At 66.6% G+C, this 56,870-nt stretch carries 51 protein-coding genes and 1 tRNA gene (2 of these 52 cut by a window edge); 26 read left to right on the top strand and 26 right to left on the bottom strand.

The window, feature by feature from the left end:
* A protein-coding gene (gene secA / locus ACP690_RS08505; protein ID WP_426260792.1) for a preprotein translocase subunit SecA crosses the window boundary here: on the top strand, window positions 1–1,888 show its 3' portion. The gene continues 863 nt to the left of window position 1, outside the view; 1,888 of the gene's 2,751 nt are visible here — the last part of the coding sequence; its start codon lies beyond the left edge, outside the window; it ends in the stop codon at window positions 1,886–1,888.
* A 212-nt stretch (window positions 1,889–2,100) separates the two neighbouring features.
* Here secA and ACP690_RS08500 read toward each other — a convergent pair whose 3' ends face one another.
* From ACP690_RS08500 to moaA, 5 genes are all read right to left on the bottom strand, one after another.
* On the bottom strand, window positions 2,101–2,691 hold the full coding sequence (locus ACP690_RS08500; RefSeq protein WP_017978685.1) for a CC0125/CC1285 family lipoprotein: 591 nt from the start codon (window positions 2,689–2,691) through the stop codon (window positions 2,101–2,103).
* Window positions 2,692–2,801: 110 nt separating this feature from the next.
* The gene (locus ACP690_RS08495; protein WP_426260791.1) at window positions 2,802–3,218 is read right to left on the bottom strand and encodes a secondary thiamine-phosphate synthase enzyme YjbQ; all 417 of its coding nucleotides are present in this window, start codon (window positions 3,216–3,218) and stop codon (window positions 2,802–2,804) included.
* 546 nt (window positions 3,219–3,764) lie between these two features.
* Window positions 3,765–3,839, bottom strand: a tRNA-Asn gene (locus ACP690_RS08490).
* A gap of 92 nt (window positions 3,840–3,931) precedes the next feature.
* Window positions 3,932–4,711, bottom strand: coding sequence for an NAD kinase (locus tag ACP690_RS08485; protein WP_017978688.1), 780 nt, complete (start codon window positions 4,709–4,711; stop codon window positions 3,932–3,934).
* Window positions 4,708–5,721 (bottom strand): GTP 3',8-cyclase MoaA, encoded by a 1,014-nt coding sequence (gene moaA, locus ACP690_RS08480; protein ID WP_426260790.1) that lies wholly within the window; start codon window positions 5,719–5,721, stop codon window positions 4,708–4,710. The genes ACP690_RS08485 and moaA overlap by 4 nt, the downstream gene beginning before the upstream one ends.
* A 109-nt stretch (window positions 5,722–5,830) precedes the next feature.
* On the opposite strand from moaA, the gene ACP690_RS08475 reads away from it, so the two are divergent.
* Window positions 5,831–7,489 (top strand): GGDEF domain-containing phosphodiesterase, encoded by a 1,659-nt coding sequence (locus ACP690_RS08475; RefSeq protein ID WP_147035651.1) that lies wholly within the window; start codon window positions 5,831–5,833, stop codon window positions 7,487–7,489.
* Window positions 7,483–7,890, top strand: coding sequence for a YybH family protein (locus tag ACP690_RS08470; RefSeq protein ID WP_426254758.1), 408 nt, complete (start codon window positions 7,483–7,485; stop codon window positions 7,888–7,890). The genes ACP690_RS08475 and ACP690_RS08470 overlap by 7 nt, the downstream gene beginning before the upstream one ends.
* 24 nt (window positions 7,891–7,914) lie before the next feature.
* Here ACP690_RS08470 and mfd read toward each other — a convergent pair whose 3' ends face one another.
* A complete protein-coding gene (gene mfd, locus ACP690_RS08465; protein WP_426260840.1) occupies window positions 7,915–11,385 on the bottom strand; it encodes a transcription-repair coupling factor in 3,471 nt (1,156 codons plus the stop codon).
* A gap of 189 nt (window positions 11,386–11,574) precedes the next feature.
* Complete coding sequence (locus ACP690_RS08460) at window positions 11,575–11,841, bottom strand: succinate dehydrogenase assembly factor 2 (protein ID WP_017978693.1); 267 nt, start codon at window positions 11,839–11,841, stop codon at window positions 11,575–11,577.
* Window positions 11,842–11,913: 72 nt separating this feature from the next.
* Between ACP690_RS08460 and recG the strand changes: the two genes are divergently transcribed.
* Complete coding sequence (gene recG / locus ACP690_RS08455; RefSeq protein ID WP_426260789.1) at window positions 11,914–13,965, top strand: ATP-dependent DNA helicase RecG; 2,052 nt, start codon at window positions 11,914–11,916, stop codon at window positions 13,963–13,965.
* A gap of 12 nt (window positions 13,966–13,977) precedes the next feature.
* On the opposite strand, the gene ACP690_RS08450 is transcribed toward recG, so the two are convergent.
* From ACP690_RS08450 to serS, 4 genes are all read right to left on the bottom strand, one after another.
* Window positions 13,978–14,289, bottom strand: coding sequence for a PilZ domain-containing protein (locus ACP690_RS08450; protein WP_426260788.1), 312 nt, complete (start codon window positions 14,287–14,289; stop codon window positions 13,978–13,980).
* A gap of 79 nt (window positions 14,290–14,368) precedes the next feature.
* Window positions 14,369–15,598 carry a tyrosine--tRNA ligase gene (tyrS, locus tag ACP690_RS08445; RefSeq protein ID WP_426260787.1) on the bottom strand — a complete coding sequence of 410 codons (1,230 nt, stop codon included), beginning with the start codon at window positions 15,596–15,598 and terminating at the stop codon, window positions 14,369–14,371.
* Window positions 15,599–15,662: 64 nt separating this feature from the next.
* Window positions 15,663–16,799, bottom strand: coding sequence for a peptidoglycan DD-metalloendopeptidase family protein (locus tag ACP690_RS08440; RefSeq protein WP_426260786.1), 1,137 nt, complete (start codon window positions 16,797–16,799; stop codon window positions 15,663–15,665).
* 4 nt (window positions 16,800–16,803) lie between these two features.
* Complete coding sequence (serS, locus tag ACP690_RS08435) at window positions 16,804–18,084, bottom strand: serine--tRNA ligase (protein ID WP_426260785.1); 1,281 nt, start codon at window positions 18,082–18,084, stop codon at window positions 16,804–16,806.
* Between the two features lie 90 nt (window positions 18,085–18,174).
* Between serS and ACP690_RS08430 the strand changes: the two genes are divergently transcribed.
* Window positions 18,175–18,606, top strand: coding sequence for a host attachment family protein (locus tag ACP690_RS08430; protein WP_426260784.1), 432 nt, complete (start codon window positions 18,175–18,177; stop codon window positions 18,604–18,606).
* A 79-nt stretch (window positions 18,607–18,685) separates the two neighbouring features.
* Here ACP690_RS08430 and ACP690_RS08425 read toward each other — a convergent pair whose 3' ends face one another.
* Window positions 18,686–19,615, bottom strand: a complete 930-nt coding sequence (locus ACP690_RS08425; protein ID WP_426260783.1) for a hypothetical protein — start codon at window positions 19,613–19,615, stop codon at window positions 18,686–18,688.
* A 437-nt stretch (window positions 19,616–20,052) separates the two neighbouring features.
* Here ACP690_RS08425 and dksA point away from each other — a divergent pair, with 437 nt between their 5' ends.
* Window positions 20,053–20,487: an RNA polymerase-binding protein DksA gene (gene dksA, locus ACP690_RS08420; protein ID WP_017978700.1), complete on the top strand. Its 435-nt coding sequence runs from the start codon at window positions 20,053–20,055 to the stop codon at window positions 20,485–20,487.
* Between the two features lie 107 nt (window positions 20,488–20,594).
* Window positions 20,595–20,945: a PilZ domain-containing protein gene (locus tag ACP690_RS08415; protein WP_426260782.1), complete on the top strand. Its 351-nt coding sequence runs from the start codon at window positions 20,595–20,597 to the stop codon at window positions 20,943–20,945.
* An 84-nt stretch (window positions 20,946–21,029) separates the two neighbouring features.
* On the opposite strand, the gene ACP690_RS08410 is transcribed toward ACP690_RS08415, so the two are convergent.
* The gene (locus ACP690_RS08410) at window positions 21,030–21,185 is read right to left on the bottom strand and encodes a YdcH family protein (RefSeq protein ID WP_017978702.1); all 156 of its coding nucleotides are present in this window, start codon (window positions 21,183–21,185) and stop codon (window positions 21,030–21,032) included.
* Window positions 21,186–21,366: 181 nt separating this feature from the next.
* Between ACP690_RS08410 and ACP690_RS08405 the strand changes: the two genes are divergently transcribed.
* Both ACP690_RS08405 and ACP690_RS08400 read left to right on the top strand, forming a co-directional pair.
* Window positions 21,367–21,564 (top strand): YdcH family protein, encoded by a 198-nt coding sequence (locus tag ACP690_RS08405; RefSeq protein WP_017978703.1) that lies wholly within the window; start codon window positions 21,367–21,369, stop codon window positions 21,562–21,564.
* An 87-nt stretch (window positions 21,565–21,651) separates the two neighbouring features.
* A complete protein-coding gene (locus tag ACP690_RS08400; RefSeq protein WP_024310534.1) occupies window positions 21,652–22,110 on the top strand; it encodes a DUF1465 family protein in 459 nt (152 codons plus the stop codon).
* An 18-nt stretch (window positions 22,111–22,128) separates the two neighbouring features.
* On the opposite strand, the gene ACP690_RS08395 is transcribed toward ACP690_RS08400, so the two are convergent.
* Window positions 22,129–23,088, bottom strand: a complete 960-nt coding sequence (locus tag ACP690_RS08395) for an NAD(P)H-dependent flavin oxidoreductase (protein WP_426260781.1) — start codon at window positions 23,086–23,088, stop codon at window positions 22,129–22,131.
* 131 nt (window positions 23,089–23,219) lie between these two features.
* On the opposite strand from ACP690_RS08395, the gene ACP690_RS08390 reads away from it, so the two are divergent.
* Window positions 23,220–25,805, top strand: a complete 2,586-nt coding sequence (locus ACP690_RS08390; RefSeq protein WP_426260780.1) for a M1 family metallopeptidase — start codon at window positions 23,220–23,222, stop codon at window positions 25,803–25,805.
* Window positions 25,806–25,972: 167 nt separating this feature from the next.
* Here ACP690_RS08390 and paoC read toward each other — a convergent pair whose 3' ends face one another.
* The 7 genes from paoC to ACP690_RS08355 all read right to left on the bottom strand — a co-directional run bounded on the left by paoC (window position 25,973) and on the right by ACP690_RS08355 (window position 35,524).
* Entirely contained in the window at window positions 25,973–28,192 is a 2,220-nt protein-coding gene (paoC, locus tag ACP690_RS08385) for an aldehyde oxidoreductase molybdenum-binding subunit PaoC (RefSeq protein WP_426260779.1), read from the bottom strand.
* Entirely contained in the window at window positions 28,189–29,151 is a 963-nt protein-coding gene (locus ACP690_RS08380) for an FAD binding domain-containing protein (RefSeq protein WP_426260778.1), read from the bottom strand. Before ACP690_RS08380 ends, paoC begins: the two co-directional genes overlap by 4 nt.
* Window positions 29,148–29,783, bottom strand: coding sequence for an aldehyde dehydrogenase iron-sulfur subunit PaoA (gene paoA, locus ACP690_RS08375; protein WP_043059001.1), 636 nt, complete (start codon window positions 29,781–29,783; stop codon window positions 29,148–29,150). Before paoA ends, ACP690_RS08380 begins: the two co-directional genes overlap by 4 nt.
* A gap of 182 nt (window positions 29,784–29,965) precedes the next feature.
* Complete coding sequence (locus ACP690_RS08370) at window positions 29,966–31,282, bottom strand: OmpP1/FadL family transporter (protein ID WP_426260777.1); 1,317 nt, start codon at window positions 31,280–31,282, stop codon at window positions 29,966–29,968.
* 44 nt (window positions 31,283–31,326) lie between these two features.
* Window positions 31,327–31,743 carry a DUF2147 domain-containing protein gene (locus tag ACP690_RS08365; RefSeq protein ID WP_017978711.1) on the bottom strand — a complete coding sequence of 139 codons (417 nt, stop codon included), beginning with the start codon at window positions 31,741–31,743 and terminating at the stop codon, window positions 31,327–31,329.
* Between the two features lie 324 nt (window positions 31,744–32,067).
* The gene (locus ACP690_RS08360) at window positions 32,068–34,386 is read right to left on the bottom strand and encodes a 3-hydroxyacyl-CoA dehydrogenase NAD-binding domain-containing protein (protein WP_426260776.1); all 2,319 of its coding nucleotides are present in this window, start codon (window positions 34,384–34,386) and stop codon (window positions 32,068–32,070) included.
* Between the two features lies 1 nt (window position 34,387).
* Entirely contained in the window at window positions 34,388–35,524 is a 1,137-nt protein-coding gene (locus ACP690_RS08355; RefSeq protein WP_426260775.1) for a thiolase family protein, read from the bottom strand.
* 134 nt (window positions 35,525–35,658) lie between these two features.
* Between ACP690_RS08355 and ACP690_RS08350 the strand changes: the two genes are divergently transcribed.
* From ACP690_RS08350 to ACP690_RS08325, 6 genes are all read left to right on the top strand, one after another.
* A complete protein-coding gene (locus tag ACP690_RS08350; RefSeq protein ID WP_426260774.1) occupies window positions 35,659–37,353 on the top strand; it encodes a long-chain-fatty-acid--CoA ligase in 1,695 nt (564 codons plus the stop codon).
* A gap of 32 nt (window positions 37,354–37,385) precedes the next feature.
* Window positions 37,386–37,799 (top strand): MerR family transcriptional regulator, encoded by a 414-nt coding sequence (locus tag ACP690_RS08345; RefSeq protein ID WP_043059007.1) that lies wholly within the window; start codon window positions 37,386–37,388, stop codon window positions 37,797–37,799.
* Between the two features lie 103 nt (window positions 37,800–37,902).
* Window positions 37,903–38,262: a phosphoribosyl-AMP cyclohydrolase gene (gene hisI, locus ACP690_RS08340; RefSeq protein WP_426260773.1), complete on the top strand. Its 360-nt coding sequence runs from the start codon at window positions 37,903–37,905 to the stop codon at window positions 38,260–38,262.
* Window positions 38,259–38,774 (top strand): hypothetical protein, encoded by a 516-nt coding sequence (locus tag ACP690_RS08335; protein ID WP_294283526.1) that lies wholly within the window; start codon window positions 38,259–38,261, stop codon window positions 38,772–38,774. Before hisI ends, ACP690_RS08335 begins: the two co-directional genes overlap by 4 nt.
* A gap of 31 nt (window positions 38,775–38,805) precedes the next feature.
* Window positions 38,806–39,231: a MerR family transcriptional regulator gene (locus tag ACP690_RS08330; protein WP_020486487.1), complete on the top strand. Its 426-nt coding sequence runs from the start codon at window positions 38,806–38,808 to the stop codon at window positions 39,229–39,231.
* Between the two features lie 4 nt (window positions 39,232–39,235).
* On the top strand, window positions 39,236–41,038 hold the full coding sequence (locus tag ACP690_RS08325) for an acyl-CoA dehydrogenase C-terminal domain-containing protein (RefSeq protein WP_017978719.1): 1,803 nt from the start codon (window positions 39,236–39,238) through the stop codon (window positions 41,036–41,038).
* Window positions 41,039–41,193: 155 nt separating this feature from the next.
* Here ACP690_RS08325 and ACP690_RS08320 read toward each other — a convergent pair whose 3' ends face one another.
* From ACP690_RS08320 to ACP690_RS08310, 3 genes are read right to left on the bottom strand one after another with little or no spacing between them, the layout of a single operon-like run.
* Window positions 41,194–41,427: a hypothetical protein gene (locus tag ACP690_RS08320; RefSeq protein WP_063689056.1), complete on the bottom strand. Its 234-nt coding sequence runs from the start codon at window positions 41,425–41,427 to the stop codon at window positions 41,194–41,196.
* On the bottom strand, window positions 41,424–41,693 hold the full coding sequence (locus tag ACP690_RS08315) for a DUF1488 family protein (RefSeq protein ID WP_017978721.1): 270 nt from the start codon (window positions 41,691–41,693) through the stop codon (window positions 41,424–41,426). The genes ACP690_RS08320 and ACP690_RS08315 overlap by 4 nt, the downstream gene beginning before the upstream one ends.
* Window positions 41,693–42,709: an SDR family oxidoreductase gene (locus ACP690_RS08310; RefSeq protein WP_426260772.1), complete on the bottom strand. Its 1,017-nt coding sequence runs from the start codon at window positions 42,707–42,709 to the stop codon at window positions 41,693–41,695. Before ACP690_RS08310 ends, ACP690_RS08315 begins: the two co-directional genes overlap by 1 nt.
* A 140-nt stretch (window positions 42,710–42,849) precedes the next feature.
* Here ACP690_RS08310 and ACP690_RS08305 point away from each other — a divergent pair, with 140 nt between their 5' ends.
* The 4 genes from ACP690_RS08305 (at window position 42,850) to zapE (ending at window position 46,048) form a co-directional block, all read left to right on the top strand.
* A complete protein-coding gene (locus tag ACP690_RS08305; protein WP_017978723.1) occupies window positions 42,850–43,431 on the top strand; it encodes a ClpP family protease in 582 nt (193 codons plus the stop codon).
* 75 nt (window positions 43,432–43,506) lie between these two features.
* Window positions 43,507–44,292 (top strand): succinate dehydrogenase iron-sulfur subunit, encoded by a 786-nt coding sequence (locus ACP690_RS08300; protein ID WP_043059011.1) that lies wholly within the window; start codon window positions 43,507–43,509, stop codon window positions 44,290–44,292.
* Window positions 44,293–44,297: 5 nt separating this feature from the next.
* On the top strand, window positions 44,298–44,768 hold the full coding sequence (locus tag ACP690_RS08295) for a PaaI family thioesterase (RefSeq protein WP_426260771.1): 471 nt from the start codon (window positions 44,298–44,300) through the stop codon (window positions 44,766–44,768).
* Between the two features lie 179 nt (window positions 44,769–44,947).
* A complete protein-coding gene (gene zapE, locus ACP690_RS08290) occupies window positions 44,948–46,048 on the top strand; it encodes a cell division protein ZapE (RefSeq protein WP_426260770.1) in 1,101 nt (366 codons plus the stop codon).
* On the opposite strand, the gene ACP690_RS08285 is transcribed toward zapE, so the two are convergent.
* A complete protein-coding gene (locus ACP690_RS08285; protein ID WP_426260769.1) occupies window positions 45,987–47,111 on the bottom strand; it encodes an acyltransferase family protein in 1,125 nt (374 codons plus the stop codon). The genes zapE and ACP690_RS08285 overlap by 62 nt on opposite strands.
* A 197-nt stretch (window positions 47,112–47,308) precedes the next feature.
* On the opposite strand from ACP690_RS08285, the gene mdh reads away from it, so the two are divergent.
* The 6 genes from mdh to lpdA all read left to right on the top strand — a co-directional run bounded on the left by mdh (window position 47,309) and on the right by lpdA (window position 55,516).
* Entirely contained in the window at window positions 47,309–48,271 is a 963-nt protein-coding gene (mdh, locus tag ACP690_RS08280) for a malate dehydrogenase (RefSeq protein WP_058733119.1), read from the top strand.
* Window positions 48,272–48,359: 88 nt separating this feature from the next.
* Window positions 48,360–48,650, top strand: a complete 291-nt coding sequence (locus ACP690_RS08275) for a GIY-YIG nuclease family protein (RefSeq protein WP_043059016.1) — start codon at window positions 48,360–48,362, stop codon at window positions 48,648–48,650.
* A gap of 79 nt (window positions 48,651–48,729) precedes the next feature.
* Complete coding sequence (sucD, locus tag ACP690_RS08270) at window positions 48,730–49,614, top strand: succinate--CoA ligase subunit alpha (RefSeq protein ID WP_147037432.1); 885 nt, start codon at window positions 48,730–48,732, stop codon at window positions 49,612–49,614.
* 149 nt (window positions 49,615–49,763) lie between these two features.
* A complete protein-coding gene (locus ACP690_RS08265; protein ID WP_017978731.1) occupies window positions 49,764–52,739 on the top strand; it encodes a 2-oxoglutarate dehydrogenase E1 component in 2,976 nt (991 codons plus the stop codon).
* A 48-nt stretch (window positions 52,740–52,787) separates the two neighbouring features.
* Window positions 52,788–54,014 (top strand): 2-oxoglutarate dehydrogenase complex dihydrolipoyllysine-residue succinyltransferase, encoded by a 1,227-nt coding sequence (odhB, locus tag ACP690_RS08260; RefSeq protein WP_426260768.1) that lies wholly within the window; start codon window positions 52,788–52,790, stop codon window positions 54,012–54,014.
* A gap of 110 nt (window positions 54,015–54,124) precedes the next feature.
* The gene (lpdA, locus tag ACP690_RS08255; protein ID WP_294282394.1) at window positions 54,125–55,516 is read left to right on the top strand and encodes a dihydrolipoyl dehydrogenase; all 1,392 of its coding nucleotides are present in this window, start codon (window positions 54,125–54,127) and stop codon (window positions 55,514–55,516) included.
* Window positions 55,517–56,177: 661 nt separating this feature from the next.
* On the opposite strand, the gene ACP690_RS08250 is transcribed toward lpdA, so the two are convergent.
* Window positions 56,178–56,870, bottom strand: partial view of a choline dehydrogenase gene (locus tag ACP690_RS08250; protein ID WP_426254730.1) — the 3' end only. It continues 927 nt past the right edge of the window; the window shows 693 of its 1,620 coding nt (coding positions 928–1,620); the start codon falls outside the window, past its right edge; it ends in the stop codon at window positions 56,178–56,180.

Here is a 56,870-nt window from a genome sequence, read left to right as displayed (position 1 = left end):
CGAGAACACGCAGGTCGTCCACCACCTCAATCAGTCGCTGCGCGCCAACATGATGTTCAAGGCGGACACCGATTATATTGTCAAGGACGGCAAGGTCGTCATCATCGACGAATTCACCGGTCGCATGATGGACGGGCGCCGCTGGTCCGACGGCCTGCACCAGGCGGTCGAGGCGAAGGAGGGCGTCACGATCGAGCCCGAGAACCAGACGATGGCCTCGATCACCTTCCAGAATTATTTCCGCATGTACCCGAAGCTCGCCGGCATGACCGGCACCGCGGCAACCGAGGCGGCCGAATTCTACGACATCTACAAGATGAACGTCGTGACGATCCCCACCAACGTGCCGGTGCAGCGGATCGACGAGGAAGACGAATTCTACAAGGATACCAACGACAAGTTCCGCGCGATCGCCAAGAAGATCCGCGAACATGCCGCGCTGGGCCAGCCGGTGCTGGTCGGCACGGTGTCGATCGAAAAGTCCGAACTGCTCAGCGAATTCCTGGTCCAGGAGGGCGTCGAGCATAAGGTGCTGAACGCGCGCTACCACGAGATGGAGGCGCATATCGTGGCGCAGGCGGGCCGCAAGGCCGCCGTCACGATCGCAACCAACATGGCCGGCCGCGGCACCGACATCAAACTCGGCGGCAACCTCGAATTCCGTATGCTCGACGAGCATCCGGACCTGGTCGAGGGCACGCCCGAATATGAAGCCGAGGCGACGCGCATTCGCGCCGAGATCGAGGTCGAGAAGCAGGAAGTGCTCGCCGCGGGCGGCCTGTTCGTGCTCGGCACCGAACGCCACGAATCGCGCCGCATCGATAACCAGTTGCGCGGTCGTTCGGGTCGTCAGGGCGATCCCGGCCTGTCGCGTTTCTACCTCAGCCTCGACGACGATCTGCTGCGCATCTTCGGGCCGGACACGTTGTTCGCCCGCATGATGCGCTCGAACATCGAGGATGGCGAGGCGATCGGCAGCAAGTGGCTGTCGAAGGCGATCGAGACCGCGCAGAAGAAGGTCGAGGCGCGCAACTACGACATCCGCAAGCAGGTCGTCGAATATGACGACGTGATGAACGACCAGCGCAAGGTCATCTACGAACAGCGCGCCGACATCATGGATGCCGATGCGGTGGGCGACGTCGTCACCGATATGCGTGCCGAGACGGTCAACGTGATCGTCGGCGGTGCGTGCCCGCCCAACAGTTATCCCGAACAATGGGATATCGAGGGCATGAAGGCGGGTCTGGTCGACGTGCTCAACCTCGACCTGCCGATCGACAACTGGCTGAAGGAAGAGGCGATCGACCCCGAGATCGTCGAAGAGCGCGTGCAGGAAGCCGCCGACGCCGCCATCGCCGCCAAGTCGGCGGAGCTGGAGCCGGAGACGTGGACGCAGGTCGAAAAGTCGATCCTACTCCAGAACCTGGACCATCACTGGAAGGAGCATCTGGCGACGCTCGACGCGCTGCGCCAGGTCGTCCACCTGCGCGCTTATGCGCAAAAGACGCCGATCAACGAGTATAAGCAGGAGGCCTTCAGCCTGTTCCAGCGCATGCTCGACGCGATCCGCGAGGACGTGACGAAGACGATCGCGCACGCGCAATTCCAGCTGCAGCCGCTGCCGACCGACCTGCCTGAACTGCCCGACTTCATCACCACGCATTTCGACCCGTTCACGGGCGAGGACGATTCGAACGACATCGATGCCGGCACGATGGGCCGCATCACCGCGCAAATCCCGCCGATGCAGATGATGCAGCCGGATGTGCCGACCGAGCTGGGCGACAATCCGGAGCTGTGGGACGGCCGCGTGAACCGCAACGCGCCGTGCCCGTGCGGTTCGGGGCGCAAGTACAAGCACTGCCACGGCGCGGTGACGGTGTAAGGGGCGGGGACGCTTTAAAAGCCCCGTCACCCCGGACTCGTTCCGGGGTCCACCGTGCGGCAAGGGGGCGTTGGAGATTCCAGCGCTGCCCCCGCGGCCCAGTAGACCCCGGAACATGTCCCGAGTGACGGCGGTAATACCGCAGCCGCTACACACGAAAAGGCCGGGCCACCCTGCGGTGACCCGGCCTTTTCGTTACATCTGAAGCAGTCTTACTTCGGCAGCACCACGCTCGGGCCGATGCTGTTGACCACCGCGCGGGCGTCGAAGGCGCGCAGGTTGTCACGCGGGATGGGGCCCTTGCGCATCACGATCTCCGCGCTCGCTTCGTAGCGATCGATCGTGCGGATATCGAAGTCGTTACCCCAGGGGCCGAACCCTCCTCCGAACCACGGATCCCAGGTGCGCCAGCCGAACCCGCGGCCGTAATAGCGCCACGACGGACCCCAATAGCCGCCGAAGCCACCATAACCCCAGCCGCCGCCGATGCCCGGCGTCGTATAGGTGCGCGACTGCAGATCGGTGTCGCGGTTGGCCATGACGAAATAGTCATAGCCGTTCTGCAACGTCAGCTCGGCGGCACGGAACAGCAGATAGCGTTCGACCGTGTCGCGCGACGTCACGCTGTTGCCGGCGAAATTGACCAGGAAGCGACCTGGTTCGATCTGACGGTCGCTATAGCCCGTGCGGTTGAAACCCTGCCCGGTGGCGGGACGATAGGTGGTTTCGGTCGCGCAACCCGCGACCATCAACGTGGAGGCGGCGAGCGCCGCGACCATAGCCTTGCGGCCAAGATGCATCATGACACCAATACTCCATTCGCGCGCGGGTGCGGCGAACCCCGCGCGTATATCCACTTCCGTCCGAACGAGCGATGAACGACTTGGCTCCGTCCGGCAACGTTTCGTCGCGATCACGCGCCGATGACATGCAAAGCGACGCTGCGCCGATGCGGCGCAATCCGGTGCTCGAACAGATAGATACCCTGCCACGTCCCCAGCATCGGTTCGCCGTCTGCGACCGGTATCGACAGCTGAACGCCGGTCAGCGCCGCCTTCAGATGCGCGGGCATATCGTCCGGCCCTTCGTCGTCATGTTCGTACGCGCCACTTTCGGGCGCGAGTCGATCGAAATAGGCCTCCATGTCGCGGCGGACGGCCGGTGCGGCATTCTCCTGGATGACGAGCGAGGCCGAGGTATGCTGGCAAAAGAGCGTGAGCAGGCCTTCGCCGATCCCCTGCGCCGCCAGCCATTCGCAGACGGGTGCGGTGATGTCGACCAATCCTTTGCGGCGCGTCTGGATCGTCAGCGTGCCGACCGACTGATGCATGTTGGCTCCTTTTCGCGGTTGAGGCGCCTTGCCAACGCGCTGCCGCCACGTTCGGACCCTGACTGCGTCAAAGGACATAGACGATGCCCGCGCAAAACCGCTGCATCGCAGACTTCAGCGTCGCGCCGCGACACGGATGCTGACTTTCATCGCGACGATCGCGGGAACTCGGGCAAGCCGTGGCTGCCGAGTAGCCTCCTAATGCGCACGAACGCCGCCAAGGGGGCGCCACGCACCGGACGTTTGCAATGGAGCGGGGACGACGGGCGCGGGACGGAGCAAGCGCGGCGTCGCGGCCGATCCCTGTCCGTCGGAAAGTTATTCGCTGTCGACGGGCTTCTTGGCGGTGACGGCCATCAGCACGGGGACGGTCAACAGGGCGGCAGCCATGGCGCCGATCGCCACTTCCAGAAAGATCTTAGCAAAGCCTCTCCAGCGGAAGCGTTGATCGCTTCTCGCATTGGGGCATGATGCGGACGAGTCGAAGCCGGTGCAAGCGTTTTCGCTGCCCGGCTGCGCACAAGACGCTGACGATGTGGGCGAAAATGGCTCCCTGAGTAGGATTCGAACCTACGGCCGCTCGATTAACAGTCGAGAGCTCTACCGCTGAGCTATCAGGGAACGCTGCGTCGTGGAGGGCGTCTATACCCACGAATTTTTGCGGCGCAACCCGTTAAAGCGAGTTTTCCACAGCTTCGTGCGGCATCGGCGGCTCAGGCGATGAATTGCTCCATCGTGATACGGTCGTCGAGCGCATGTTCGGGGTCGAACAACAGGGTCAGCTCGCGCGCGCGGTCGATCGCGACGCTGACTTCGGCGACATCGCGGAATTCGCGCTGGTCGGCGACGGCGGACACCGGGCGCTTGGCGGCATCGAGCACGCGCAGCGAGATACGCGCCTTGTCGGGCAGGATCGCACCGCGCCAGCGCCGCGGGCGGAACGGGCTGATCGGCGTCAGCGCCAGCATGTTCGACCCCAGCGGCAGGATGGGGCCCTGCGCGGACAGGTTGTAGGCGGTCGATCCCGCCGGCGTGGCGACGAGGATGCCGTCGCACGCCAGTTCCGGCATGACGACGCGCTCGTTGACGGTGACCTCAAGCTTCGCGGTCTGGCGGGTTTCACGCAATAGCGAGACTTCGTTGATCGCAGGCGCCTGATGGACGCGGCCGTCAATGCCGGTGACGGTCGCGGCGAGCGGCGACACCTTGAACGGCTTGGCGCGTGCCAGCCGCTCGTCGATGCCGTGGCGGCGCCACTCGTTCATCATGAAGCCGACCGTGCCGAGGTTCATCCCGAAGACGGGCACGGGCGGGCGGCGCCGGTCGAGGAGGCCATGCAGCGTCTGGAGCATGAAGCCATCGCCGCCCAGCGCGATGATGACGTCGGCCTCAGCCGGATCGACCCAGTCGGCGGCGTCCGCCAGCTCGGCGGCCGCGGCGCGGGCAGGGGCCGTGGGCGATGCGACCAGCGCCCGCCGCTGATAGTCGGTCATCCCCCGGTCACGCTCATATGGCGCGCCACCGCCGGTGCAGCGCCCGCCGCGATGCGGAAATCGTGCCGGGCGGGCTTGCGCAGCAAACCGCGATCGATCGCGGCATCCAGGCCATCGATCCCGCCGTCGCGCAGCGCTGCCTTGAGGTCGACCTGATCGTCATGCCCCAGGCACATATAGAGTTTGCCCTCGGTCGTCAGCCGTACGCGGTTACAACCGTCGCAAAAATTGGCGGTGAGCGGCGAGATGAGGCCCAGGCGGGTCGCATTGCCCTCGACCTGCCAATAGCGCGCCGGGCCGCCGGTGCGATGCGTGGCGCGATACAAGAGGAAGCGCGCCGACAACGCCTCGAACACGCGCGTCAGCGGCACGAAGCGGTCGGTGCGATCCTCATCCACCGCGCCCAGCGGCATCGTCTCGATCAGCGACAGGTCGTGGCCTTCGTCGATGCACCATTGCAGCATCGCGGGAATTTCGTCTTCATTGAGGCCGGCGAGCGCGACGGCGTTGATCTTCACCGCCAGCCCGGCGCGCTTTGCGGCGGCGATGCCGTCCAGCACCTGCGCCAGGTCGCCGTGCCGCGTGATGTAGCGGAAGCGATCGGGGTCGAGGCTGTCGAGACTGACGTTGATCCGCCGAATCCCGGCATCGACCAGCGCATCGGCGTACTGCGCGAGCCGCGTGCCGTTGGTCGTCATCGTCAGCTCGTCGAGCCCCGCCCCCACGTGCCGTCCCAGCCGCTGCACCAGATCGGCGACGTCGCGGCGCACCAGCGGCTCGCCGCCCGACAGGCGGATCTTCGTCACCCCGCGCGCGATGAAGCGTTCGGCGATGATCGCGATTTCGTCGAGGGTCAGCAGCTTGGCACGGGGCAGAAAGGTCATCTGCTCCGCCATGCAGTAGCGGCAGCGCAGGTCGCACCGATCGGTGACGGAGATGCGCAGGTAGCGGATCGTCCGTCCCTGCGGATCGACCAGCGGGTCGGCGGAGGGGGCAAGGGCGCTGGTCATGACATGGGGCTAGGCCGACAACCATCCGCCGACAAGTCCGTTCCGTTAAGCCCGCTTCACCGTGACACAGCATTGTCGGTTAACCCCCGGGCGCCTAGGCAGGAATGGAATGGGGACCGTTACCGACAGCACACGATTGTTCATCGTCGCGCAGGACGATGATGCGGCAGCGCTCGCGGCGCTGGCGCAGGACGACGGCTGGGCGCCGGTCGTCGATACCGGCGGGCGTGAACTGGTCGCGCGGGCGCTGGCGAGTGGCGCGGCGGTGATCCTGGTCGATGGACGAAAGGCGCCGGCGGCCGGTCTGGCGGCGGTCCGCGCGCTGGGCGGCCTGATCGCCGCGACCGGCGCGGCGCTGCTGGTGCTGACCGACGACGGCGATACGCTCGACCAGCTCTACGCCGCGGGCGCGACGCATTTCCTGCGCGAGACGGGCGATCCGGCCGATATCCAGCTCGCGCTGCGCTTTGCGGCGCGGCACGCGACCCGCCATCAGGGCGAGCGGCGCGGCCCGGCGTTCGGGCTGCGCGCCGATCCGGAAGACGTCAGCGAACCGATTTCGGCCTGGCTCGAAGCCGGGCGGCATGTCGGCATCGTCAGAATCGCACTGTCGCGGCTCGATATCCTGAATGCCGCGCGAGGCCGTGCGGTGGGCGATGCGCTGATCGCCGAGGCGCATCGGCAGGTCCGTACGATGGCCGCCGAGCTGCTGGGCGACGATGCGGTGGTCGGCGCGCCGCGCGGCGGCGATATCGTCGTCGCGGCGGTGGCGGAGCAAGGCGCGCTGGTCGGCCTCGCGCGTGCGCTGGACGGCGCCCTGTCGCGTCCGATTGCGGTCGGGGGGCGACAGGCGGTGCTGGGCAGTCGCTGGAGCCTGGCGGAGAGCGCACCGGGCGACGATGCCGCCAGCCTGCTCCACCGCGCTGCGGAGGCATTGGTGTCGGCGAAGGCCAGCGACGGGCCGACGATCCGCGTCGCGGGGCCCGAGCACACCGCGCCGATCGATTCGCTCGCCATCGACCTCCACTTCGCGATCGAGCGCGACGAGATCGACATCCTGTTCCAGCCGCAGGCGCGAATCGATTCGCGGCGAATCACCGGGGTCGAGGCGCTGGCACGCTGGCGGCATGGGCGGCTGGGACCGCTCGGCGCTGACGTGTTGTTTGCCGCGGCGGAGCGTGCCGATCTCGGCCTCGTCCTGTCTGATCATATCCAGGGGCTGGTGCTGGCGCGGATCGCCGCGTGGCCAGAGACGCTGTCGCATGTGCGTGTCGCGCTCAACATTACCGCCGGCGACCTCGGCCGGCCCGGTTTCGCCTATTCCTTCCTGCGGCGCGTCGGTGCCAGCGGCGTGGCGTGCGACCGGCTGACCGTCGAGGTGACGGAGAGTGGCGCGATCCACAATCTCGATCGCGCGGCGGCGATCCTCACCGATCTGCGCGCGGCGGGGCTGCGCGTGGCGCTCGACGATTTCGGCACGGGCTATTCCAGCCTCGCCTATCTCACCACGCTGCCGCTCGATTACCTCAAGCTCGACAAGGCGCTGGCGCTGGGGATCGAACGGACGCGGCGCCACCGCGGCGTGGTACGCGCGGTGATGACGCTGGCGCGCTCGCTGGGCCTCGCCGTCGTGGCAGAGGGGATCGAAACCGATACCCAGCGGCAGCTGCTGGCGGCGGAGGGCTGCGCCTTCTACCAGGGCTTCCTGCTCGCGCCCGCACTGGATGACGCGGCACTGGCAGCGATGGTGGGAGACGGGACATGCTGACGATCGTGGCGGCGCTGGCATTGCCGGCCCCGGTGCAGGATGCGCAGGCGGCGATCGAGGCGGCGTTGGCGGACAGCGCGGCAGGCTGGAGCGCCGGGGACATGGCCCGCTTCCTCGCGATCTACGCCGACGATGCCGTGTTCGTGACAAAGAATGGCCTCGTCCGCGGCAAGGCGGCGATCGCGGCGCGCTATGACAAAAGCTATGGCGCCGACGCGAGCAAGCGCGGTGCGTTATCGTTCCGGATCCTCGGCGCGCGGGCGGTGGATACGACCCACCGCATGCTCTGGGCGGAATGGCAGCTGGCCTATCCCGATGGCCGCAGCGACAAGGGCGTGACGTCGCTGCTGTTCGAAAAGCAGGCCCGCGGCTGGAAGGTCATCGCCGACCACAGCAGCTGAGCCCGAAACCCGCTTAAGCCGCCATCACCCCGCCGCTTTCGCCAGCCCCTTCGACAGTTGCAACGCCCCATGCAGGCGCGACTTGGCATCCGGCCACGCGCGCTGCAGCACCAGCTTGCTGTCGGGGCGCAGCTTGGCGACGCCGTTGAGCCGCTCGACATAGGCGAGCAGCCCAGCGACGTTCGGCGGCGTATCGTCGTGGAAGCCGACCAGCACGCCCCGCGGCCCCACATCCATCTTGGCGATGCAGGCCTTGCGCGCATTGAGCTTGATCTCGATCACCTTGATGAGGTTCTCGGTCGCATCCGGCAGCGGACCGAAGCGGTCGATCATCTCGGCGGCAAAGGCTTCGATTTCGCGATTGTCCTCCAGCTCGTTGAGGCGGCGGTACAGGCCCATCCGCAGGTCAAGGTCGGGCACGTAATCGTCGGGGATCAGGATCGGCGCGTCGACCGTGATCTGCGGCGAGAAGTCGCGCGGACGGTCGCTCTTCAGCCCGCCGGCCTTGGCGTCCATGATCGCCTCTTCCAACATCGATTGGTAGAGTTCGTAGCCAACCTCCTTGATATGCCCCGATTGTTCGTCGCCAAGCAGATTGCCGGCGCCGCGAATGTCGAGGTCGTGGCTGGCGAGCTGGAACCCTGCGCCCAGGCTGTCGAGATCGGACAGGACCTTCAGCCGCTTCTCGGCCGTGTCGGTCATCATCCGTTCGGGCGGCGTCACCAGATAGGCATAGGCGCGCGTCTTCGACCGGCCGACGCGGCCGCGTAGCTGGTACAGCTGGGCGAGGCCGAAGCGGTCGGCGCGGTTGACGATCATCGTGTTCGCCGAGGCGATGTCGATGCCGCTTTCGATGATCGTGGTCGAGACGAGCACCTCGAACTTCTTGTCGTAGAAGGCGCTCATCCGCTCCTCGACCTCGGTCGCGCTCATCTGTCCGTGCGCGATGACATAGCGGACCTCCGGCACTTCGTTGCGAAGATACTCTTCCAGATCGGGCAGGTCGGCGACGCGCGGCGTGACGATGAAGCTCTGCCCGCCGCGATAATGTTCGCGCAGCAACGCCTCGCGCAGTACCACCGGGTCCCAGGGGATGACATAGGTGCGGACCGCGAGGCGGTCGACCGGCGGCGTCTGGATGACCGATAGTTCGCGGATGCCGCTCATCGCCATCTGCAAGGTCCGCGGGATCGGTGTTGCGGTGAGGGTAAGCATATGCACGTCCGCCCGCAGCGCCTTCAGCCGCTCCTTGTGCGTGACGCCAAACCGCTGTTCCTCGTCGACGATAACGAGGCCCAGGCGCTTGAAATCGATGGCCTTCGCCAGCAGCGCGTGCGTGCCGATGACGACGTCGATGCTGCCGTCCGCCAGGCCCTCTTTGACCCGCTTGGCTTCCGCCGCGGGAACTAGGCGCGACAGGCGGCCGATGTTCATCGGAAAGCCTTCGAATCGCGCGCTGAAATTGTTGAAATGCTGGCGCGCGAGCAAGGTCGTCGGGCAGACGACCGCGACCTGCTTGCCCGCCATCGCCGCGACGAAGGCGGCACGCAGCGCGATCTCGGTCTTGCCGAAACCGACGTCGCCGACAATCAGCCGGTCCATCGGACGGCCGGCGCCGAGGTCGCCCAGCACGTCCTCGATCGCGCGATCCTGGTCGTCGGTTTCGGCATAGGGGAAGCGATCGACGAAGCTCGGATAACCGGCAGGATCGGGTTCGAGCACGTCACCCGGATGCAGCGCGCGTTCGGCGGCGGTCTTAATGAGCTCACCCGCGATCTCGCGGATGCGCTCCTTCATCTTCGACTTGCGCCGCTGCCACGCCTCGCCGCCGAGCCGGTCCAGGCTCGCGCCCTCTTCCGACGAGCCGTAGCGCGACAGGACCTCGAGATTCTCGACCGGCACGAACAATTTGTCGCCGCCGGCATATTCGACCGCGACGCAATCATGCGGCGACTGGCCGACCGGGATCGAGGTGAGCCCCAGATATTTGCCGATGCCGTGATCGGCGTGGACGACGAGATCGCCCGGCGTCAGCGTCGCTAGTTCGGCGAGGAAGGCATCCGCCGACTTCTTGCGCTTCGCCCGGCGGACGAGGCGGTCGCCGAGCATGTCCTGCTCGGTCAGCACCGCCACGTCGGGGGCGGTGAAGCCATGGTCGAGCGGCAGCACGACGAGCGCGACGCCCGCGCTCTTCGACGTATCCGCGACGCCAAGTGCCTCGTGCCAGCTGTCCGCCGCCTTGGCGCCGTTGAGGCCGTGATCCTTCAGCAGATTGCCCAGCCGCTCGCGCGCGCCGACCGAATAGCTGGCGAGGACCGGCTTCCTGCCCTGTTTGCGTAGCGCGCCGAGGTGCTTGACGACGGCTTCGTAGACGTTCGCGCCGCCCGACCGCTCGGGCGCGAAATCCCGCGCGCCGTCGACGCCGAAATCGAGCACGCTCGCACTCTCCGGCTCGTGGAAGGGCGTGGTCAGATGCGCGTGGCACGCCTCCAGCCCTGCCGCCCATTCCTTGGCGTCCAGGTACAGGGTCTTCGCGGCGAGCGGCCGGTAGCTGCCGGGCTGTGCGGCCTCGGCGCGCTGGCGATTCTCGTAATAATCGGCGACCGCCTCCATCCGCGCCTCGGCTGCGCCGGGGACGCCGAAGTCGCGCACGATGACGTCGTCGGCGGACAGATGGTCGAACAACGTCGCCAATTTGTCCTCGAACAGCGGCAGCCAATGCTCCATGCCGGCAAGGCGGCGCCCATCGCTGATCGCCTGATACAGCGGATCGCCGGTCGCGGTCGCACCGAACTTGTCGCGATAGCGCGTACGGAAGCGCTTGATCGATTCCTCGTCGAGCAACGCCTCGGACGCGGGCAGCAGCGTGAAGCCGTCGATCCGGCCGGTGGTGCGCTGATCTTCGGGGCTGAAGGTCCGCACCGTCTCGATCTCGTCGCCGAAGAAGTCGAGGCGCAGCGCCTGCTCTTCCCCGCTCGGATACAGGTCGACGATGCCGCCACGCACGGCATATTCGCCCTGGTCGTGGACGGTTTCGGTACGGACATAGCCGTTCGCCTGGAGCAGCTTGGCGAGATCGTCGCGATCGATCCGCGCGCCCGGCTCCAGCGTCGCCACCAGCTGGCGTATCCGGAACGGCGTCAGCACACGCTGCGTCGCCGCATTGGCGGTCGTCAGGACGAGCTGCGGACCCTTGGCCGGGCGCTGCAACCGGTAGAGCGCCGCGATCCGCTCCGCCATGATCCGCAGCGTCGGCGAGGCGCGGTCATAGGGCAGGCAGTCCCAGGCCGGGAAGACGATCACCTCCAGTTCGGGCGCGAAGAACGGCGCCGTCGCCGCGACGGCGCGCATCGCGGCATCGTCCGGCGCGATGAACACCGCACGCCCCTTCGCTGCGCGGGCAAGGTCGGCGAGCAGCGACGGCTGAAACCCGGTGGGCACGCCCGACAGCGTCAGCGGCGTCTTGGCGGACAGGATCGTCTTGAGGTCGGGCATCATGGTCCTTGGAAGACGGTAAGATGAGAGGCAGACGTGTGCTCCAAACACTCCGTCACCCCGGACTTGTTCCGGGGTCCACCGGGCCGCTAGGGAAAGGCAAGAGGCTCAGGCTATTCCCCTCGCCGCGGAGTGGACCCCGGAACGAGTCCGGGGTGACGAAGGGTGTGGGGCGAGCTCAGTCCGCTCTCACTCCGCCACCGGCACGTAGCTCAGCGAGCGCATCTGCATCATCATGTCGCCCTCCCATTCCGGCGGGCAGGGCATCGATCCGATCGCCCAGGCCATGATATCGACATCCTGTTCCTCCAACAGCGCCTCGAACCAGTCGAGCTGTTCGGGCGTCCACCCCGCGCCATGCGCATCGAAGAAGCCGCCGATCATCAGATCCGCCTCTTTCGTGCCGCGATGCCAGGCGCGGAATTTCAGGCGCTTCAAGCGGGTGGCGTGATCCATAGGTCATCCAATACGAATAGCCCGGCGGATGCTGACGGCATCGGTCGGGTAGGCTAGAGGGGGCATGTAGTCATGCGTCCCGCCATCCTCAATCCGCTGTTCGCCGAGGTCACCGCGCTGAAAGGCGTGGGGCCTGCGCTCGCCAAGCCGCTCGACCGGCTGGGGCTGGCGCGCGTGGTCGACGTCGCCTTTCATCTGCCGAGCGGCTGGATCGATCGCTTGCCCCGCGAAGAGCTGGACGTCGCCGACGCCGGTCGCATCATTGCGATCACGGTGACCCCGCGCGACTATCGCACCAGCACCGGTCGCGGCCCGACGCGCGTGCAGGCGACCGATGCGAAGGGCAATTACGTCTCCCTCGTCTATTTCGGCGGGTCGTCGGGCTGGGTGAAGAAGCTGCTGCCGCTGAACGAGCCGCGCCGCGTGTCGGGCAAGCTGGAAAGCTATGGCGAGACGCTGCAGATCATCCACCCCGATCTGGGCGAGCCCGACGAACCGTTCCGCGAACGCGAGGCGATCTATCCGCTGTCGGAAGGCATGACGTCCCGCCGCCTTGCCGGATTCGCCGCGCAGGCGATCGAGCGGGCGCCCGATCTACCCGAATGGATCGACCCCAGCCTGAAGGCTAAGCGCGGCTGGCCCGACTGGCGCGACGCGCTCGCCCGCATCCACGCCGACCCGGCCGACAAGATGGCGCGCGAGCGCCTGGCCTATGACGAGATCTTCGCCAACCAGCTGGCGATGACATTGGTGCGGGCGGACACGCGCAAGCGGCGGGGCAGGGCGCTGGTCGGTGACCACCGTTTGCGTGACCAAGTGCGGCTGCCCTACAGTCCCACCGGCGCGCAATCGCGCAGCATCGCCGAGATCGAGGGCGACCTCGCGCAGACCGCGCCGATGCTGCGCCTGCTGCAAGGCGACGTCGGGTCGGGCAAGACGCTGGTCGCGGCAATGAGCCTGCTGATCGCGGTCGAGGCCGGCGCTCAGGGCGCGATGCTCGCGCCAACCGAAATCCTCGCACGCCAGCATTACGAGACGCTGCGCAAATTGCTGTCGGGCGTCGACGTCAACATCGCCGTGCTCACCGGGCGCGACAAGGGCCGCGCGCGCGAGGCGACGCTGATGGCGCTGGCGAGCGGCGATATCGATATCCTCGTCGGCACGCACGCGATCTTCCAGGAAGCGGTCGGCTATCGCGACCTGGCACTGGTCGTGGTCGACGAGCAGCACCGGTTCGGCGTCGCCGAGCGTATGATGCTGCAAGCCAAGGGCAAGGCACCGCCGCACCTGCTGGCGATGACCGCCACCCCGATCCCGCGCACGCTGACGCTGGCCCAATATGGCGAGATGGACGTCAGCCGCCTCGACGAAATGCCGCCCGGCCGCGAACCGATCGAAACGCGTGTCGTGTCCGAGGATCGGCTGGACGAGGTGGTCAACGCGATCGGCCGCCATATCTCCGACGGTGGCCAGGCCTATTGGGTTTGCCCCTTGGTCGAGGAAAGCGAGAAGAGCGACCTCGCCGCCGCCGAGATGCGCGCCGAATCGCTGCGTGCCCGCTTCGGCGACAAGATCGGCGTCGTCCATGGCCGGATGAAGCCGCCCGAGAAGGATGCGGTGATGGAGGCGTTTGCCGGCAACCGCCTTTCCGTTCTCGTCGCGACCACGGTGATCGAGGTGGGGGTCGACGTGCCCAATGCCACGCTGATCGTGATCGAACATGCCGATCGCTTCGGCCTTGCCCAGCTCCACCAGCTGCGCGGCCGGGTGGGGCGTGGCGGCGGCCTGTCGCGCTGCCTGCTGCTGCGTGGCGCGTCGCTCAGCGAGACGTCGCGCGCGCGGCTGGCGCTGATGCGCGAAACCAACGACGGCTTCCGCATCGCCGAAGAGGATCTGCGCCTGCGCGGCGGCGGCGAACTGCTCGGTACGCGTCAGTCGGGCGAGGTAACGTTTCGTCTGGCGCTGCCGGACATGCTCAGCGACCTGCTCCACTGCGCGCAGGACGATGCCCGGTTGCTGATCGATCGCGATGGCGGGCTGGAGGGACCGCGCGGACAGGCCGCGCGGATCGGCCTGTATCTGTTCGATCGCGACGCTGGCGTGGCGCTCCTGCGATCGGGGTAAGGGGTGAGCAGGTCAGCCCTGCATCGCGCCCAGGACCGCGTGATATTGGTTCGCCGGTATCGCCTTTTCGAACTGGCAGCCGATTCGGCCGCCAAGCGCCCAGCGCACGGCCGCCTGCATCTCACCGACCCCGGGCAGCGTCACGCGCAGCCATTCGCCCACGCTTACCTCGGCATCGCTGCGGATCATCACGCCCTGCGGTGACAGGTTCACCGCCAGCACCGACAGCGTCCGACGATCGGTCAGCACGGCACGGCATCGATGATGCACCTCGTCGCGCGGCTCGGCACGGCCGTCGATCGGGTGGGACAGGGCTTGCGACATGGCCGATACTCCTCACGCCCCGGACGTGGCTGTGACCATTCCGGACTGAAGCGATAGAAGAGTAACCGTTTACGCTTGCTTACTGTTCCCGAACGAGCAGGCCGTGGTTCTTCTTGCCCGCGGACAGCCGAACCGGCTCTTCGCCGACCGCGATCACGAGTGCCTCGTCGCTCACCTTGTCGGTGCCGATGCGGGCGCCGCCGCCGGCGATCAGACGGCGCGCCTCGCCCTTCGACTTGGCGAAGCCGAGCGCGATCAGCGCATCGACGACGTTGATCGATCCGCCCGCGACCGTGACGCTGGGCAGCGCCGCGCCGCTGGCGCCTTCCTCGAACGTGCGGCGGGCGGTCTCGGCCGCCTCCTCGGCAGCGGCGCGACCGCGGCACATCGCCGTCGCTTCGTTGGCGAGCACCTTCTTGGCCTCGTTGATCTCGGCGCCTTCCAGCGCCTCCAGCCGCGCGATCTCGTCCAGCGGCAGATCGGTGAACAGGCGCAGGAAGCGGCCCACGTCGCGATCGTCGGTGTTGCGCCAGAATTGCCAGTAATCGAAATGCGGCAGCTGATCCTCGTGCAGCCACACCGCACCCGCGACCGTTTTGCCCATCTTCTCGCCCGATGCGGTCGTCAGCAGCGGGGTGGTGACACCGAACACCTCGGTGCCGTCCATGCGGCGGGCAAGCTCGATCCCGTTGACGATATTGCCCCATTGATCGCTGCCGCCCATCTGCAGCCGCACGCCGCAGCGGCGCGATAGCTCCATGAAGTCATAGGCTTGCAGGATCATGTAGTTGAATTCGAGGAAGGACAGCGACTGTTCGCGATCCAGCCGCAGCTTCACCGAATCGAAGCTGAGCATACGGTTGACCGAGAAATGCTGGCCGACGTCGCGCAGGAACGGAATGTATTCCAGCGCATCGAGCCATTCGGCATTGTCGAGCATGATCGCGTCCGTCGGGCCGTCCCCGAAGGTCAGGAAGCGTTCGAAGATCCGCTTGATCGAGGCGACATTGGCCTGGATCCCGTCCTCGGCGAGCAGCTTGCGCGCTTCGTCCTTGAAGCTGGGGTCGCCGATCTTGCCGGTGCCGCCGCCCATCAGCACGACGGGCTTGTGCCCGGTTTGTTGCAGCCGGCGCAGCAGCATGATCTGCACCAGGCTGCCGACGTGCAGCGACGGTGCGGTAGGATCGAAGCCGATATAGCCGGGCACGACCTGCTTCGCCGCGAGCGCATCCAGCGCGGCCGCATCGGTGAGCTGGTGGAGGTAGCCGCGCGTCGCGAGCGTGTTCAGCAGATCGGACTGGTAGGTCATGGCGCGCGGTTAGCAAGCCGAACGCCGCACGTCACCTGTCCTGCGCGGCCGACGGAATTGCGCGTTACCGCCCCGACAGCTGGCTCAGCGGATCGACGGGCGTACGCCCCTTGCGCAGCTCGAAATGTACCTCTGGCCGGTCGGCAAGGCCGGTGTCGCCCGACAGCGCGATCGTCTGTCCCCGCTTCACGCTCTGGCCCCGCTGGACGAGCAGCTTGCTGGCGTGGCCATAGACGCTGGTCCAGCCGCCGCCGTGCTTGATGATGATCAGGCCGCCCAGCGCCGCGATCCCGTCGCCGGCATAAGCGACGACGCCGTCGGCACTGGCGCGGATCGCACTGCCCACCGGGACTGCGATCTTGATCCCGTCGTTGCGCTCTCCGCTGCGGCCGGGGCCGAAGCGGCGGACGACCTGACCGTCGACCGGCCAGACGAAACCACCTTGAAGGCGCGCCGGCGCCGCGACGACCTCCGTCGGTGGCAACACGCGCCGCGGGTTCGCGACCGGCCGCGCGGGCGCTTGACGGGGGGCGGGCGTCGGCTCGCCGCCGGTCAGGATGTCGTCGATGTCGAGGCGGAAGGCGGCGGCGCGCTCGGCCAGGCTGGGCGCCTGCGTCGGATCGCCGGGGATCAGGATACGCTGGCCGGCCCGCAGGATATAGGGTTCCTCCAGCGCATTGGCGGCGACGATCCGCGACCATTCGATGCCATAGGCGCGGGCGATGGCGATGCCCGTCTCGCCCTGCCGCACCAGATGATAGCGGCCGCCCGGAATGGTGAGCGTCTGCCCCGTCTGCACCGCAAAGGGCGGTTCGAGCGCGTTCGCGCGCGCGATCGCCTCCGCACTGGCGCCGGTGCGCTCGGCGATCCGGCGCAACGTGTCGCCCGGGGCGACGGTATAGCTCTGGGTCGCGACCACCTGCGCGTCGGGCGTCACGGGCCGCGCCTCCCATGCGGGGCGCGCGGTGGTGGGCATGGTCACCTGCCGCGAGGGAGGGGGCATTTCCTCACGCAAAGGCTGCGGGGCGTCCTGCTCGGGATAGCGCGCGGCGGGTTCGGGCGGCGGGTAAGCGGCGGCCGGGGGATAAGCGGGGCGGGGCGGGGGCGGGGCCTCGGTCGAGATGTCGTCGACGCTCGGAATACACGCCGACAGCATCAGCCCGGCCAGCGCTACCCCCGTGACGGTCCGACCCCGCGCCATCCGATCAGCCCTGCGGTTCGAGCCGGTCGAGCCCGCGTAGATAGGGTCGCAGCACCGCGGGCACGACGACCGATCCGTCCGCCTGCTGATAGTTTTCCAGCACCGCGACCAGCGTACGTCCGACCGCAAGGCCGGACCCGTTCAGCGTGTGAACGAAGCGGGGTGCCTTCTCGCCCTCCGCCCGGTAGCGCGTGTTCATCCGCCGCGCCTGGAAATCGCCGGTGTTCGAACAGGACGAAATCTCGCGCCACGCCTGCTGGCCCGGCAGCCATACTTCGAGGTCGAAGGTCTTGCGCGCGCCGAAGCCCATGTCGCCCGTGCAGAGCAGGATGCGCCGATAGGGCAGGTCCAGTGCCTCCAGCACGCTTTCCGCACAGCGCGTCATACGCTCATGCTCGGCGTCGCTGTCCTCGGGGCGGCAGATGCTCACCAGCTCGACCTTCTCGAACTGGTGCTGACGGATGAACCCACGCGTGTCGCGTCCGGCGGCGCCAGCCTCGCTGCGGAAGCAGAGCGTATGGGCGGTGAGCCGCATCGGTTCGGCGAGCGTGTCGAGGATCTGGCCCATCACCGATGCGGTCAGGCTGACCTCCGCAGTCGGGATCAGCCAGCGGCCATCGGTGGTGCGGAACGAATCCTCGGCGAACTTGGGCAGCTTGTCCGTACCGTACATCGCCGGGTCGTTGACCAGCACGGGCGGGTTGCACTCGACGTAGCCATTGTCGGCGGTCTGGTGGTCGAGCATGAACTGAGCGAGCGCCCGGTGCAGCCGCGCCATTGGCCCGCGCAGGAACGTGAAGCGCGCGCCCGACAGATCGGCGCCCGTCTTGAAGTCCATGCCCAGCGCCGGACCGATGTCGGCATGTTCGCGCGGCGTGAAATCGAACGCGCGCGGGGTTCCCCAGCGGGTCTGTTCGACATTGCCGGCCTCGTCCTCGCCGTCGGGGACGTCCGCGGCGGGCAGGTTGGGAATGGTGGCTAGCGCACGTTCAAGCGCCAGCCCCGCTTCGGCATCGGCGGCTTCGAGACCGGGCAGCGCCTCTTTCAGCGCCGCGACTTCGGCCATCAGCGCCTGCGCGCGTGCTTCGTCCTTCTGCGCCTTGGCCTGGCCGATGCCCTTCGACAACTCGTTCCGGCGGGTCTGCGCGTCCTGGGCGGCGGCAATCGCAGCGCGGCGCGCGTCGTCCAGCGCGATAAGCTCGGCGGAATGGGGGGCGGCGCCCCGGCGGGCGAGGGCGGCGTCGAAGGCGGCGGGATCGTCCCGGATGGCGCGGATATCGTGCATGGCGCGGCTATGCCCCGCCGCGCGTCAGGCGGCAACCCGCCCGCCTCGGCTGCGTTGAGCAGGGGATAGCAACGATCAGGAGAAGCCCCGATGCAGGTCCCCCACAATGCCTTCGTGCTCGTCGCCGACGGCCGCAAGGCGCTGTTCTTCCGTAACGAGGGCGATGCGGACTATCCCAATCTTCAGGTCGAGCATGCCGAGGAAAAGGTGAACCCGGCCGATCACGACCAGAAGACCGATGCCGCCGGCCAGGCCTCCTCGACGCAAGGCGGCACGATGGGCGAGACGGACTTTCACCAGCAGGAGGAGGATCGCTTTGCTGCCGAGACGGCCGATATGCTGAAGCGCCGCGCGCTGGCCAACGATTTCGAATCGCTGATCATCGTTGCCCCGCCCAAGACGCTGGGCGAGCTGCGCAAACATTATCACAAGGAGGTCAGCAACCGGCTTGCGGGCGAGCTGGCCAAGGACCTGACCGGCCATCCGGTGCCGGATATCGAACAGGCGCTGCGGTCCGCCTGACGCACGGCCTAACAAAAAAGGGGCTGCCGAGCGATCACTCGGCAGCCCCCCTTTTTTAATTCCGGAACCGGGCTTCGGATCAGGCCGCTTGCGGCTTGGCGAAGCGCTTGCGGGCGACCAGAGCGGCGGCAGCGGCGCCGAACAGCAGCACCATCGGCGGCGCGGGCACCGGCGCGGGCGGGCCGCCCGACGATCCGGTCGAACCCGGTGGCGGCGGGGGCGGCGGCGGTCCGCCGGTGGAGCTCCAGCCCTTCGAGCTCGAACCATACTGGCCCTGTCCCTGGCCCTGACCTTGGCCTTGCCCCTGGCCTTGGTTCTGCCCCTGACCCTGGTTCTGGCCTTGGCCCTGATTCTGGCTCTGGTTATTGTTATTATTGTTGTTGTTTTCGTTGTAATTCTGGTTCGTGTTATTGTTCTGGTTGTTGTTATTATTATTGTTTTGATTGTCGACGACGACGTTCGCGCCGCCCGTGGAGCTGCTGGTCGACGAACTGCTCGATACGTTACCCGACGAACTGCTCGACACGTTGCCGGACGACGAGGAACTGCTGGACGAACTGGTCGAGCTCGACCCGCCGCTGGACGTCGACGAAATCACGATGCTGCCCGACGACCCGGACGATCCGCCGCCGAAGAAGCCGCCCCCGAAGAAGCCACCGCCGCCGCCACCCCAGCCGCCGCTGCCGCCGACGACCACCGGCACACCGCCACCGCCGCCGGCTACGAAGCCTTCGGACGCGGGCAGGGGCACCGGCACCGGTGCAGCCTGGCTGGCGACCGTCACCACGGCGGGCGCGCAGGACGCGGTGGTCGTCGTGGTCACCACGCGACGGCGCACGGCCTTACGCTGGACCGCGGCGACCTGCCGATGCGCGACCACGCGCTTCTTGACCTGTTTCGTGTAGACGGGGCGGCTGGGACGTTCGGCGACGTGGACGGCGCCACCGCCGATCAACGCACCGCCACAGGCGCATGCGCACAATTTCGCCAAAGCCATCCGTACGGACATCGGGTCTCTCTTTCATTGCCGGTCCCTGCGGCCCGGATCGTCGTGTCGCAGCAACGGAGTGCCGCCTATGCCATTCAACGCAAAACAAACCGTTAAGTGCAAGTTTGTTAACCAGCAATTCGCTGCTTTTGCAGTGCTTCACCGAGATTGCACCATCTGATTCGCGGTTAACGTACCAGAGTGAAACAGCGGTGGGTTTCGCAATCGCGTTCCGACCGTAACGCAGCTTAGTCGCTGACTTGCAACCGTTCTGGTCCCATTCGCAATAAAAGTTCGTGCTGGCGATCGATTCGGTAACTCGCATCGCTTGTGGTTCCGTTCAGCCGCGATTATAGGCGCCTCACCAATATGGGGGCGGTCCCGGGTTCAAGTTCAGGGACCGGAGGGAGAGTGGCATGGCAACGCACGTAAGCCGCGTACACGACAGGAATGCCGACATGTTGCCCGCGAACGACGCCGGCGACTGGAGCGACGATGGTTATCGGCCCAGCCCCGATGAGCCGTTCATGAATCTTCGCCAGCAGACCTATTTCCGCAACAAGCTGCTCCGCTGGAAGGACGCGATCCTGCAGGACGCGGCCGGAACGCTCAACCAGCTGCAGCTCGACTCGCTGCGCGAAGCCGACCTGACCGACCGCGCCTCGAGCGAGACGGATTGGTCGATCGAACTGCGCACCCGCGATCGCCAGCGGAAGTTGGTGTCGAAGATCGAAGCAGCGATCCGCCGCATCGACGAGGGCGAATACGGCTATTGCGAAGTCACCGGCGAGCCGATCAGCCTCGGCCGGCTGGAGGCGCGCCCGATCGCGACGATGACGCTGGAGGCGCAGGAGCGCCACGAGCGTAACGAAAAGATTTCACGCGAGGATTGATCGTACGCCGGCCGTCGCGCTGCGATGCGTCGGCGTTTACGTTCTGGTAAGATTCGGGGCGGCATGCGGTGGGAGTTTCCCGGCCGATCATGACGAGGGCACCGGATATGGACAGCCTCTTCCACGCGTCTCTTACGGCATCCGACGATGCCGGGCCTGTCAACGACGGCGTCGTGACGCCGCGCCAGCCACCGCGCGAAAGCCTGCTGCTGGCGGCGCGGCTGTGGCTGCACGGCGATCATTGCGATCGCGAGGTTCGCATGCGCAACCTGTCGCCGGGCGGGGTGATGGTCGATTGCGGTGTGCTAAGGGAGCCGGGATCGCTGGTGCGGCTCGAGATGCCGGGGCTGGGCACCGTCGCGGGGAAGGTCGCCTGGTGTACCGCGGGACGGATGGGGATCGCGTTCGACGCCCCGATCGATCCGGCGCTGGTGCGCGACGAGGTCACTGCGGTCTAAGGTTCGCGGCGGGCGTTGCCCTTCGACGTGCCGCCCCTGCAAAAAGCCCCTCCGGGTTGGGGAGGGGCTGAATGGCGTCAGGCTCTACAGGCCCGTAAGCTCTTCCTTCAATTTCAGCTTTTGGCGCTTCAGGTCGGTGAGGATCGCGGAGTTGGGCATCGGGCGATGGGATTCGTCGGCGATGCGGCGGTCGAGCGCGGCATGCTTGGTTTCCAGTGCCTGTTGATGCGTCGTCTGCATTTCGGTGTACCTCCTGATGCATGCGTGTTGGGGGACTGAGTAAACCACCGAACATCCTAAAAGTCGTCACCGAAAATGGTTGAACGCGATTAGCCGAGGGGCATGATGCGACGACTTGGGTTGGTCGTCCGGCTGCGCTAGGGGCAAAGCGAGCCGCAGGGTGGTGGCAGGGGGTTTTACCATGGACGACGCGCAGATCATCGCCCGCCTGGAACAGCTGCGCACCGAGCATCGCGACCTCGACGCGGCGATCACGGCCTTGGGCGCCAGCGCGACGCCCGACCAATTGCAGCTCGCCCGGCTGAAGAAGCGCAAGCTGCGGCTGCGCGACGAGATCGCCTTATGCGAAGACCAGCTGATCCCGGACATCATCGCCTAAGCCGCCGGTGGTGTTTTTCCGTTTTGGCACAGGATCGACAGCAACGGCCGCTGGGCAGGCGGCGCACGCTATGCCACCGGTGAACGCATGACCGGCAGCCGTTCCGAATCACGCATCCATCGCCGCCTGATCGATTCGCTCTATACGGAGGCGATGCTGCTGGCGGACGAGGCGCGCAGCTATTTCGACGAGGCGGGACGGCTGGAGCGGGAAGCGCTCGACCCGCTGATCCGCGTCGGCTTTTCGTGCGAGTCGCTGAAGGTGACGACGCGGCTGATGCACGTCATCGCCTGGCTGCTGACGCAGCGTGCGATCGATGCAGGCGAGATGCAGCCGCGCGACGCGCTCGACGGGAACCGGCGGCTGGGCCACGCACCGCAATTCGACGCGGACTTGGTCGCGGCGCTGCCGCAGCGTGCCCGCGCCTTGGTAGAGGCGAGCGCGAACCTGCACCGCCGCGTCGGTCTGCTGGATGCGGCCCAAGTCGATGCGGTCGCCCCCAGCCCGGTCCAGCGCCTGCACGATCGGCTGGCGCTGGCCTTCTGACTGCAACGCGGCGGCGGGTTAGCCGGCGATCCGCGCCTTTGCCGCCGCATATTCGCGCGCGAAGCGATCGACGCGGTCGGCGACGCTTTCCACCGCATCGACCACGCCGATGCCCTGGCCCGATCCCCAGATGTCGCGCCAGGCCTTCGCCTTCGATCCGTTGTTGCCGCCGAAGTTCATCGTCTTGAGGTCGCCCTCGGGCAAATGATTGGGGTCCAGCCCCGCCGCCTCGATCGAACTGCGCAGGTAATTGCCATGCACGCCGGTGAACAGGTTCGAATAGACGATGTCGGCCGCCTTGCTCGCGACGATCGACGCTTTGTAATCGGGCGCGGCATTCGCCTCGGTCGTGGCGATGAAGGGTGAGCCGATATAGGCGAAGTCGGCGCCCATCGCCTGCGCCGCCAGGATCGCACCGCCGGTCGCAATCGACCCCGACAAGGCCAGCGGTCCATCGAACCACTGGCGAATTTCCTGGATGATCGCGAAGGGGGACAGGCGTCCCGCATGGCCGCCGGCCCCGGCCGCCACCGCGATCAGCCCGTCCGCGCCCTTTTCGATCGCCTTGCGCGCGAAGCGATCGTCGATGACGTCGTGCAGCGTGATGCCGCCCCAGCCATGGACCGCGGTATTCAGGTCCTCGCGCGCGCCCAGCGAGGTGATGACGATCGGCACCTGCCACTTGGCGCAGGTGGCAAGGTCCGCTTCCAGCCGGTCGTTCGATTTGTGGACGATCTGGTTGACCGCGAACGGCGCGGCGGGACGATCCGGGTGCGCCCGATTATACGCGGCGAGCTCTTCGGTGATCTGGTGCAGCCATTCGTCGAGCAACGCCTGCGGCCGGGCATTGAGCGCCGGAAAGGAACCGACGATGCCCGCCTTGCACTGCGCGATCACGAGTTCCGGCCCGGAAATGATGAACAACGGCGAACCGATCACGGGCAGGCGCAGGCGGTCGAACAGCGTGGGCGTCGTCATGGTCGGGCGGCTCCTCTTCTTATGATCGGTTGTTTAGCGAAACCTATCCGCCTGTCCAGCACGACGGCGCTTGCGGCGCGCGTGCAAAGGCGTCAGACGGGACGTAACATTGTATCCGGAGTTACCAGTCCATGAAACTCGCCGTCGCCGCCGCTCTCGCGATGACCGTCTCCGCGCCTGCGCTCGCCGCGGGCAGCCTGCCGACCGATGTCGTGCCCGTGTTGTACGATATCGCCGTGACGCCGAATGCGCAGGCGATGACCTTCACCGGCACCGAGACGGTCACCGTGGACGTGAAGGCGGCGACCCGTACGATCACGCTCAACGCCGCCGATCTGGACGTCACGTCGGCGACGGTCGACGGCAAGGCCGTGCGCTTCGCCCTCGACAAGGACAAGCAGCAGCTCGTGCTGACGCTGCCCGCCGCCGCGACCGTCGGCCGTCACACCGTCGGCTTCGCCTGGAGCGGCAAGATCAACCAGTCCGCCGCCGGCCTGTTCGCGATCGATTACACCAATCAGGACGGGTCGAAGGCGCGCATGCTCGCGACGCAGTTCGAGGCCCCCGACGCCCGCCGCTTCGCGCCGATGTGGGACGAACCGGCGTTCAAGGCGAAGTTCAAGCTGAAGGCGGTGGTGCCAGCGGGACAGCTCGGCATTTCCAACATGCCGGCAACGTCGGTGACGAAGCAGGCCAACGGCACGCAGCTGTATAGCTTCGCCGAAACGCCGGTGATGTCGAGCTACCTCCTGTACCTCGGCATGGGTGATCTGGACCGCAAGACGGTGCAGGCGGGCAATGTCGAGATCGGCGTCGTGACGCGTCGCGGCGTCGCGGACCAGGGCGATTACGCGCTGGCGCAGGCCAAGCGGCTGCTCGGCTATTACAACAGCTATTTCGGCACGCCCTATCCGCTGCCCAAGATGGACATGATCGCCGGTCCCGGTTCCAGCCAGTTCTTCGGCGCGATGGAAAATTGGGGCGCGATCTTCTACTTCGAACCCGAACTCCTGTTCGATCCCAAGCGCGCCACCGAAAGCGGCCGCCAGCGCATCTTCACCGTCGTCGCGCACGAAATGGCGCACCAATGGTTCGGCGACCTCGTCACCATGCGCTGGTGGGACGATCTGTGGCTCAACGAGGGCTTCGCCTCGTGGATGGAGAACAAGTCCGCCGCCGATCTGAACCCCGACTGGAATGCGGAAGCCGGCGCGGTCATGAGCGACCGCGAGGCGGCGATGAGCATCGACGCGACCTCGGCCACGCATCCGATCATCCGCAAGATCGAGACGGTCGACCAGATCGGCGAAGCCTTCGACGGCATCACCTACATGAAGGGGCAGGCCGTGATCGGCATGCTCGAATCGACGCTGGGCCCGGACAAGTTCCGCGACGGCATCCGCCGCTACATGGCGAAGTACAAATACGGCAACACCGTCACCGAACAGCTGTGGGCGGAACTGTCCGCCGCGGCGGGGCAGCCCGTCGCGGAGATCGCGCACGGCTATACGCTGCAGGGCGGCGTGCCGCTGGTGACGCTGTCGAACGCGCAGTGCGTCGGAGGCATGACGCAGGCGACGCTGGTGCAGGGCCGTTTCGGCCTGGATGAGGCATCCAAAAAGCCGCAGACGTGGAAGGTGCCGATGGTCGTCGGCACGCTCGGCGGCGGCGAGACGCGCACCATCGTCACCGGCCCCGCGACCAAGGTCAGCGTCAAGGGCTGCGGCACGCTGGTGCTGAACCAAGGCAAGGGCAGCTATACGCGCGTGATGTACGATCAGCCCGCGCACGATGCGCTGGTGCGCGACTACACGCGGCTGGAGCTGAAGGATCGCCTCGGCACGCTCGCCGATGATTATGCGCTGGCGGCGGGGGGATATCAGGACCTGTCGCGCTTCTTCGCGCTGATGGGCCGGGTGGGCGAGGGCGCCGATCCGCTCGAATGGCAGCTGGTATCGGGACGCCTCGGCAGCCTTGCCGGGCTGTACGAGGGCACGCCGCTGGAGACCGCGCTGCGCAATCGCACAGTCGCGATCCTGGGCCCCGTGTTGCGGCGCATCGGCATGACGGCGCAGCCGGGTGAGTCGCCGCTGGTGACGAACCTGCGCGAATCGCTCGTCTATCGCCTGGGCGCGGCGGGCGACGGCCAGGTGCTGGCGCAGGCGCGCAGCTATGTCGCGCAGCTCAAGACCAACCCGACCGCGATCCCGCCCGCCATCCGCGCGCCGGTGCTGTCGACCTTCGCCACCTATGCGACGCCCGCCGACTGGGATGCGCTGCTGGCGCTGACCCAGGCGGAAACCAATCCGGTCACCAAGAACCGGTATGTCTCGCTGCTCGGCGCGGCAGAGGACGATGCGGTCGCGACCCGCGCGCTGGCGCTGCTCAAGACCGACACGTTCACCGCCCCGCAGAAGGCGGCGCTGCTGCGGGCGATCTCGGGCAGGCATCCCGATATGGCGTTCGACTGGGCGGTGGCGAACCACACGCTGGTCGATGGCTTCATCGAGGAAAGCAGCCGGTCGGGCTTCATCGTCGGTCTGGGCGGTGGCTCGTCCGATCCCAAGATGCCGGGCAAGATCGAAAGCTTCGCGCAGACACTGCCCGAAACCTCGCGTGCACCGGCGCGTCGCGTGATCTCGGGCATCGCGGTGCGCAAGGCGGCGGCAGAGCGCCTGCGCCCGGCGGTGGAGACGTGGCTGAAGTCGGGGAAGTAAGCGAGCTACTATCGCTTGAGCGTATAAGGCGTTTGGTGGAGCAACCGCTTGCTCCACCCCACCCCGTCACCCCAGATGTGTTCCGGGGTGACGGGGGAGACGGGTGAGGTGGATGCGCGACCCTCAGGCGATGCGAAGGCCGCTCATCCCGGCCCTCGCATCACCCCTTACGCCACCTTCGCCATGCCGCCGATGATCTTGTCGAGCGTGATCGGATATTCGCGAACGCGCACGCCGGTCGCATTGTAGATCGCATTGGCGATCGCCGCGCCGACGCCGCACAGGCCGAGCTCGCCGACGCCCTTGGCCTTCATCGGCGACGTCGTCGGATCGGTCTCGTCGAGGAACACCACCTCCTGGTGCGGGATGTCCGCGTGAACGGGCACCTCGTAGCTCGCGAGGTCGTGGTTGACGAAGAAGCCGAACCGTTTGTCGACCGCGAGTTCCTCCATCAGCGCCGCGCCCACGCCCATCGTCATCGCGCCGATCACCTGGCTGCGCGCGGACTTGGGGTTGAGGATACGCCCGGCGGCGCACACCGCGAGCATACGGCGGACCCGGATTTCGCCGGTATAGGCGTCGACGCCGACCTCGACGAAATGCCCCGCGAAGGTCGATTGCTGCACCTTCTTGGCGAGGTCACCGAACTCGATACTGTCTTCGGCGGACAGGCCCGCGTCGCCCGCGGCCTGACCCAGCGGCACGCTGCGATTGCCCGAGCGGACCTTGCCATCCGCGAAGACGACGTCCGCCGAATTGAAGCCGAGCTTCTGCGCGACCGCCTCGCGCAGCTTGACGCAGGCGGCATAGACGCCCGCGGTCGCGCTGTTCGCGCCCCACTGTCCGCCCGATCCGGCGGCGGCAGGGAAGTCGCTGTCGCCGAGCAGCACGCGAACCTTGTCGAGGGGGACGCCCATCATCTCGGCGGCCGTCTGCGCGATGATCGTATAGCTGCCGGTGCCGATGTCGGTCATGTCGGTCGCGACCGTGACGATGCCCTTGGCATCGATGCCGACGCGCGCGCCCGACTTCATGTTGATGTTGTTGCGGAAGCCCGACGCGACCCCCATGCCGACCAGCCAGCGGCCGTCCCGCACCGCGCGCGGCTTGGCTTGGCGCCGGCTCCAGCCGAAGCGATCGGCCCCCATCTGAAGGCACTGCACCAGCTGGCGCTGTGAAAATTTACGTTCCGGCTTTTCGGGATCGACCTGCGTGTCGTTCGCAATGCGGAAGGCGACCGGGTCCATGCCCAGTTTTTCCGCCATTTCGTCCATCGCGACCTCGAGCGCCATCAGCCCCGGTGCTTCGCCCGGTGCGCGCATCGCATTGCCTTCGGGCAGGTCGAGCACCGCGAGGCGCATCGACGTCAGCCGGTTAGCGCCGGCATAGAGCAGCTTGGTCTGCGCCACCGCCGTTTCCGGCCCACCACCGGGCAAATCGCCCGAACCGCTTTCGTGCGCGATCGCGACGAGCTTGCCGTCCTTGCCCGCGCCCAGTCGAATGCGCTGGCGCGTCGCCGGGCGGTGCGTGGTGTTGTTCGCCATCAACGGCCGTTGCAGCGCGACCTTCACCGGCCGGCCAGCCGCCTTGGCACCCAGCGCCGCAAGGATCGCATCGGCGCGCACGAACAGCTTTCCGCCGAACCCGCCGCCGATGTAGGGCGAGATCAGCCGGACGTTCTGTTTCGGAATACCCAGCGTCTTGGCGACGTCGCCCTTGCCCCAGGCGATCATCTGGTTCGACGTCCACAGCGTCAGCCTGTTGCCATTCCATGCCGCGGTGCTGGCATGCGGCTCCATCATCATATGGCTCTGATCGGGCGTCTCGTAGCGCGCATCGAGCGTCACGGGGGCTGCGGCGAACGCCTTGTCGAAATCGCCGACACGGTCGACGGGCGGCGCGGCGCTGCCTTCACCGCTGCTGTCACCCTTCAGCGGTGCCGTCTTGAGCGCGCTGTCGAGGTCGAAGCGGCCCTTGCCACGCGCATAATCGACGCGGATCAGGCCCGCGGCGGCGCGCGCCTGTTCGAACGTCTCGGCAACGACGAGCGCGATCGCCTGATGATAATGGTCGACCGCCGGACCGCCGAGCAGCTTGGCGGTGTTCATGTCGCCCTTACCGAGCGGACCGGCGGTGTCGGCGGTGACGATCGCCAGCACGCCCGGCGCGGCCTTGGCGGCGCTGAGATCCATGCTGCTGATCCGGCCCTTGCCGATGCCGGCGCCGACGACATAGCCATAGGCGGCGTTCGGGGCGACGTCATGACGCTCATAGGCGTATCGCGCCGTGCCGGTGGTCTTGTACTTGCCGTCGATACGATCGGTCGGCTTGCCGATGACCTTCAGCTGGTCGATCGGGTTGGTGCCCGCAGGCTGATCGAACTTCACGCGGCGCTCCTGCTCTTGGCTTGGGCCATCACACCGGCGAGCGTGCGCTCGACCAGCGGCACCTTAAAGGCGTTGTCAGCGGTGGGGCGAGCGCCGGCGAGCAAGCGGCTCGCCACCGCTTTCGCCCCCTGCGGCATGGCGGCATCCGCCTCGGGCGTACGCCACGGCTTGGGCGCAATGCCGCCGATCGCGGCGCGACCGGTGCCGTCGGGCTGGATCACCGCGGCCACCGACACCAGCGCATAGGCGTAGGACGCACGGTCACGCACCTTATGATAGATGTGCGTCCCGCCGAGCGGCTTGGGCAGCGTCACCGCCGTGATCAGCTCGCCCGGCTGCAGCACCGTTTCGATATGCGGCGTGTCGCCCCATAGGCGGTGGAAGTCGGCGATCGGGATCGAGCGCGTCGTGCCCGACGGCTGCACCGTCTCCACGCTCGCGTCGAGCAGCCGCATCGCCACCGCCATGTCACCGGGATAGGTCGCGATGCATGCATCGCTCGTGCCGATGATGCCGAGCTGCCGGCTGTAGCCGCCGATCGCCGCACAGCCCGATCCGGGCTTACGTTTGTTGCAGGGCTGGTTGGTGTCGTAGAAATAGGGGCAACGCGTGCGCTGCAACAGGTTGCCGGCGGTGGTCGCCTTGTTGCGCAGCTGCCCGCTGGCGCCCGCGACGATCGCGCGGGTCAGGACGCCATAGTCGCGGCGTACGCGCGCGTCCGCCGCGAGATCGGTGTTGCGCACCAGTGCGCCGATGCGCAGGCCGCCAGTGTCGGTCGGCTCGATCCGGTCGAGCTTCAGCCGGTTGACGTCCACCAGATGCACCGGCTCTTCGATCTGCAGCTTCATCAGGTCGAGCAGGTTGGTGCCGCCCGCGATGAACTTGGCGCCGGGGCGCGCGGCCACGGCCTGGGCAGCGGCGGCGGGCGTGTCGGCGCGTTCGTAGGTGAAGGCCTTCATGCTTTGGCTCCCGCGACGTCCCGCATCGCGTCGATGATGTTCGAATAGGCGCCGCAGCGGCAGATGTTGCCGCTCATCCGTTCGCGCATTTCTTCCGCAGTCAGCGCAGGCGCGCCGGCGACATCGTCCTGCACATGGCTGGGGACGCCACGCTTGATCTCGTCGAGCACCGCGACCGCCGAGCAGATCTGGCCGGGGGTGCAATAGCCGCACTGATAGCCGTCGTGCTTGACGAAGGCCGCCTGCATCGGATGCAGCTTGTCGGGCGTGCCGAGCCCCTCGATCGTGGTGATCTCGTCGCCATCGTGCATCACGGCGAGGCTGAGGCAGCTGTTGATGCGCCGCCCGTCGACCAGCACCGTGCAGGCGCCGCACTGGCCATGGTCGCAGCCCTTCTTCGTGCCGGTCAGCTTCCAATGTTCGCGCAGCGCATCGAGCAGCGTCGTCCGCGTGTCGAGCGCGACCTGGCTGGTACGGCCATTGACCTTCAGCGTCACCGGCATCGTCGGCGGGGCCGGCCGTTCGTCGAGCGGCACGGCTGCCGCCTCAGTGGGCATGGCGGTCGCCGCCGCACCGATCGCCCCGCTCGCGAGCACGCCGCGGCGAGACATGGACAGTTCGTAATCGCTCATCAAAGGCCCCTTGATGCATCTGACATACCGACGTTTTCGACGCGGTGTACGCCACTGACGGGGTAGGCCTTATCGTTTTGACGCAGCGCAAAGCAAACCCTTGTTATCAGTACGCAAAGAAACGGGCCCAGGTTCCAATGGAACCCGGACCCGCAACGTTTTGATGCGGATAGGTGGCGGGATCAGAAGCCGATATGCGCGCCCGCCGACAGAACGACCGCATGGGCATCGCGCAGGGTGCCGCGGGTGAGGACGTTGGTCTGCGCCGCGGTGCCGACATAGGCCGCAGTCTGACGGTCGATCGTCGTGTCTTCGAAATCGACATAGTTTGCAGCGAGATCGAAGCCGAACTTCGGAGTCACCTGGAAGGTGCCGCCGACGCCATAATTCCAACGGTTCGAATCCGGCACGCGCGCATCGCGCAGGCCGTCCTGCGTCGGGGTCAGCGCGCGCTGTACGCCGGCGCGGACCGTCAGGCTGGGCGAGACGGCATAGTCGACGCCGCCGGCCAGGCTGTAGCTGTCGCGATAGTTTTCGGGCAGCGCGGTGTTCAGCGGCGCGCCGAGGCGGATCGCGTCGAACTTGCTCCAGTTGTAGCGCACCGCCTGGCCGTTCAGCGTCAGCGCCGGCGTCACCTTGATGCGCGCACCGACGATCGTCTGCGCGGGCGTGTAGAAGCTCGCCTGCACGCCGGTCAGCGTGCGGTTCTGGCCGGCCAGCGGGCCGACCAGGCCGGCGACGGTCAGGTCACCCGTCAGCGTATGCTCGATGCGCGACTTGTAGCTGATGCCGACGGTGGCCCAGTCGTTGTGCATCTGGACGCCCGCGGTCCAGCCGATGTCCCAGCCCTTGCCTTCCAGCTTCTGCGAGCCGTCGGCGCTGGTGGTCAGGTTGGGCAGCGCGTTGCCCAGGCTGGCGTAGACGTGCTCGACGTTGGCACCGCCGCCGACGCGCAGCCAGTCGGTCAGCGCTACGGCGATCGACGGCTGGATGTCGATCGTCATCAACTTGGTGCGGGTCGCGCTGTAGCGGGTCCAGCTGTTGTTATCGTAGTCGGTGGTGAAGCTGTAGGGCGACGTCACCGCGAGGCCGAACGCGACCGGGCCGAACGGCAGGGCGATCGCGCCCGAGGGCAGCAGGCCCTTGTCGATCGGGTTGCGTGCTTCCTGCGCACCGCCGACCGGCTGGTAGTTGGCGGGGTTGGCGCACGACACGCCGGCCGGGCGGCACACCACGGTGCCGTTGTTGACGACGCGGCCGCGCGGCAGGATGCCCGACGCGTTGATCGCCGCCTCGCCACGCTCCATCCCTGCGATCGATGCCGGGTTCCACCACAGCGACTGCGGGCCGGTGTCGGCGACTTCACCCGAGAAGGCGCGGCCGGCGCCACGCGCCGACTGCTCCTGCAGGTAGAAGGCCTGGGCGTGGGCCGCCGAGGCGAAACCGAACGAGCCGAGGACGGCAGTGGCGAGCAACGAAGTCTTGATACGCAGGGACATGAGCGGTCTTCCTTAAGCTTACTGGTAGGTCGAAACGAGTCGGATCAGCGCACGCGCGTCCAGGTCTGTGTCTTGCAGAGCGGCACGAACACGCAGCCACGCACCTTCAGCGTGTTGGCGTCGACGGGCGTCACCTTCGCCTTGTACGTCTTGCCGTCGTCGGGGTTGTAGATTTTGCCGCCGCTCCAGGCATCGCCATCGGCGGTGAAGCCGCTGATCAGCAGCAGCCCCTTCAGCAGGCGGCCGCGCTGCGCCGGATCCTGATTGTTGACGTCCTTCAGGTCGGGCTGCTGGCGGAGCAGTTCGGACGAGATCAGCCGGCCGCAGATCGACGCGCCGCAGCGCTGGATTTCGACGATGCCGTTGCGCGTCTCGGTCTTCCACCGGCCCAGCGCGACGTCGGGGGTGGGCGCGGGCGCAGGGGCGGCGGCCAGCAGCGCGCCAATCAACATCAGGGACATGGTTACTTCTCCTCTCCCGGATGGACGCGAACGGCCGCGCCCATCGAACAAGCCGTTCAAGCCTTGCGCCGTATCTGTACGGTCGCATTGTGGCGCCGCGGAGGCCGCCCGATGCCGGGCCATGACCTATTGGCGAGCCAGATGCCGTTTACGGCAATCTGATGCCCGCCTAATCCCGGGGCGCGGTGTGTCAAGTGTGATGACGTAAACCGCGGTGCTCAAAGCATCTTTTCGCGCGGACGGCATCGGATCGCGCCAACCACCATGCGCCCGGGCGGTTCCAGGCCTCGCATTCGCAAGCCCTGAACCCCGCCCGGGGCAGCGTCAGTTGCGCAGCGGCTTCCCCGTGGTCAGCATCTGCTGTACGCGCGCCTGTGTCCGCGGATCGCGCACGGCCTCCATGAACGCCGCACGCTCCAGCGTCAGCAGGTCATCCTCCTGCACGGTATCGACCAGATCGGCCTCGCCGCCGGTCAGCACGGTCGCGAGCCGGCCCGAGACGACCTCGTCATACTCTGTCGCCATGCCCTTCTTGCGGAAGCCCTCGACGACGCCGGCGATGCCGGTGCGGCCGCTTTCGCCCGGCAGGCGGAAGGTCGGCTTTTCCGGCGCCTTATAGCCGTCGACCAGGCTCAGCGCCTTGGCCTTGGCGTCGGCGAGCAGGCGGTCGCGATTCATCGTGATGCCGTCGCTGGCTTTCAGGAACATCATTTCCTTCGCCAGCGCGGCCGACTTCGACACCTGAGCGGTCGAGATCGTCTCGAACGCCTTGGCGACGGCGGGCATCGGCCCGCGCGGCATCATCGGCGCCTTGGCGAGGCGATCGAGCAGCTCGCCGTTGCCGCCCCAGCCGGGCAGCAGGCCGACGCCGCACTCGACCAGACCGATATAGCTTTCGGCATGCGCCTGCACCGCATCGGCGTGGAGCACGACCTCGCAACCGCCACCCAGCGCCATGCCGGCCGGTGCCGCCACGACGGGGAAGGGGGCGTATTTCAGCGCCTTCAGCGCCTGCTGCCCGCCCGCGATCAGCTTTTCGATCTCGCCCCACATCCCCGCTGCGACGGCGAACATCGCCATGCCCAGGTTGGCGCCGGCCGAGAAGTTCGAGCCTTCGTTGTAGATCACCAGCGCCTTGAAGCGATCCTGCACCAGCGGAATGGCCTGCTGGATCAGGCTCATGATCTCGCCGTCGAGCGCGTTCATCTTGGTGGTGAACTCGAGCGCCGCGACGCCGTCGCCGACATCCCACAGAGCGGCCGACGCATTCTTGAGCAACGGCTCGGAGCGCAGCTTGATGTCTTCGAGCAGCAGCACGCCATCGCCGCGGACGACGTCATGATAGTCGCCGTCCGTGCCCAGGAACTGGCGCTTGCCCTCGACGACGCGATAGAAGCTGCGGTCACCAGCCGTCTCGAGGATCGCCGGAACGCTGCGGCCTTCGTCGCGCAGCCGTTGCGCGAAGGCGGCGGCACCGATCCGGTCGAGCAGCTCGAACGGGCCGAACTTCCAATTGTAGCCGAGCTTCATCGCGTCATCGATCGCGACGATATCGTCCGCGGCTTCGCCGACCAGCATCGCCGCATAGGACAAGGTCTTGCCCAAGATCTCCCAGGCATAGTCACCGACCTTGCCGGGCGTCGCGATCAGCGCGCCCAGATCCTTTTCCGCCTTGGGCGGCAGCGGCGCGGGCTTCTGCCCACCGCGATACTCGCCGGTCGCGAGGTCGAGCGCGAGCTTGGTCTTCGTCGCCTTGTCGAAGCGATAGAAGCCGCCCTTGCCCTTGCGCCCCGTGAAGCCCTCGGCGATCATTTTATCGACCAGCGGCATCGGACGGACGGTGTCGAAATAGGGGTCGCCCTGCGGCAGCGTGGATGACAGGCTCTTCGACAGCAGCGGCATCAGGTCGACGCCGACCAGGTCGACGAGGCCGAAGATGCCCGTCTTGGGCACGCCCATCGGGCGGCCGCCGATCTGGTCGGCCTCCTCGACGGTCAGGCCCTGGTCCATCGCCGCATTGATCGCAACGGCGAGCCAATAGGTGCCGATGCGATTGGCGATGAAGCCCGGCGTGTCCTTGGCGCGGACGATCCGCTTGCCCATGAAGCGATCGACGAAGTTCTCGACCTTTTCGGCCACCGCCGCGTCGGTGTGTTCGCCGCGCACGATCTCGATCAGCCGCATGTAGCGCGGCGGATTGAAGAAGTGCGTGATGAGGAAGTCGGCCTTGAACTGGTCCGAGCGCCCGTCGACCAGATGGCCGAGCGGAATGGTCGACGTGTTCGAGCTGACCGCGGTTCCGGGGCGCTTGAGCGCCTCGAGCTTGGCGTAGAGCGCCTGCTTGATGTCGAGCCGTTCGACGATCGCCTCGACGATCCAGTCGCACTCAGCGACGCGATCGAGATGGTCGTCGATATTGCCCGTCTCGACCAGCTTCGCCGCACCTTTCGACATGAAGGGCGCGGGTTCGGTCTTGAGCATCTTGGCGATCGCATTCTTGGCCACCGCGTCACGATCGTCACCCTCCTTGGGGACGATATCGAGCAGCAGCACCGGGATGCCGGCGTTGGCGACCTGTGCGGCGATGCCGGCGCCCATGACGCCCGCACCGATCACGCACACCTTTTTGATGGATTCGCTCATGTTATGCGCGCTCCAGCACCGTGGCGATGCCCTGACCGCCGCCGATGCACTGGGTCGCCAGTGCGTAGCGACCGCCCTCGCGCTCCAGCAGCGCCGCCGCCTTGCCGACGATGCGCGCACCGGTCGCGCCGAGCGGATGGCCGATCGCGATCGCGCCGCCGTCGAGATTGATCGTTTCGTCCTTCAGGCCGAGGTCGCGAATGCAGGCGATCGCCTGGCTAGCAAACGCCTCGTTGATCTCGACGACGTCGAGGTCGCCGACCGACACGCCGGCGCGTGCCAGCGCCTTCTGCGAGGCGCTGATCGGACCCAGACCCATCGTCTCCGGCTCGATGCCCGACACGCCGACCGCCTTGATGCGGGCGAGGATCTTCAGGCCGTGCTTGTTGGCGAACTCTTCCGAGGTGACGAGGACCGCGCTCGCGCCATCGGTCAGCGGCGACGAGGTGCCGGCGGTGACCGATCCGTCCTGGCTGAACGCGGGCTTCAGGCCGCCGAGCGCTTCGACGGTGGTGTCGGGGCGGATCGTGCCGTCTTCGCTGACCGTGCCGGCCTTCGTCTGGATCGGCACGATCTCATCGCTCAGCCGGCCATCGGCGCGCGCGGCAGCGGCCTTCTGCTGGCTCTTGACCGCGAACGCATCCTGTTCGCCGCGCGTGATCTGATATTTGGTCGCGACATTCTCCGCCGTGTTGCCCATGCCCATGTACGCGCCGGCATTCTTCTTCGCGAGAACGGGGTTGGGCAGGGGGTTGTAGCCGCCCATCGGCACGCGGCTCATCGATTCCAGGCCGGCGCAGATGAACGCCTCGCCCGCACCGATCTGTATCTGGCCCATCGCGATGTGGATCGCGCTCATCGACGATCCGCAGAAGCGGTTCACCGTCATGCCGCCGACCGACAACGGCAGGTCCGCGAGCAACCCGATCATCCGTGCAACGTTAAGGCCCTGTTCGCCTTCGGGGAAGGCGCAGCCCAGGATGATGTCCTCGATCTCGGCGGCGTCGACGCCGGTCTTTTCGATCAGGCCGCGAATCGTCTGCGCGGCAAGATCGTCGGGACGGACGCGGGCGAGGGCGCCCTTGCCGGCGAGGTGGAACGGCGAGCGCGCATAACCGGCGATGACGACGTTGGTCATGAAATCCTCTCTTTGGCAGGCATCGGGATGCAAGCGCAGACTTGCGTGATGCCGTATAGGTGCGATACCTTCCCATTACGTCAAGTGGATCGAGCCGACAATATGCTCGATGATGCGCATGAGAGGATGAGGGAATGAGCGACACCGCCACCGCCGGAACGACGGCGCAGGGTGCAGCGCCGCTGGCGATCAAGCAGGGCGTGCCGCTGCCGAGTCGGCCGCGCCTGCTCGGCGACCTGCTCGACCATACCGTCGCACGCTTTCCCGGCCGCGCGGCGATCGACTTCATGGGTTCCGTCACCAGCTGGGGCGACCTCGGCAAGGCGGTCGACCGAGCCGCGGCGGGGTTGCAGGCGCTGGGCGTGGTGAAGGGCACGCGCGTCGCGCTCTGTCTGCCGAATACGCCCTATTATCCGATCCTGTTCTTCGCGACGCTGAAGGCGGGCGGCATCGTCGTCAACGTCAACCCGCTCTACGTCGAGCGCGAGCTTGCGCACCTAATCCACGATTCGGGCGCGGAGATCATCGCGACGCCCGACGTCGCCGAAATTCAGGCGCGGGTGCTGAAGGTCGCAGGTGAAACGGGCATGCGCCACGTCATTACCTGCCCGATCGCCGACGCCCTGCCGACGATCAAGAAATATGCCTATAAGCTGGTCAAGCGTAAGGAGATCGGCCGCGCCCCCCGAGACGCGCGTCATCTGTTCTTCGCCGACCTGATGGCGAAGCGCGCCACGCCTGCTCCCGTTGCGGTCGCGCCGGACGAGGTGGCGGTGCTGCAATATACCGGCGGCACCACCGGCGTGCCCAAGGCGGCGATGCTCTCCCACGCGAATATCGTCGCGAACACCGACGCGATGCTGGTCCATGTCGGCGGCGAAACGCCCGATCAGGATCGCGTGCTCGGTGTCTTGCCGCTGTTCCACGTCTTCGCGCTGACCAACGTGCTGACCTTCTCGACGTTGGTCGGTGCGGAGATGATCCTGCTGCCGCGTTTTGAAATGAAGCAATTGCTTGGCACGCTGAAGCGCACCCGGCCGACCTATTTCCCGGCGGTGCCCACGATCTACAATGCACTCGCCAATCTGGGGGAGGGGCAGCGTCCCGACCTGTCCGCGATCAAGGTCTGCATTTCGGGCGGCGCACCGCTGCCGATCGAGGTGCGCCATGCGTTCGAGACGAACACCGGCGCGAAGCTGGTCGAGGGCTATGGCCTGTCCGAAGCCTCGCCGATCATCACCTGCAACCCGTTCGACGGCGTCAACAAGGAAGGCTCGGCGGGCCTGCCCTTCCCCGGCACGACGATCGAGATCCGCGATCGCGAAGACCCGTCGCGGATCATGCCCAAGGGCGAGAAGGGCGAAATCTGCGCGCGTGGGCCGCAGGTCATGAAGGGCTATTGGCACAAGCCTGCCGAAACCGACGCGGCCTTCGCCGACGGTGCGCTGCGGACGGGCGACGTCGGCTATCTCGACGACGACGGCTATCTCTTCATCGTCGACCGGATCAAGGACATGATCCTGTGCGGCGGCTACAACGTCTATCCGCGCGTGATCGAAGAGGCGCTGTACGAACATCCCGCCGTCGTCGAAGCCGTCGTGATCGGCGTACCCGATGCGCATCGCGGCCAGGCGCCAAAGGCCTTCGTCGTCCTGTCTGAACCGGGCAGCGTAACGGGCGCCGACCTGCGCGACTTCCTGCGCGACAAGATCAGCAAGATCGAGCTTCCCCGGGAGGTCGAAATCCGCGACAGTCTGCCCAAGACGTTGATCGGCAAGCTTTCCAAAAAGGAGCTGGTCGAAGAGGAAATGGCGAAGGCGGCGCGCTAGACGCCGGCTCGCTTCAGGTGAGGGTGCAAGGGGTGAACGAGGACAGAGGCGAATTGCAGGGTATTCAGGAGGTGGCCGACATGCTCGGCATCACGCCGCGGACCCTGCGCTTCTACGAAGACAAGGGGCTGATCGAGCCCTGCCGCATCGGGACGACGCGCGTCTATCGCCGGCGCGAGATCGCCCGGATGCAATTGATCCTGCGCGGCAAACGGCTGGGGTTTTCGCTGACCGACATCGCTGAATTCCTCGACCTGTACGATGCGGACCCCCAGCATCTCGAACAGATGCGCGCGCTGGCCGAGCGGGTCCGCATGCGGATCGAGGAGCTGGAAAAGCAGCGCGATGCGCTCGACCAGACGCTGGGCGAATTGGCCAAGCTCGAAGGCGAGGCGCTCGCCCGGGTGCATGCGCACGAACCGGAAGCGCAACGGGCGGCGGGATAATAGCCCCGCCCGCGATCCCGGACATGGTCCCGCGTCATTGCGGGCCGCCATGGATGGGGTTCGGGCTCTCGCCAATGCCGCGGGCGGGCGATAGGAGGATCGCATGTCCGACCCTCGCGAAACAGACCCGATCCTCGATCCCAAATACGACGCCGCCGGCCTCATCACCGCGGTCGTCACCACGCGCGATGGCGCGCTTCTGATGGTGGCGCATATGAACGCCGAGGCGCTGGCCGCGACCCAATCGAGTGGCGAAGCCACCTTCTGGTCGCGCAGCCGCGGCCGGCTTTGGAAGAAGGGCGAAACCTCGGGCAACGTCCTGCGCGTCGTCGAGATGCGGATCGACTGCGATCAGGATGCGCTCTGGATCATCGCCGATCCGGCCGGCCCCGCATGTCACACCGGGGCGACGAGCTGCTTCTACCGGCGGATCGACGGCGATCGGCTCATCCCCGTCGCATGAGGGCGTTGCCGGCGCTGGCGGCCGCGGTCGCCCTGCTGGCGGGCTGCGGATCGCGACCGCAGCCGTCCGCCGACGCCGCGACGGCCGGTGCGCAGCTGGAAGCGGCGGCGATCCGCACCGGTCTGATCGACGATCCGACGCGCGCCGATCTGCTCGGCTCCTGGGCGCTGGATACGGATCGCGTCTGCGTGGTGCCGGGCGCGAAAGGCCTGCTGCGGCTGGGGGCGCTCGTCGATTACGGCGAGGGGCAGGGGTGCGCGGCGTCGGGCACCGCGCGGCGCAGCGGAGACCGCGTGCAGGTGGCCTTCGGCGCCTGCCGTTTCGAGGCGCGGTTCGAAGGCGATCGAATCGTCTTTCCAGCGGAATTGCCGGCCAGCTGCGACAGCCTGTGTACCGGGCGCGCGTCCCTCGCCGCGCTGACCGTCGAGCGCCTCAGCACGTCGACGGCGGAGGCGGAAACGCTGCGGACGCCGGGCGGAAAATTGCTATGTCCCACTGCGTCAGCCAATTGACGTTGACGTAAACGTGATGTAGTCGGAGCGCATGGCTTCGTCTCCCGCTTATGCGATGATCGAACATCGCCACGACCGCGACCATTTCACGATCTCGGACCTGTCCGAGGAGTTCGGCGTCACCGCGCGGGCGCTGCGCTTCTATGAGGATGAAGGCCTGATCGCACCCGAGCGACGCGGCACGCAGCGCATCTATTCGCACCGCGACCGAGCGCGTCTCGCCTGGATCCTGCGCGGCAAGCGCGTCGGGTTCAGCCTTAGCGAGATCCGCGAGATGATCGACCTGTACGATCTGGGCGACGGGCGGCGCGTGCAGCGGCAGGTGTCGATCGACCGCTGTCAGGCGCGCATCGCGCTGCTCGAACGGCAGAAGCAGGACATCGACGCCGCCATCGCCGAACTCACCGAATTCGTGGAGGTCGTCTCGGCCGTCCACAACACCGAACAGCAAGGATAATCGGATGCCCCAGTATACGCCCCCCGTCCGCGACACCCGCTTCCTGCTGGAGCATGTCGTCGGCCTGCAGAACTACAGCAACCTGCCCGGCTTCGATGCCGCCACCCCCGACGTCGTCGAGGCGGTGCTGGAGGAAGGCGGCCGTTTCGTCGCCGAGGTGCTGTTCCCGATCAACCAGTCGGGCGACCAGGAAGGCTGCACCCGCCACGAAGACGGCAGCGTCACGACGCCCAAGGGCTTCAAGGAAGCCTATAAGCAATATGTCGAGAGCGGCTGGGCGACGCTGGGCAACCTGCCCGAACATGGCGGGCAGGGCATGCCGCACGTCGTGTCGATCGCGTTCCAGGAATATATGATCTCGTCGAACATGGCCTTCGCCATGTATCCGGGCCTCACCCATGGCGCGATCGCCGCGCTGATCGCCAAGGGCAGCCCCGAGCAGCAGGCGATGTACGTTCCCAAGATGGTGTCGGGCGAGTGGGGCGGCACGATGAACCTCACCGAGCCGCAGTGCGGCACCGACCTGGGCCTGATCCGCACCAAGGCGGAGCCGCAGGCCGACGGATCGTATGCGATCACCGGCACCAAGATCTTCATCTCGGCCGGCGAGCACGACCTGACCGACAACATCATCCACCTCGTCCTGGCCAAGACGCCGGGCGCGCCGGACAGTTCGAAGGGCATTTCGCTGTTCGTGGTGCCCAAGGTGCTGGTGAACGAGGACGGCAGCCTGGGCGAGCGCAACGCCGTCACCTGCGGCTCGATCGAGCACAAAATGGGCATCCACGCCAACTCGACCTGCGTCATGAACTATGACGGTGCGAAGGGCTGGCTGGTCGGCGAGGAGATGAAGGGCCTGGCCGCGATGTTCATCATGATGAACGCGGCACGCCTCGGCGTCGGCCTTCAGGGCCTCGCCATTGCCGAAGTCGCCTATCAGAACGCCGTGCAATATGCGGGCGACCGCCGTCAGGGCCGCGCGCTGACCGGCCCCAAGGAGCCGAACGAAAAGGCGGATACGCTGTTCGTCCACCCCGACGTGCGCCGCATGCTGATGGAGGCGAAGGCCTGGACCGAAGGCCTGCGCGCTTTGTGCCTGTGGGGCGCGCTCCAGGTCGACCTCGAGCATAATGCCGGCACCGAGGAAGAGCGCGAGATGGCGGGCGACCTGATCGGCCTGCTCACGCCCGTCATCAAGGGCGTCGGCACCGACAAGGGCTATGAGATCGCGACCAACGCGCAGCAGGTGTACGGCGGCCACGGCTACATCCAGGAATGGGGGATGGAGCAGTACGTCCGCGATGCCCGGATCGCGATGATCTACGAAGGCACCAATGGCGTGCAGGCGATGGACCTCGTCGGCCGCAAGCTCGCCACCAAGGGCGGTCGCGCGGTGCAGGCGCTGTTCAAGATCGTGACCGAGGAAACCGCGGCGGCCGAGGGTGTCGAGGCGACTGCCGGCATCGCGGCGGCGCTGAAGAAGGCGCTGGGCGAACTGCAGGCCGCGACGATGTGGTTCATGGCCAATGGCATGAAGAACCCGGAAAACGTCGGCGCGGGCGCGGTGCCCTACATGCACCTCATGGGCATCGTCGCGACCGGCCTGATGTGGCTGCGCATGGCCAAGGCAGCCGCCGAGCAAAAGGCGGCGGGCGAGGGCGATGCGGCCTTCCTCGACGCCAAGCTGGTCACCGCGCGCTTCTTCGCCGAGCGCATCTGCCCGGACGCCGGCGCACTGCGTCGCAAGATCGAAGGCGGCGCGGAAAGCGTGATGGCGCTGCCGCCCGAAATGTTTCGCGCAGCGTAATCTCCTATTCCTCCCTCGGCGCAGCCGGGGGAGGGGGACCGTTCGGCGTCAGCCGAATGGTGGAGGGGGCGTTCCCGCACACGCCGAGCTCGCGCTAATCCTCCCCGTCGGCCAACCCCAGCGTTGCCACCTCGCTTTCTCGAGGCAGGATCGATCTACGGCAGGCGGTCCGCCAATGCGCGGATCGCCTGCCCCTCGAACGCCGCGACCGTCTCGCCGTCGATCACGACGGCGCGTTCCGGCCGCAACACCGCTTCGTTCTGCAAGCCGTTGTCGAGCGCCAGCCAGGCCCGAACCGCCTGCTCCAGGCTGGTCACCTCCGCCAATTCCGATCCGCCGCGGTCGACATTGGCCAGCACCGCGCTCATCCGCCAGTCGATGCCGCTCATGCGAGATCGTTCTCGCTGATCACCACCAGCGCCTGATCGGGATCGCGCGCCAGCGCATCGGCGGCCAGCGTCTGGATCCGCGCGCGGTGGCGCTGGAACAGCGGCATCGCGTCGAATGTCGCATCACCGGCCAAGGCTTCCAGCACATCATAGCGCAACGCGAAGGCATAGCGTTCGCCGCTCGCCTCGCCGGCAAACTCGACCTGGCGGTCGGCGGTGTTGTCGAACACGCTCGCCGTGTCGATCGTAACGCGGTCTTCGGCCATCAGTCATTCCTTGCATCAGGGATAAGCCGCCGGTGGCGGCGATAGAACAGGGCACCGATCCCCGCCGCGGCCATGGCGGCGGTCGCGGTCATGGCCGGGTGTAGCGCTGCGCGGGTGTAGGTGCTCGTCTGGCGCGCCGCGGGATGCTCGCCGGACCGCACCCGGCCGGTATCGGTCGACGCGAACAGATTGGCCGGCGCGGGCTGTGACTTGGCCGGATCGACGAACGTCTTCGCCGCGATCGGCGCCAGGCGTTCGAACAGGCGCGGAAAATGCGCGGCGAACAGCGCCTGCGCCCGTCCGGCACCGCCGACGGTAATGTCGCGCCGCGGATGGGTGGCGCAGAACAGGATCGTGCGCGCCACGACCTCCGGAGCGTAGACGGGCGGCGGAATCTGCGCCTCGCCCGCCTCGTGGTTCACCGCATGCTGAGCGATGGGGGTATCGATCCCCGATGGCTTCACCAGCGTAACCGTGATCGGCACGTCGTCCGCGGCCAGTTCGATCCGCAGCGCCTCGACATAGGCTTTGATCGCATGTTTGCTCGCCGCATAGGCGCCCATGATCGGGCTGGGCAGGTCGGATGCGATCGATCCGATCGTGATCAGAGTCCCGCCGCTGTCCCGCAGATAGGGGATCGCCGCCTGACAGCCGTTCGCCACGCCGAAGTAATTCGTGTCGAACAGCGCGCGATGTTCGTCCAGCGGCAATCCGGCAAGCTTGCCGTAGATCGCGCTGCCCGCCGCATTGACCCAGGTATCGATCCGGCCGAACCGTTGCTGGGCATGGGCTGCCGCGGCGCGAACCGCGTCGGCATCGGTGACGTCCGCGGCGTAACAGTCGGCGGTGCCGCCCGCCGCGGTGATCGTCCGTACGATCTCGCGCAGCGACCCGTTGTCGCGCGCGACCAATATCACCCGCGCGCCCTGTTCCGCCGCCATCCGGGCGGTGGCGAGGCCGATCCCCGAGCTTGCGCCGGTCAGGACGATCACCTGGTCGGCTAAGGGTTTGGGCATGGCGGCCACGGTGATCTTCTCCTGACGGGGCGTATGAACCCCAGCCCGTCCCGCGCGGTTCCGTTAACATTGTGTCATGAAGGGCGTATTCCTTGGCGGTCGCCGGGAACTCCGGCCGTGCGCGGCGGGTTCGCGCCGCCATGACCGATCAGGACCGCCAGACCGCCGCGAGCAAATATCCCTTGCTCGCCCACCCCCATATCCAGCTGCATGGGACGGTCGACGACATGATGTACGCCCGCTTCAAGACGCAGCTGGCCGAGGCGCCGGTGGACGGGCCGCTCGTCGTGTCGCTGACCACGCTGGGCGGCGACCCTGAGATGGGGCGGGCGATGGGTGACGATATCCAGCTGCTGCGCGACTATACCGGGCGGGAGACGCTGTTTCTGGGCAAGGTCGCGGTCTATTCGGCGGGCGCGACCTTCATGGCGGCCTTTCCGGTCGAGAAGCGCTTTCTCACCCGCGGTACGCGCCTGATGCTGCACGAGCGGCTGATGAGCAGCAGCGTCCAGCTCTCCGGTCCGCTGACGACGCTGCCCGCGGTGCTGAAGGCGAAGCTGCATGAGATCGAGGAATCGATCAAGATTCAGGAGGAGGGGTTTCGCGAGATCGTGCGCGGATCGTCCGTCTCGTTCGAGGAGCTGTGCGAAAAGGCGCCCTCGAACTGGTATATTGAGGCGGAAGAGGCGCGAAGCCGTGGCCTGGTGCTCGACATCATCTGACGGTGCCAAAGGGGTTGCGTCTGCGGTCCGACAGGCATAACCGCAATTGCAGCATTTCGAAGGAGCGTCACGGCGATGGCCGAGTTCACCCTGCCCAAGAACAGCAAGGTCAAGGCGAAGGGCAAGGTCCATAAAGCGACCGGTGACGCCAAGCGGATCAAGACGTTCAAGGTCTACCGCTACGACCCCGACACGGGCGAGAACCCGCGCTACGACACGTTCGAGATCAACCTCGACGAATGTGGCCCGATGGTGCTCGACGCGCTGATCAAGATGAAGGCGGAGCAGGACAGCTCGCTCACCTTCCGCCGCTCGTGCCGCGAAGGCATTTGCGGATCGTGCTCGATGAACATCGATGGTCGCAACGGTCTGGCCTGCACCACGGCGATCGAGGACGTGAAGGGCGAGGTGAAGATCACCCCGCTGCCGTCGATGGACGTGATCAAGGACCTCGTCCCCGATTTCACGCACTTCTACGCGCAGTACAGCTCGATCAAGCCGTGGATGCAGACGGTCAGCCCGCCGCCCTCGGGCAAGGAGCGGCTGCAGTCGCCGGAGGATCGCGCGAAGCTCGACGGCCTGTACGAGTGCATCCTGTGCGCCTGCTGCTCGACGTCGTGCCCCAGCTATTGGTGGAATGCCGACAAGTTCCTGGGGCCGGCGATCCTGCTCCAGGCCTATCGCTGGCTGGCCGATAGCCGTGACGAAATGACCGGCGAGCGCCTCGATCAGCTGGAAGATCCCTTCCGCCTGTATCGCTGCCACACGATCATGAATTGCGCGAACACCTGCCCCAAGGGTCTCAACCCGGCCAAGGCGATCGCCGAGGTCAAGAAGATGGAAGCCGAGCGCATCCTGTAAGGATCGTGGACGCGCCGGCATCCCCCGTCTTCTCGTTCGACGACGATCCGGAACTGCCCGGCTGGAAACGCTGGCAGCTTCGCGACGGGGGGCGGTTCAACTCGGCATTCGATCCGCTCCACGTTCGGGTGGAGGACGGTATCGCGCGCGTGCGGATTACGCTGCGCCGAGAGCATTCGAACATGCGCGACCACGTCCATGGCGGTGCGCTGTTGGGGTTCATCGACATTGCGCTGTTCGCTGCGGCCCGCGGACTGGGGGTGTTGCAGGCGGGCGGGGCGGTGACGCTCGATCTGTCGGCACAGTTCATCGGCGGCAGCGCGATCGGCGAGCCGTTGGAGGCACGGATCGAGCTGCTCCGCGAGACCGGTCGGATGCTGTTCCTGCGCGGGCTGGTCGTGCAGGACGGATGGCCAACCGTCGCGAGCTTCACCGGCACGCTGCGCAAATCGACCCCGCCGCCGTCGTTGCGGTGATTTGCTATAACGTCGGTACTTCTCTCTTCGTCACCCGGGACGTGTTCCGGGGTCCACTCCGCGGCGAGGGGATTGGCTAGAGGCTCTAGCGCTACGCCCGCGGCCCGGTACATCCTTGAATACGTCCGGCGCGACGGTGGAGCGAATGGCCCGCGCAAAGACCATCACGAAAGCCTGACATGACCAAAGTCCTCGCCGCCTATGACGCGCTCATCGCTGCGGGCGAATTGCGCCCGGATGCGGAGCAAAGGGCCGCCGCCATCCGTCTCGATACGCTGGCCGTCGAACTCGAAGCCCCGAAAAAGGCCGGCCTGTTCGCCCGCCTTACCGGCCGCGGCGGCACCGCGCCGCGCGGCGTCTATATGTTCGGCGATGTCGGGCGCGGCAAATCGATGCTGATGGACCTTTTCTTCGCCAACGTTGCGGTCGACCGGAAGCGCCGGGTTCACTTTTCGGAATTCATGCTCGAGGTTCACGGGCGCATCGCGATCGAGCGGCGCAAGGAAAGCGGCGATCCGATCGCTCCCGTCGCCGCGGCACTCGCCGAGGAGACGCGGCTGCTCGCCTTCGACGAGATGATGGTCACCAACTCGCCCGACGCGATGATCCTCAGCCGTCTGTTCACCGCGCTCATCGAGGCGGGCGTGACGATGGTCACGACCTCCAACCGCGCGCCGGGCGATCTCTATAAGAACGGCCTCAATCGCGAACACTTCCTGCCCTTCATCGCGTTGATCGAGGGGCGGCTGGACGTCGTGACGCTGAACGGTCTGATCGACTATCGCCGCGATCGGCTGGGCCAGCAGAACACCTGGCTGGTGCCCAACGGGCCGGAAGCGACCGCGAACCTGTCCGCGGCCTTCTTCCGCCTCACCGACCATGAGGTGACCGAACCGATCCCCTCGGAGGATCTGGCCGTGCAGGGGCGTACGCTTCACGTGCCCAAGACGCTGAAGGGTGTCGCCGTCTTCTCGTTCAAGAAACTGTGCGGGGAAGCGCGGGGCGCGGCCGATTATCTCGCCATCGCCCGCCGCTATCACACCGTGATCCTCGTCGGCATTCCCCAGCTTGGCCCCGAAAACCGAAACGAGGCGGCGCGCTTCGTCCAACTGATCGACGCGCTCTACGAACACAAAGTGAAACTACTCGCCGCCGCAGACGCCGAACCGGACGCACTCTACCCCGAAGGCGATGGACGTTTCGAATTCCAACGCACCGTCAGCCGCCTCGAAGAAATGCGATCCGAGGCCTATCTGGCGCAGGGGCACGGAACAATCTGACACGTGTGAGGCGTTCGCGAAGCCACGGTTCGGGTATTGCCGCGCACCAAAGGGCGAAACCCAATGATAGTACGCCAACCACTATCGATGCCAGATAATAAGGTGCTCCTGCCGCCGTCAGCCACGCGATCACCACCGCCCCAGCGGCCTGATGAATCAGATATAGCGGATAGGTCGCCGTGCCGATGCGGGCGGCGTGCCGTGCCGGCACTGTAATAGCCATCACGGGTTGGAGCCGTACCGCCAGCGCAACGACGACGACACCCGCGAGGAACACGGCGATCGGGAGGTGCGGACCGATCGCCAGCTGGTAATCGCGTGCCACTGTTGCCGCGCGCACCGCAATTTCGAAGCAACACCCCCATGTCAGCGCGAGCGAGAAGACGGCGAGGCGCCATGACCACGTGTTGGTCGACAAACGGCGTAGTGCCGCACCCAGCGCGAAGAATACGCCATGGGGCATCAGCGTCAGCATGCGGGCACGCGTAGGAAAGGCGGGGTTGTCCGCGAAAGCAGCCTGCATCATCCAGTAATCGAGGCTGATAGCGCCCAGATATAGCACCACCCTCCATACCCAACGATCGTTTCGCCTCAACGCGAGGACTGTGGCGACCAATCCGTAGAAAACGATTTCGATGGCGAGGGTCCAGTAGGATCCGTCGATTTGGACGCCGATGGGCACGAATGCCACCGCATCGGCCCAGCCGTGCGCCACGGAGCCGATGTCGACGCCGGGCACCGTCAGCAGCAGCAAGGCGGTGGTCGTCGCGCAGATCCAGACGGCGGGGACGAGCCGTAGTACGCGCGCGCGGACGAACTGGCGCGCGTCGCGTCGTTCGGCCGTTGCGAGGATGACGTAGCCCGAAATCACGAAGAACAGCTCGACCCCGATCCACCCGAACCAGAGCCCGTTGACCGGCGCCGCGACGACGCCGGCAAGCGGGCGGGGCGGCGTGAGTGGAAAGGCGAAGCCGTAATGATAGCCCACCACCATCGCCGCGCACGCAAAGCGGAGGAGGTTGATCGCGGACAGGGCGCGATCCGGGCGGGAGGGCTGCGACATCACGCGCCCGCGGTATCGCAGAAGGGTTAACAACCCACCCCGAAATTCAGCCCCATCCACTCTATCGCTATTGCGAACCGTTATCGACGATAAATCCCGCCGGCGAGTTTTAGGTGGTTGTGCCCCTGCCGTAACAGGCCTATGCGGCATGACCAATCACGCCTCGCCCCAATTGGGGCCAATGGAGTAGGATTGGAATGGCTCGCAAGAAGATCGCGCTGATCGGCGCCGGTAATATCGGCGGTACGCTGGCGCACCTCGCCGCGCTCAAGGGGCTGGGCGATATCGTCCTGTTCGACGTCGTCGAGGGCGTGCCCCAGGGCAAGGCGCTTGACCTGTCGCAGTGCGGCCCGGTCGAGGGCTTCGACGCGAACATCAAGGGTTCCAACGACTACGCCGATATCGCGGGCGCCGATGTCATCATCGTCACCGCAGGTGTCGCGCGCAAGCCCGGCATGAGCCGTGACGACCTGCTCGGCATCAACCTGAAGGTGATGAAGGCGGTCGGCGAGGGCATCGCCGCCAATGCGCCCGACGCCTTCGTGATCTGCATCACCAACCCGCTCGACGCGATGGTCTGGGCGCTGCGCGAATTCTCGGGCCTGCCCGCGAACAAGGTCGTCGGCATGGCGGGCGTGCTCGACTCGGCGCGCTTCAGCCACTTCCTCGCCGAAGAGTTCGGCGTGTCGGTGAAGGACGTGAACACCTTCGTGCTCGGCGGTCATGGCGATACCATGGTCCCGGTGCTCGAATATTCGACCGTCAGCGGCATCCCGGTCAGCGACCTGATCGAGATGGGCTTCTCGACCAAGGAAAAGGTCGACGAGATCATCAAGCGCACCCGCGGCGGCGGCGGCGAGATCGTCGCGCTGCTGAAGACCGGCTCGGCTTACTATGCCCCCGCCACCAGCGGCATCGCCATGGCCGAGGCGTATCTTTACGACCAGAAGCGCATTCTGCCGGCGGCCGCGCACCTGTCGGGTGAGTATGGCATCGACAACCTCTATGTCGGCGTGCCCGTCGTGATCGGCGCTGGCGGTGTCGAGAAGGTCGTCGAGGTCAAGCTGTCGGACGAGGCGAAGGCCAACCTTCAGGTCTCGGTCGACGCGGTCAAGGAACTGCTCGTCGCCTGTAAGGGTATCGACGAGAGCCTGGCGTAAGATTGCGTCCTAAATACCCTTGTGTCCCCGCGAAGGCGGGGACCCAGTACTGGGCTCCCGCCTTCGCGGGAGCACAAGGGGGCGAGGGATGACCAAGGTTGGCTACGTCTACATGATGGCGAGCCGACTGAACGGAACGATATATTTAGGTGTCACGAGTGATCTGGCGAAGCGGGCCTATCAACACCGCAATGCCCTGATCGACGGGTTCACCAAGACATACGGTTGCAGGCTCCTGGTCTGGTATGAGGCCCATGACGAACTGGACAGTGCGCGGCTTCGCGAACGCCAGCTCAAGAAGTGGAACCGGGACTGGAAGCTGCGGCTGATCGAAGAGAAGAATCCGGATTGGCTCGACCTGTACGAGTCATTGTTTTGAGCGATCGTGCTTCCGCGCAGGCGGGAGCCCAGGACTGGGTCCCTGCCTTCGCGGGGACACAATGGAGTTGGGAGCTAAGATGAGCATCCTCGTCAACAAGAACACCAAGGTCATCACCCAGGGCATGACGGGTGAAACCGGCACGTTCCACACCCAGCAGGCGCTGGCGTATGGCACGCAGATGGTCGGCGGCGTGACGCCGGGCAAGGGCGGCACCGAGCATATCGGTCTGCCGGTCTTCAACACCGTCGCGGAAGCCAAGTCGAAGACGGGCGCCGACGCGAGCGTGATCTACGTGCCGCCGCCCTTCGCGGCCGACTCGATCCTGGAAGCGATCGACGCGGAAATCCCGCTGATCGTCGCGATCACCGAGGGCATTCCGGTTCTCGACATGGTCAAGGTCAAGCGCGCCCTGTCGGGTTCCAAGTCGCGCCTAATCGGTCCGAACTGCCCGGGCGTGCTGACGCCGGGCGAGTGCAAGATCGGCATCATGCCGGGTTCGATCTTCAAGAAGGGCTCGGTCGGCGTCGTGTCGCGCTCGGGAACCCTGACCTATGAGGCGGTGTTCCAGACCTCGAACGCAGGTCTCGGTCAGACGACTGCGGTCGGCATCGGCGGCGACCCCGTCAACGGCACCAACTTCATCGACGTGCTGGAGCTGTTCCTGGCCGATGACGAGACCCAGTCGATCATCATGATCGGCGAGATCGGCGGCGATGCGGAAGAGCAGGCGGCGCAGTTCCTGATCGACGAAGCGAAGCGCGGTCGTAGCAAGCCGATGGCGGGCTTCATCGCGGGCCGCACGGCGCCTCCGGGCCGTCGCATGGGCCATGCCGGCGCGATCGTGTCGGGTGGCAAGGGCGATGCGGAAAGCAAGATCGCGGCGATGGAAGCGGCCGGGATCAAGGTCGCGGCGTCGCCGAGCGAGCTGGGTTCGACCTTGCTGCAGGTGCTGAACAAGTAAATTCCCTCTCCCGGCGGGAGAGGGAGGGAGCGGCAGAGCCGCGGAAGGGTGAGGGCGGTAGCCTTCCCCTCGACCCTCACCCTCCCACCGCTCTGACGAGCGGCGGGCCCCTCCCTCTCCCGGTGGGAGAGGGGATTAGGAAGAAGACCATGGGCTACGAAGGTCAGGATTTCGGAGATATCGCGGCGGGCGTCAGCCCGGCGTTCATCGAGGCGCTCTATGCCAAGTATCAGGCCGACCAGTCGTCGGTCGATCTGGGTTGGCGCAGTTTCTTCGAGGGCCTGGAGGCCGGCACCGGCGGTCCGAGCTGGACTAACAAGCGCTGGCCGCTGACCACGACCGACGACCTGACCGCGGGGCTCGACCCGACGCAGATGGAGCCTGCGCCCAAGCCCGCGAAGGGCGGCGGCAAGCCCGCGCCGGCGGCTGGCGCCGCGCCGTCTAAGGAGGACATCATCAAGGCGGCGGGCGACGCGATCCGCGCGCAGCTGCTGGTCCGCACCTATCGCGTCCGTGGCCATCTTGCCGCCAATCTCGATCCGCTCGGCCTGTCGCACCGCGACATGCCGGAGGATCTGCGCACCGAATATCACGGCTTCACCGATGCCGACATCGATCGCCCGGTCTATCTCGGCGGAACGCTCGGTTTCGAATGGGCGACCGTGCGTGAGCTGGTCGACACGCTGCGCCGCAATTACTGCGGCAACGTCGGCCTCGAGTACATGCACATCGTCGATGTTGAGGAACGCCGCTTCCTGCAGGATCGCATGGAAGGCAAGGACAAGGCGATTGAATTCAGCGTCGATGGCAAGCGCGCGATCCTGAGCAAGGTCATCGAGGCCGAGCAGTGGGAAAAGTTCCTCGGCAAGAAGTATGTCGGGACCAAGCGCTTCGGCCTCGACGGCGGCGAGAGCATGATCCCGGCGCTGGAAAGCGTCATCAAGTACGGCGGCCAGGCCGGCGTGCGCGAGATCGTATACGGCATGGCCCACCGCGGCCGCCTGAACGTGCTTGCCAATGTCATGGCCAAGCCGCTGCGCGTCATCTTCCACGAGTTCGCCGGCGGTTCGGCGCAGCCCGACGAGATCGGCGGTTCGGGTGACGTGAAGTATCACCTCGGCACCTCGACCGACCGCGAGTTTGACGGGCACAAGGTGCATATGTCGCTGGTCGCCAATCCGTCGCACCTCGAGGCGGCGGACCCGGTTGTGCTCGGCAAGACGCGCGCGATCCAGACGATCGCCAACGACCTCAAGGAACACAGCGCCTCGCTGCCCGTGCTGATCCACGGCGACGCGGCGTTCGCGGGTCAGGGCATCGTTTGGGAATGCCTCGGCTTCTCCGGCATCCGTGGCTACAACACGGGCGGCTGCGTCCACTTTATCATCAACAACCAGGTGGGCTTTACCACCAGCCCGCAGTTTGCGCGGTCGTCGCCCTATCCGTCTGATGTGGCGAAGGGCGTGCAGGCGCCGGTCTTCCACGTCAACGGTGACGATCCCGAAGCGGTGACCTTCGCCACCAAGATGGCAATCGAATTCCGCCAGAAGTTCCATCGCGACATCGTGATCGACATGTGGTGCTATCGCCGCTTCGGTCACAATGAGGGTGACGAGCCGGGCTTCACGCAGCCGCTGATGTACAACAAGATCCGTTCGCACCCCGGCGTCAGCGAGATCTACGGCAAGCGCCTGATCCAGGAAGGTGTGATCGACCAGGCCTGGATGGACGAGAAGGTCCATCAGTTCACGACGCTGCTTGAAGGCGAGTTCGAGGCGGGCGCAAGCTACAAGCCGAACAAGGCGGACTGGTTCGCGGGTCGCTGGACCGGCCTGTCGGCGCCGACCGATGGCGGCACCGAGCGGCGCAACGTCGAAACCGGCATCGAGATGAAGCTGTTCGACGCGCTCGGTCGTACGCTGACGACGGTGCCGGAGGGCATCCAGATCCACAAGACGCTGGGCCGCGTGCTCGATGCCAAGCGCCAGATGTTCAAGACCGGCGAGAATTTCGACTGGGCGACGGGCGAGGCGCTGGCCTTCGGATCGCTGCTGTCGGAAGGCTATGGCGTGCGTCTGTCGGGTCAGGACTCGGGTCGTGGCACGTTCAGCCAGCGTCACGCGGTGTGGGTCGACCAGACCGACGAGCACAAGTACGTGCCGTTGACGACGGTGGAGCATGGCCGGTTCGAGGTGCTGGACAGCCCGCTCTCCGAATATGGCGTGCTCGGGTTCGAATATGGCTACGCGCTGGCGGACCCCAAGACGCTCGTTATGTGGGAGGCGCAGTTTGGCGACTTCGTCAACGGCGCGCAGATCATGATCGACCAGTTCATCGCGAGCGGTGAAGCCAAGTGGCTGCGCGCCAACGGCCTGGTGATGCTGCTGCCGCATGGCTATGAAGGGCAGGGGCCAGAGCATAGCTCGGCGCGTCCCGAGCGCTTCCTGCAGCTGTGCGCGCAGGACAATATCCAGGTTGCGAACTGCACGACGCCGGCGAATTACTTCCACCTGCTGCGCCGGCAGATGCACCGCAACTTCCGCAAGCCGCTGATCGTGATGACGCCGAAGTCGCTGCTCCGCCACAAGCTGGCGGTGTCGACGGCGGCCGAGTTCCAGGGCGACAGCCACTTCAAGCGCATCCTGTCCGACACCAATGGTGCGGCGGATGCCGATACGACGCGGCTGGTGCTGTGTACTGGCAAGGTCGCCTATGATCTGATCGAAGCGCGCAACGCCGCGGGCGATACCGGCACGCAGATCGTGCGGATCGAGCAGCTCTATCCGTTCCCGGGCGATGCGCTCGCCCGCCGGATCGCGCGGATGCCGAACCTCAAGGACGTGGTCTGGGCGCAGGAAGAGCCGAAGAACAACGGGTACTGGTTCTTCGTCGAGCCGCTGATAGAGGAGTCGCTCGCGCAGGCGCAGTGCGCGGTGAAGCGTGCCCGCTATGCGGGTCGCGCGGCGGCGGCGTCGCCCGCCACGGGTCTGATGAAGCGGCACACCGCGGAGCAGGGCGCGCTGGTCGCCGATGCGCTCGGCCATAACGTGCGCGAGGAAATCCGCCGGACCCGCAGCGAGGGCTCCACCACCACCGCCCGGCCGACCCAGTCCCCGAGCAGCTAACCACTTTCCCCGTTGAAGACCCCCTCCCCGGGGAGAAGGATGCAAGAGATGGCAACCGAAGTCACCGTTCCCGTTCTGGGCGAATCGATCACCGAAGCCACCGTCGGCGAATGGCTGAAGCAGCCCGGCGACCCCGTGAAGGCCGACGAGCCGATCGCGAGTCTTGAGACCGACAAGGTGTCTGTGGAAGTGCCCTCGCCGGTCGCCGGCGTGATGGGTCAGCATGCGGTGCAGGTCGGCGATACCGTGCAGGTCGGCGCGATGCTCGCGACGATCGAAGCGGGCGGTGGTGCGGCGGCGGCGCCTGCCGCTGCGCCGGCTCCGGCGGTTACCCCGGCTGCGCCGGCCGCTGCGGCTCCTGCTGCGGCGCCTGAAGCATCGAGCGACTCGCCGGCGGCGCTGTCGCCGTCGGTCCGTCGCGCCGTGCTGGAATACGGCCTCGACCCCGCGTCGATCACCGGCACGGGCAAGGACGGTCGCATCACCAAGGAAGACGTGGCCGCTGCCGCTGCTGCAAAGCCGGCCGCGACCGCGCAGGCGCCTGCTGCCGCTCCGGCTGCCGCCCCCGCGGGTGGGCGCAAGGAAGAGCGCGTGAAGATGACGCGCCTCCGCCAGACGATCGCCAAGCGCCTGAAGGAAGCGCAGAACACCGCCGCGATGCTGACGACGTTCAACGACGTCGACATGACCGCGGTGATCGAGGCGCGCGCCAAGTACAAGGACCTGTTCGAAAAGAAGCACGGCGTCCGCCTGGGCTTCATGGGCTTCTTCGTGAAGGCCGCGACGATGGCGCTGAAGGACATTCCGTCCGTCAACGCCTCGATCGAGGGCGATGAGATCGTCTATCACGATTATGCCGACATCTCGGTCGCCGTTTCGGCGCCGAACGGCCTTGTCGTGCCGGTCATCCGTGATGCGCAGGACCTGTCGGTCGCGGGGATCGAGAAGACGATCGGCGACTTCGGCCGCCGCGCCAAGGATGGCACGCTGAAGATGGACGAGATGAAGGGCGGCACCTTCACCATCTCGAACGGCGGCGTGTTCGGCTCGCTGATGTCGACGCCGATCATCAACCCGCCCCAGTCGGCGGTGCTGGGCCTCCACCGGATCGAGGATCGCCCGGTCGTGGTGAACGGCCAGGTCGTGGTGCGCCCGATGATGTATCTGGCGCTCAGCTACGACCACCGTTTGATCGACGGCCGCGAGGCGGTGACCTTCCTCGTCGCGCTGAAGAATGCGATCGAGGATCCGACGCGCATTCTGATCGACCTGTAAGTATCTATATAGACACGTCACCCCGGCGGAGGCCGGGGTCTTTCGCGGGGAGCATCGCTTCCTGCCGGACGAGATGCCAGCGTCCGCTGGCATGACGGTTGGAGGAAATGATGGCAGACTACGACTATGACGTCCTCGTGATCGGTGCCGGCCCTGGCGGCTATGTCGCGGCGATCCGCGCGGCGCAGCTGGGGCTGAAGACCGCCTGCGCCGAGGCGCGCGAGACGCTGGGCGGGACCTGCCTGAACGTCGGCTGCATTCCGTCGAAGGCGATGCTGCACGCATCGGAATATTTCGATGCGGCGGCGAATGGCGCGATGGCCAAGATGGGCATCAAGGTGACGCCCGAGCTGGACCTGGACGCGATGCACGGCCAGCGCCGCGACGCGGTGAAGCAGCTGACCGGCGGCATCGAATATCTGTTCAAGAAAAACAAGGTGACGTGGCTGAAGGGCCATGCGCGCTTCACCGGTAAGGACAGCGTCGAGGTCGCGGGCCAGACCGTGCGCGCCAAGAACATCGTGATCGCGACCGGCTCGTCGGTCACGCCGCTGCCGGGCGTGACGGTCGACCAGAAGGTCGTCGTCGACAGCACCGGCGCGCTCGAGCTGCCGAAGGTGCCCGAGCATATGGTCGTCATCGGCGGCGGTGTGATCGGCCTGGAGCTGGGCAGCGTGTGGCGCCGCCTGGGTGCGAAGGTGACGGTGGTCGAATATCTGGACCAGATCCTGCCGGGCTTCGATGGCGACGTGCGCAAGGAAGCGCAGAAGATCTTCAAGAAGCAGGGCATGGAGTTCAAGCTGTCCACCAAGGTGACGGGCGTCACCGTGGCGGGCGACACCGCGACCCTGACCGTCGAGCCCGCCGCCGGTGGCGCGGCCGAGACGATCACCGCCGATGCCGTGCTGCTGGCGATCGGTCGTAAGCCGAACACCGATGGCCTAAACCTCGAAGCCGCGGGCCTGTCGGTCAACGCGCGTGGGCAGGTTGAGATCGACCACGACTTCGCGACCAGCGTGGCCGGCATCTGGGCGATCGGCGACGTCGCACCCGGCCTGATGCTCGCGCACAAGGCCGAGGACGAGGGCATTGCGGTTGCGGAGAACATCGCTGGCCTGACCGGCATCGTGAACCATGACGTGATCCCGAGCGTCGTCTACACGATGCCCGAGTTCGCCGGTGTCGGTCTGACCGAGGAAGCGGCCAAGGCCAAGGGCGAGATCAAGGTCGGCAAGTTCCCGATGATGGCGAACAGCCGCGCCAAGACCAATCACGAGCCGGACGGCTTCGTGAAGATCATCGCCGATGCCAAGACCGATCGCGTCGTCGGCGTCTGGGCGATCGCCAGCGTCGCTGGCACGATGATCGCCCAGGCAGCGCAGGCCATGGAGTTCGGCGCGACCAGCGAGGACATCGCCTACACGTGCCACGCCCACCCCACGCATTCCGAGGCGATCAAGGAAGCGGCGATGGCGGTGACGGGCAAGCCGATCCACATCTGATGTCGGACGGCGGGGGAGCAGAGCGTTCCCGCGCCGATCTGGAGGCCGAATGGCTGGAGCTGACGCGCGGGACTCTGCCGGGTCTCGCGCGTTCGCGTTCCTGGCCGGTGCGGGCGGATCATTGCTTCCAGCGGATTTTGCTCGACGCGGTCGTCGGCGGGGTGTGGTATGATGCGGTCGCCGGACGGCCGGCGTATCGGTGTATCGATGGCGGGCTGCTGGCGCAGGCGGTGGCGTTGGGGCGCGACGTCGTGGAGGGGCGGGCCGATCTTGCGGCGCTGAACCGCCAATCGCTGGCGTGGCGGCGTGCGCGGAAAGGAAGCCCCACACGCTCCGTCACTCCCGACTTGGTCCCGAGTCCACCGGGCCGAGGGGGCCGCGTTTGAGCCTCCTGCCGTCCCCCTCGCCGTGGAGTGGACCCCGGAACGAGTCCGGGGTGACGGGGTGTTTGGGGCAAGCGATGCGCGGGGAGCGGAGCCCAACACGCTCCGTCACTCCGGACTTGGTCCGGAGTCCACCGGGCCGCGGGGGTCGCGTTTGAGCCTCCTGCCGTCCCCCTCGCCGCGGAGTGGACCCCGGAACGAGTACGGGGTGACGGAGTGGGTGGGGTGAGCGATGCGCGCGGGAGGGGAGCGGGGTGGCGCGGGAGTGGGGTAAGCGATCAGGCCGCCAATTGGGTTTTTGCGATGCCCCGGATCATATCCGCCGCTTTCTCCGCAATCATGATCGTCGGGGCATTGGTGTTGCCGCTGACGAGGCTCGGCATCACCGACGCGTCCACCACGCGCAGGCCTGCGATGCCGCGCACCCGCAGCTGACCGTCTACCACCGCCATCCGGTCGCCTTCCGCCCCCATCTTGCAGGTTCCGATCGGGTGATAGATCGTCTCGGCCGTCTGGCGGACCCAGGCGTCGATCGCGGCATCGCCCCGTACGTCCGGCCCAGGTGCCAGTTCGGCGTCGCGATAGGGATCGAGCGCTACCTGCGCCACCACGTCGCGACCGATCGTCACCGCCTCGCGCAGGACGCGGCGGTCTTCGGGCGTGCTGAGGTAATTCGCCTCGATCAGCGGATCGGCCAATGGGTCGTCCGACACCAAGCCGATACGTCCGCGGCTTTCGGGGCGAAGCTGGCAGAGGTGGAGCGAGAAGCCGTCTTCGGTCGCCTTGACCTTGCCGTGGTCGCGCATGATCGCGAGCACCGCGTGGATTTGAATGTCCGGGTGGTCGAGGCCCTCGCGCGAGGGGATGAAGGCGCCGGCTTCGAGAAAGTTCTGCCGCCCGACGCCCTTGCCGGTCAGCGCGTAGCGGAGGCCGACGCCGAGTTGGCGCAGGCCCTTCACTTCGCTGAACAC

The organism is Sphingomonas sp. DC4900 (assembly GCF_049896485.1).
Taxonomy (GTDB): Bacteria; Pseudomonadota; Alphaproteobacteria; order Sphingomonadales; family Sphingomonadaceae; genus Sphingomonas; species Sphingomonas aquatilis.
The sequence above is the reverse complement of the archived record's forward strand: the minus strand, read 5'-3'. Positions and strand labels throughout refer to the sequence as shown.

Bases quoted from the DNA above. Each gene is read 5' to 3' on its own strand.
- ACP690_RS08500 (WP_017978685.1), bottom strand. From the start codon at position 2,691: ATGATGCATCTTGGCCGCAAGGCTATGGTCGCGGCGCTCGCCGCCTCC.
- ACP690_RS08495 (WP_426260791.1), bottom strand. From the start codon at position 3,218: ATGCATCAGTCGGTCGGCACGCTGACGATCCAGACGCGCCGCAAAGGA.
- ACP690_RS08485 (WP_017978688.1), bottom strand. From the start codon at position 4,711: ATGACCGACTATCAGCGGCGGGCGCTGGTCGCATCGCCCACGGCCCCT.
- moaA (WP_426260790.1), bottom strand. From the start codon at position 5,721: ATGACCAGCGCCCTTGCCCCCTCCGCCGACCCGCTGGTCGATCCGCAG.
- ACP690_RS08475 (WP_147035651.1), top strand. From the start codon at position 5,831: ATGGGGACCGTTACCGACAGCACACGATTGTTCATCGTCGCGCAGGAC.
- ACP690_RS08470 (WP_426254758.1), top strand. From the start codon at position 7,483: ATGCTGACGATCGTGGCGGCGCTGGCATTGCCGGCCCCGGTGCAGGAT.
- mfd (WP_426260840.1), bottom strand. From the start codon at position 11,385: ATGCCCGACCTCAAGACGATCCTGTCCGCCAAGACGCCGCTGACGCTG.
- ACP690_RS08460 (WP_017978693.1), bottom strand. From the start codon at position 11,841: ATGGATCACGCCACCCGCTTGAAGCGCCTGAAATTCCGCGCCTGGCAT.
- recG (WP_426260789.1), top strand. From the start codon at position 11,914: ATGCGTCCCGCCATCCTCAATCCGCTGTTCGCCGAGGTCACCGCGCTG.
- ACP690_RS08450 (WP_426260788.1), bottom strand. From the start codon at position 14,289: ATGTCGCAAGCCCTGTCCCACCCGATCGACGGCCGTGCCGAGCCGCGC.
- tyrS (WP_426260787.1), bottom strand. From the start codon at position 15,598: ATGACCTACCAGTCCGATCTGCTGAACACGCTCGCGACGCGCGGCTAC.
- ACP690_RS08440 (WP_426260786.1), bottom strand. From the start codon at position 16,799: ATGGCGCGGGGTCGGACCGTCACGGGGGTAGCGCTGGCCGGGCTGATG.
- serS (WP_426260785.1), bottom strand. From the start codon at position 18,084: ATGCACGATATCCGCGCCATCCGGGACGATCCCGCCGCCTTCGACGCC.
- ACP690_RS08430 (WP_426260784.1), top strand. From the start codon at position 18,175: ATGCAGGTCCCCCACAATGCCTTCGTGCTCGTCGCCGACGGCCGCAAG.
- ACP690_RS08425 (WP_426260783.1), bottom strand. From the start codon at position 19,615: ATGTCCGTACGGATGGCTTTGGCGAAATTGTGCGCATGCGCCTGTGGC.
- dksA (WP_017978700.1), top strand. From the start codon at position 20,053: ATGTTGCCCGCGAACGACGCCGGCGACTGGAGCGACGATGGTTATCGG.
- ACP690_RS08415 (WP_426260782.1), top strand. From the start codon at position 20,595: ATGGACAGCCTCTTCCACGCGTCTCTTACGGCATCCGACGATGCCGGG.
- ACP690_RS08410 (WP_017978702.1), bottom strand. From the start codon at position 21,185: ATGCAGACGACGCATCAACAGGCACTGGAAACCAAGCATGCCGCGCTC.
- ACP690_RS08405 (WP_017978703.1), top strand. From the start codon at position 21,367: ATGGACGACGCGCAGATCATCGCCCGCCTGGAACAGCTGCGCACCGAG.
- ACP690_RS08400 (WP_024310534.1), top strand. From the start codon at position 21,652: ATGACCGGCAGCCGTTCCGAATCACGCATCCATCGCCGCCTGATCGAT.
- ACP690_RS08395 (WP_426260781.1), bottom strand. From the start codon at position 23,088: ATGACGACGCCCACGCTGTTCGACCGCCTGCGCCTGCCCGTGATCGGT.
- ACP690_RS08390 (WP_426260780.1), top strand. From the start codon at position 23,220: ATGAAACTCGCCGTCGCCGCCGCTCTCGCGATGACCGTCTCCGCGCCT.
- ACP690_RS08380 (WP_426260778.1), bottom strand. From the start codon at position 29,151: ATGAAGGCCTTCACCTACGAACGCGCCGACACGCCCGCCGCCGCTGCC.
- paoA (WP_043059001.1), bottom strand. From the start codon at position 29,783: ATGAGCGATTACGAACTGTCCATGTCTCGCCGCGGCGTGCTCGCGAGC.
- ACP690_RS08370 (WP_426260777.1), bottom strand. From the start codon at position 31,282: ATGTCCCTGCGTATCAAGACTTCGTTGCTCGCCACTGCCGTCCTCGGC.
- ACP690_RS08365 (WP_017978711.1), bottom strand. From the start codon at position 31,743: ATGTCCCTGATGTTGATTGGCGCGCTGCTGGCCGCCGCCCCTGCGCCC.
- ACP690_RS08360 (WP_426260776.1), bottom strand. From the start codon at position 34,386: ATGAGCGAATCCATCAAAAAGGTGTGCGTGATCGGTGCGGGCGTCATG.
- ACP690_RS08355 (WP_426260775.1), bottom strand. From the start codon at position 35,524: ATGACCAACGTCGTCATCGCCGGTTATGCGCGCTCGCCGTTCCACCTC.
- ACP690_RS08350 (WP_426260774.1), top strand. From the start codon at position 35,659: ATGAGCGACACCGCCACCGCCGGAACGACGGCGCAGGGTGCAGCGCCG.
- hisI (WP_426260773.1), top strand. From the start codon at position 37,903: ATGTCCGACCCTCGCGAAACAGACCCGATCCTCGATCCCAAATACGAC.
- ACP690_RS08335 (WP_294283526.1), top strand. From the start codon at position 38,259: ATGAGGGCGTTGCCGGCGCTGGCGGCCGCGGTCGCCCTGCTGGCGGGC.
- ACP690_RS08330 (WP_020486487.1), top strand. From the start codon at position 38,806: ATGGCTTCGTCTCCCGCTTATGCGATGATCGAACATCGCCACGACCGC.
- ACP690_RS08325 (WP_017978719.1), top strand. From the start codon at position 39,236: ATGCCCCAGTATACGCCCCCCGTCCGCGACACCCGCTTCCTGCTGGAG.
- ACP690_RS08320 (WP_063689056.1), bottom strand. From the start codon at position 41,427: ATGAGCGGCATCGACTGGCGGATGAGCGCGGTGCTGGCCAATGTCGAC.
- ACP690_RS08315 (WP_017978721.1), bottom strand. From the start codon at position 41,693: ATGGCCGAAGACCGCGTTACGATCGACACGGCGAGCGTGTTCGACAAC.
- ACP690_RS08310 (WP_426260772.1), bottom strand. From the start codon at position 42,709: ATGCCCAAACCCTTAGCCGACCAGGTGATCGTCCTGACCGGCGCAAGC.
- ACP690_RS08305 (WP_017978723.1), top strand. From the start codon at position 42,850: ATGACCGATCAGGACCGCCAGACCGCCGCGAGCAAATATCCCTTGCTC.
- ACP690_RS08300 (WP_043059011.1), top strand. From the start codon at position 43,507: ATGGCCGAGTTCACCCTGCCCAAGAACAGCAAGGTCAAGGCGAAGGGC.
- zapE (WP_426260770.1), top strand. From the start codon at position 44,948: ATGACCAAAGTCCTCGCCGCCTATGACGCGCTCATCGCTGCGGGCGAA.
- ACP690_RS08285 (WP_426260769.1), bottom strand. From the start codon at position 47,111: ATGTCGCAGCCCTCCCGCCCGGATCGCGCCCTGTCCGCGATCAACCTC.
- mdh (WP_058733119.1), top strand. From the start codon at position 47,309: ATGGCTCGCAAGAAGATCGCGCTGATCGGCGCCGGTAATATCGGCGGT.
- ACP690_RS08275 (WP_043059016.1), top strand. From the start codon at position 48,360: ATGACCAAGGTTGGCTACGTCTACATGATGGCGAGCCGACTGAACGGA.
- sucD (WP_147037432.1), top strand. From the start codon at position 48,730: ATGAGCATCCTCGTCAACAAGAACACCAAGGTCATCACCCAGGGCATG.
- ACP690_RS08265 (WP_017978731.1), top strand. From the start codon at position 49,764: ATGGGCTACGAAGGTCAGGATTTCGGAGATATCGCGGCGGGCGTCAGC.
- odhB (WP_426260768.1), top strand. From the start codon at position 52,788: ATGGCAACCGAAGTCACCGTTCCCGTTCTGGGCGAATCGATCACCGAA.
- lpdA (WP_294282394.1), top strand. From the start codon at position 54,125: ATGGCAGACTACGACTATGACGTCCTCGTGATCGGTGCCGGCCCTGGC.